The sequence below is a fragment of the Rhodopseudomonas sp. G2_2311 genome (genome assembly GCF_047501505.1).
Classification (GTDB): domain Bacteria; phylum Pseudomonadota; class Alphaproteobacteria; order Rhizobiales; family Xanthobacteraceae; genus Rhodopseudomonas; species Rhodopseudomonas palustris_H.
The window spans coordinates 56,971-108,293 of record NZ_JAZDRK010000018.1; the positions used below are offsets into that span (position 1 = coordinate 56,971).

The 51,323-nt window shown below is 65.6% G+C and carries 55 protein-coding genes and 1 riboswitch (1 of these 56 running past the window's edge); of the genes, 26 read left to right on the plus strand and 29 right to left on the minus strand.

Features of this window, described 5'->3' with window-relative positions:
• The 6 genes from VRZ08_RS19875 to VRZ08_RS19900 form a co-directional block, all read right to left on the minus strand.
• Positions 1 to 574: the 5' portion of a PDR/VanB family oxidoreductase gene (locus VRZ08_RS19875; protein WP_414533637.1), read on the minus strand. It extends 416 nt beyond the left edge of the window; only the first 574 of its 990 coding nucleotides appear in the window; the start codon lies at positions 572 to 574; its stop codon lies off the left edge, out of view.
• Positions 575 to 605: 31 nt separating this feature from the next.
• Complete coding sequence (locus tag VRZ08_RS19880) at positions 606 to 1,361, minus strand: GntR family transcriptional regulator (protein WP_414533638.1); 756 nt, start codon at positions 1,359 to 1,361, stop codon at positions 606 to 608.
• Between the two features lie 3 nt (positions 1,362 to 1,364).
• Complete coding sequence (locus VRZ08_RS19885; protein WP_414533639.1) at positions 1,365 to 2,408, minus strand: Rieske 2Fe-2S domain-containing protein; 1,044 nt, start codon at positions 2,406 to 2,408, stop codon at positions 1,365 to 1,367.
• A 417-nt stretch (positions 2,409 to 2,825) separates the two neighbouring features.
• Positions 2,826 to 3,668, minus strand: coding sequence for an AAA family ATPase (locus VRZ08_RS19890; protein ID WP_107345376.1), 843 nt, complete (start codon positions 3,666 to 3,668; stop codon positions 2,826 to 2,828).
• A gap of 115 nt (positions 3,669 to 3,783) precedes the next feature.
• Entirely contained in the window at positions 3,784 to 4,038 is a 255-nt protein-coding gene (locus tag VRZ08_RS19895) for a GlsB/YeaQ/YmgE family stress response membrane protein (RefSeq protein WP_013501497.1), read from the minus strand.
• 159 nt (positions 4,039 to 4,197) lie between these two features.
• The gene (locus VRZ08_RS19900; RefSeq protein ID WP_414533640.1) at positions 4,198 to 6,090 is read right to left on the minus strand and encodes a diguanylate cyclase; all 1,893 of its coding nucleotides are present in this window, start codon (positions 6,088 to 6,090) and stop codon (positions 4,198 to 4,200) included.
• Between the two features lie 209 nt (positions 6,091 to 6,299).
• Between VRZ08_RS19900 and VRZ08_RS19905 the strand changes: the two genes are divergently transcribed.
• The 3 genes from VRZ08_RS19905 (at position 6,300) to sseA (ending at position 9,040) form a co-directional block, all read left to right on the plus strand.
• On the plus strand, positions 6,300 to 7,475 hold the full coding sequence (locus VRZ08_RS19905; RefSeq protein ID WP_264052957.1) for a vWA domain-containing protein: 1,176 nt from the start codon (positions 6,300 to 6,302) through the stop codon (positions 7,473 to 7,475).
• A gap of 149 nt (positions 7,476 to 7,624) precedes the next feature.
• Entirely contained in the window at positions 7,625 to 8,041 is a 417-nt protein-coding gene (locus tag VRZ08_RS19910; RefSeq protein WP_107345374.1) for a rhodanese-like domain-containing protein, read from the plus strand.
• 138 nt (positions 8,042 to 8,179) lie between these two features.
• The gene (gene sseA / locus VRZ08_RS19915) at positions 8,180 to 9,040 is read left to right on the plus strand and encodes a 3-mercaptopyruvate sulfurtransferase (protein WP_414533641.1); all 861 of its coding nucleotides are present in this window, start codon (positions 8,180 to 8,182) and stop codon (positions 9,038 to 9,040) included.
• A 12-nt stretch (positions 9,041 to 9,052) separates the two neighbouring features.
• On the opposite strand, the gene VRZ08_RS19920 is transcribed toward sseA, so the two are convergent.
• Entirely contained in the window at positions 9,053 to 10,042 is a 990-nt protein-coding gene (locus VRZ08_RS19920; RefSeq protein WP_414533642.1) for a hypothetical protein, read from the minus strand.
• Between the two features lie 423 nt (positions 10,043 to 10,465).
• Between VRZ08_RS19920 and VRZ08_RS19925 the strand changes: the two genes are divergently transcribed.
• The gene (locus tag VRZ08_RS19925) at positions 10,466 to 11,731 is read left to right on the plus strand and encodes a L,D-transpeptidase family protein (protein WP_414533643.1); all 1,266 of its coding nucleotides are present in this window, start codon (positions 10,466 to 10,468) and stop codon (positions 11,729 to 11,731) included.
• Between the two features lie 79 nt (positions 11,732 to 11,810).
• Here VRZ08_RS19925 and VRZ08_RS19930 read toward each other — a convergent pair whose 3' ends face one another.
• Complete coding sequence (locus VRZ08_RS19930; protein ID WP_011159149.1) at positions 11,811 to 12,011, minus strand: hypothetical protein; 201 nt, start codon at positions 12,009 to 12,011, stop codon at positions 11,811 to 11,813.
• 239 nt (positions 12,012 to 12,250) lie between these two features.
• On the opposite strand from VRZ08_RS19930, the gene ettA reads away from it, so the two are divergent.
• Positions 12,251 to 13,900: an energy-dependent translational throttle protein EttA gene (gene ettA, locus VRZ08_RS19935; protein ID WP_414533644.1), complete on the plus strand. Its 1,650-nt coding sequence runs from the start codon at positions 12,251 to 12,253 to the stop codon at positions 13,898 to 13,900.
• A 216-nt stretch (positions 13,901 to 14,116) separates the two neighbouring features.
• On the opposite strand, the gene VRZ08_RS19940 is transcribed toward ettA, so the two are convergent.
• Together VRZ08_RS19940 and VRZ08_RS19945 are read right to left on the minus strand one after the other, a co-directional pair.
• Positions 14,117 to 14,377: a BrnA antitoxin family protein gene (locus VRZ08_RS19940; RefSeq protein ID WP_414533645.1), complete on the minus strand. Its 261-nt coding sequence runs from the start codon at positions 14,375 to 14,377 to the stop codon at positions 14,117 to 14,119.
• Positions 14,361 to 14,663 carry a BrnT family toxin gene (locus VRZ08_RS19945; protein WP_263989170.1) on the minus strand — a complete coding sequence of 101 codons (303 nt, stop codon included), beginning with the start codon at positions 14,661 to 14,663 and terminating at the stop codon, positions 14,361 to 14,363. The genes VRZ08_RS19940 and VRZ08_RS19945 overlap by 17 nt, the downstream gene beginning before the upstream one ends.
• 99 nt (positions 14,664 to 14,762) lie before the next feature.
• On the opposite strand from VRZ08_RS19945, the gene tam reads away from it, so the two are divergent.
• From tam to VRZ08_RS19960, 3 genes are all read left to right on the plus strand, one after another.
• On the plus strand, positions 14,763 to 15,533 hold the full coding sequence (gene tam / locus VRZ08_RS19950) for a trans-aconitate 2-methyltransferase (RefSeq protein WP_264074170.1): 771 nt from the start codon (positions 14,763 to 14,765) through the stop codon (positions 15,531 to 15,533).
• A gap of 174 nt (positions 15,534 to 15,707) precedes the next feature.
• The gene (locus tag VRZ08_RS19955; protein ID WP_414533646.1) at positions 15,708 to 16,298 is read left to right on the plus strand and encodes a TIGR00645 family protein; all 591 of its coding nucleotides are present in this window, start codon (positions 15,708 to 15,710) and stop codon (positions 16,296 to 16,298) included.
• Positions 16,298 to 17,536 carry a lytic murein transglycosylase gene (locus VRZ08_RS19960; protein ID WP_414533647.1) on the plus strand — a complete coding sequence of 413 codons (1,239 nt, stop codon included), beginning with the start codon at positions 16,298 to 16,300 and terminating at the stop codon, positions 17,534 to 17,536. Before VRZ08_RS19955 ends, VRZ08_RS19960 begins: the two co-directional genes overlap by 1 nt.
• A gap of 76 nt (positions 17,537 to 17,612) precedes the next feature.
• Here VRZ08_RS19960 and VRZ08_RS19965 read toward each other — a convergent pair whose 3' ends face one another.
• A complete protein-coding gene (locus VRZ08_RS19965) occupies positions 17,613 to 17,897 on the minus strand; it encodes a hypothetical protein (RefSeq protein ID WP_011159141.1) in 285 nt (94 codons plus the stop codon).
• A 221-nt stretch (positions 17,898 to 18,118) separates the two neighbouring features.
• On the minus strand, positions 18,119 to 18,478 hold the full coding sequence (locus tag VRZ08_RS19970) for a hypothetical protein (protein ID WP_107345365.1): 360 nt from the start codon (positions 18,476 to 18,478) through the stop codon (positions 18,119 to 18,121).
• A gap of 401 nt (positions 18,479 to 18,879) precedes the next feature.
• On the opposite strand from VRZ08_RS19970, the gene VRZ08_RS19975 reads away from it, so the two are divergent.
• Entirely contained in the window at positions 18,880 to 19,080 is a 201-nt protein-coding gene (locus VRZ08_RS19975; RefSeq protein WP_012497028.1) for a bacterioferritin-associated ferredoxin, read from the plus strand.
• A 122-nt stretch (positions 19,081 to 19,202) separates the two neighbouring features.
• Positions 19,203 to 19,685 (plus strand): bacterioferritin, encoded by a 483-nt coding sequence (gene bfr / locus VRZ08_RS19980; RefSeq protein WP_012497027.1) that lies wholly within the window; start codon positions 19,203 to 19,205, stop codon positions 19,683 to 19,685.
• A 53-nt stretch (positions 19,686 to 19,738) separates the two neighbouring features.
• On the opposite strand, the gene VRZ08_RS19985 is transcribed toward bfr, so the two are convergent.
• Both VRZ08_RS19985 and VRZ08_RS19990 read right to left on the minus strand, forming a co-directional pair.
• Entirely contained in the window at positions 19,739 to 20,281 is a 543-nt protein-coding gene (locus VRZ08_RS19985; RefSeq protein WP_414533648.1) for a hypothetical protein, read from the minus strand.
• A 136-nt stretch (positions 20,282 to 20,417) separates the two neighbouring features.
• On the minus strand, positions 20,418 to 22,118 hold the full coding sequence (locus VRZ08_RS19990; protein WP_408019043.1) for a methyl-accepting chemotaxis protein: 1,701 nt from the start codon (positions 22,116 to 22,118) through the stop codon (positions 20,418 to 20,420).
• Positions 22,119 to 22,469: 351 nt separating this feature from the next.
• On the opposite strand from VRZ08_RS19990, the gene VRZ08_RS19995 reads away from it, so the two are divergent.
• Both VRZ08_RS19995 and VRZ08_RS20000 read left to right on the plus strand, forming a co-directional pair.
• A complete protein-coding gene (locus tag VRZ08_RS19995) occupies positions 22,470 to 24,050 on the plus strand; it encodes a DUF1800 domain-containing protein (protein ID WP_414533649.1) in 1,581 nt (526 codons plus the stop codon).
• Positions 24,037 to 25,242 carry a DUF1501 domain-containing protein gene (locus VRZ08_RS20000; RefSeq protein WP_414533650.1) on the plus strand — a complete coding sequence of 402 codons (1,206 nt, stop codon included), beginning with the start codon at positions 24,037 to 24,039 and terminating at the stop codon, positions 25,240 to 25,242. Before VRZ08_RS19995 ends, VRZ08_RS20000 begins: the two co-directional genes overlap by 14 nt.
• Before the next feature lie 14 nt (positions 25,243 to 25,256).
• On the opposite strand, the gene VRZ08_RS20005 is transcribed toward VRZ08_RS20000, so the two are convergent.
• Positions 25,257 to 25,886, minus strand: coding sequence for an SOUL family heme-binding protein (locus tag VRZ08_RS20005; protein ID WP_414533651.1), 630 nt, complete (start codon positions 25,884 to 25,886; stop codon positions 25,257 to 25,259).
• Positions 25,887 to 26,043: 157 nt separating this feature from the next.
• Here VRZ08_RS20005 and VRZ08_RS20010 point away from each other — a divergent pair, with 157 nt between their 5' ends.
• Positions 26,044 to 26,310, plus strand: a complete 267-nt coding sequence (locus tag VRZ08_RS20010) for a DUF2277 domain-containing protein (RefSeq protein ID WP_107356387.1) — start codon at positions 26,044 to 26,046, stop codon at positions 26,308 to 26,310.
• Positions 26,311 to 26,352: 42 nt separating this feature from the next.
• Here VRZ08_RS20010 and VRZ08_RS20015 read toward each other — a convergent pair whose 3' ends face one another.
• A complete protein-coding gene (locus tag VRZ08_RS20015) occupies positions 26,353 to 26,991 on the minus strand; it encodes a collagen-like protein (RefSeq protein ID WP_414533652.1) in 639 nt (212 codons plus the stop codon).
• A 119-nt stretch (positions 26,992 to 27,110) separates the two neighbouring features.
• A complete protein-coding gene (locus tag VRZ08_RS20020; RefSeq protein WP_414533653.1) occupies positions 27,111 to 28,205 on the minus strand; it encodes a hypothetical protein in 1,095 nt (364 codons plus the stop codon).
• A 375-nt stretch (positions 28,206 to 28,580) separates the two neighbouring features.
• Between VRZ08_RS20020 and VRZ08_RS20025 the strand changes: the two genes are divergently transcribed.
• Positions 28,581 to 29,180, plus strand: a complete 600-nt coding sequence (locus VRZ08_RS20025; protein WP_264074160.1) for a hypothetical protein — start codon at positions 28,581 to 28,583, stop codon at positions 29,178 to 29,180.
• A 141-nt stretch (positions 29,181 to 29,321) separates the two neighbouring features.
• Here VRZ08_RS20025 and VRZ08_RS20030 read toward each other — a convergent pair whose 3' ends face one another.
• Positions 29,322 to 30,272, minus strand: a complete 951-nt coding sequence (locus tag VRZ08_RS20030; protein WP_414533654.1) for a YiiG family protein — start codon at positions 30,270 to 30,272, stop codon at positions 29,322 to 29,324.
• Between the two features lie 193 nt (positions 30,273 to 30,465).
• On the opposite strand from VRZ08_RS20030, the gene VRZ08_RS20035 reads away from it, so the two are divergent.
• The gene (locus VRZ08_RS20035) at positions 30,466 to 30,894 is read left to right on the plus strand and encodes a hypothetical protein (protein WP_264052936.1); all 429 of its coding nucleotides are present in this window, start codon (positions 30,466 to 30,468) and stop codon (positions 30,892 to 30,894) included.
• Here VRZ08_RS20035 and VRZ08_RS20040 read toward each other — a convergent pair.
• Positions 30,887 to 31,441, minus strand: coding sequence for a hypothetical protein (locus VRZ08_RS20040; protein ID WP_414533655.1), 555 nt, complete (start codon positions 31,439 to 31,441; stop codon positions 30,887 to 30,889). The two genes, VRZ08_RS20035 and VRZ08_RS20040, sit on opposite strands and share 8 nt — an antisense overlap.
• A 285-nt stretch (positions 31,442 to 31,726) precedes the next feature.
• Here VRZ08_RS20040 and VRZ08_RS20045 point away from each other — a divergent pair, with 285 nt between their 5' ends.
• Positions 31,727 to 33,019, plus strand: a complete 1,293-nt coding sequence (locus VRZ08_RS20045) for a flavin-dependent oxidoreductase (RefSeq protein WP_414533656.1) — start codon at positions 31,727 to 31,729, stop codon at positions 33,017 to 33,019.
• Between the two features lie 18 nt (positions 33,020 to 33,037).
• On the opposite strand, the gene VRZ08_RS20050 is transcribed toward VRZ08_RS20045, so the two are convergent.
• Both VRZ08_RS20050 and VRZ08_RS20055 read right to left on the minus strand, forming a co-directional pair.
• Positions 33,038 to 33,226 carry a hypothetical protein gene (locus tag VRZ08_RS20050; RefSeq protein ID WP_414533657.1) on the minus strand — a complete coding sequence of 63 codons (189 nt, stop codon included), beginning with the start codon at positions 33,224 to 33,226 and terminating at the stop codon, positions 33,038 to 33,040.
• 184 nt (positions 33,227 to 33,410) lie between these two features.
• Complete coding sequence (locus tag VRZ08_RS20055; protein ID WP_414533658.1) at positions 33,411 to 33,695, minus strand: hypothetical protein; 285 nt, start codon at positions 33,693 to 33,695, stop codon at positions 33,411 to 33,413.
• A gap of 162 nt (positions 33,696 to 33,857) precedes the next feature.
• Here VRZ08_RS20055 and VRZ08_RS20060 point away from each other — a divergent pair, with 162 nt between their 5' ends.
• The 7 genes from VRZ08_RS20060 (at position 33,858) to VRZ08_RS20090 (ending at position 37,901) form a co-directional block, all read left to right on the plus strand.
• Positions 33,858 to 34,340: a hypothetical protein gene (locus VRZ08_RS20060; protein WP_414533659.1), complete on the plus strand. Its 483-nt coding sequence runs from the start codon at positions 33,858 to 33,860 to the stop codon at positions 34,338 to 34,340.
• 46 nt (positions 34,341 to 34,386) lie between these two features.
• Complete coding sequence (locus VRZ08_RS20065) at positions 34,387 to 34,806, plus strand: hypothetical protein (RefSeq protein WP_414533660.1); 420 nt, start codon at positions 34,387 to 34,389, stop codon at positions 34,804 to 34,806.
• Positions 34,807 to 35,110: 304 nt separating this feature from the next.
• A complete protein-coding gene (locus tag VRZ08_RS20070) occupies positions 35,111 to 35,623 on the plus strand; it encodes a hypothetical protein (protein ID WP_346295210.1) in 513 nt (170 codons plus the stop codon).
• Between the two features lie 113 nt (positions 35,624 to 35,736).
• The gene (locus tag VRZ08_RS20075) at positions 35,737 to 35,970 is read left to right on the plus strand and encodes a DUF6429 family protein (RefSeq protein WP_414533661.1); all 234 of its coding nucleotides are present in this window, start codon (positions 35,737 to 35,739) and stop codon (positions 35,968 to 35,970) included.
• A 248-nt stretch (positions 35,971 to 36,218) separates the two neighbouring features.
• Positions 36,219 to 36,617, plus strand: coding sequence for an ester cyclase (locus tag VRZ08_RS20080; RefSeq protein WP_414533662.1), 399 nt, complete (start codon positions 36,219 to 36,221; stop codon positions 36,615 to 36,617).
• Between the two features lie 533 nt (positions 36,618 to 37,150).
• Positions 37,151 to 37,384 carry a hypothetical protein gene (locus VRZ08_RS20085; protein ID WP_414533663.1) on the plus strand — a complete coding sequence of 78 codons (234 nt, stop codon included), beginning with the start codon at positions 37,151 to 37,153 and terminating at the stop codon, positions 37,382 to 37,384.
• A gap of 283 nt (positions 37,385 to 37,667) precedes the next feature.
• Positions 37,668 to 37,901 (plus strand): DUF6429 family protein, encoded by a 234-nt coding sequence (locus tag VRZ08_RS20090; RefSeq protein ID WP_414533664.1) that lies wholly within the window; start codon positions 37,668 to 37,670, stop codon positions 37,899 to 37,901.
• 1,108 nt (positions 37,902 to 39,009) lie between these two features.
• Here VRZ08_RS20090 and thiC read toward each other — a convergent pair.
• From thiC to VRZ08_RS20115, 5 genes are all read right to left on the minus strand, one after another.
• Entirely contained in the window at positions 39,010 to 40,935 is a 1,926-nt protein-coding gene (gene thiC / locus VRZ08_RS20095) for a phosphomethylpyrimidine synthase ThiC (protein ID WP_414533665.1), read from the minus strand.
• A 225-nt stretch (positions 40,936 to 41,160) separates the two neighbouring features.
• Positions 41,161 to 41,769 (minus strand): thiamine phosphate synthase, encoded by a 609-nt coding sequence (locus VRZ08_RS20100; protein ID WP_107345341.1) that lies wholly within the window; start codon positions 41,767 to 41,769, stop codon positions 41,161 to 41,163.
• Complete coding sequence (locus VRZ08_RS20105) at positions 41,756 to 42,538, minus strand: thiazole synthase (protein ID WP_414533666.1); 783 nt, start codon at positions 42,536 to 42,538, stop codon at positions 41,756 to 41,758. Before VRZ08_RS20105 ends, VRZ08_RS20100 begins: the two co-directional genes overlap by 14 nt.
• Positions 42,539 to 42,902: 364 nt before the next feature.
• Complete coding sequence (thiS, locus tag VRZ08_RS20110; RefSeq protein ID WP_107356372.1) at positions 42,903 to 43,100, minus strand: sulfur carrier protein ThiS; 198 nt, start codon at positions 43,098 to 43,100, stop codon at positions 42,903 to 42,905.
• Positions 43,091 to 44,242, minus strand: coding sequence for an FAD-dependent oxidoreductase (locus VRZ08_RS20115; protein ID WP_414533667.1), 1,152 nt, complete (start codon positions 44,240 to 44,242; stop codon positions 43,091 to 43,093). Before VRZ08_RS20115 ends, thiS begins: the two co-directional genes overlap by 10 nt.
• Positions 44,230 to 44,368, minus strand: a riboswitch (TPP riboswitch). (Overlaps the previous gene by 13 nt.)
• A 186-nt stretch (positions 44,369 to 44,554) precedes the next feature.
• Here VRZ08_RS20115 and VRZ08_RS20120 point away from each other — a divergent pair.
• A complete protein-coding gene (locus tag VRZ08_RS20120; RefSeq protein ID WP_414533668.1) occupies positions 44,555 to 46,036 on the plus strand; it encodes a hypothetical protein in 1,482 nt (493 codons plus the stop codon).
• Positions 46,037 to 46,049: 13 nt separating this feature from the next.
• Here the strand turns inward: VRZ08_RS20120 and VRZ08_RS20125 are convergent, their stop codons facing one another.
• Together VRZ08_RS20125 and VRZ08_RS20130 are read right to left on the minus strand one after the other, a co-directional pair.
• Positions 46,050 to 47,384 (minus strand): ATP-binding protein, encoded by a 1,335-nt coding sequence (locus tag VRZ08_RS20125; protein WP_414533669.1) that lies wholly within the window; start codon positions 47,382 to 47,384, stop codon positions 46,050 to 46,052.
• Positions 47,381 to 48,103, minus strand: a complete 723-nt coding sequence (locus VRZ08_RS20130; protein WP_107356369.1) for a response regulator — start codon at positions 48,101 to 48,103, stop codon at positions 47,381 to 47,383. Before VRZ08_RS20130 ends, VRZ08_RS20125 begins: the two co-directional genes overlap by 4 nt.
• 167 nt (positions 48,104 to 48,270) lie before the next feature.
• On the opposite strand from VRZ08_RS20130, the gene VRZ08_RS20135 reads away from it, so the two are divergent.
• Together VRZ08_RS20135 and VRZ08_RS20140 are read left to right on the plus strand one after the other, a co-directional pair.
• The gene (locus VRZ08_RS20135; RefSeq protein ID WP_263989140.1) at positions 48,271 to 48,819 is read left to right on the plus strand and encodes a hypothetical protein; all 549 of its coding nucleotides are present in this window, start codon (positions 48,271 to 48,273) and stop codon (positions 48,817 to 48,819) included.
• A 274-nt stretch (positions 48,820 to 49,093) separates the two neighbouring features.
• Positions 49,094 to 49,648 (plus strand): PRC-barrel domain-containing protein, encoded by a 555-nt coding sequence (locus VRZ08_RS20140; RefSeq protein WP_414533670.1) that lies wholly within the window; start codon positions 49,094 to 49,096, stop codon positions 49,646 to 49,648.
• 79 nt (positions 49,649 to 49,727) lie between these two features.
• Here the strand turns inward: VRZ08_RS20140 and VRZ08_RS20145 are convergent, their stop codons facing one another.
• A complete protein-coding gene (locus tag VRZ08_RS20145) occupies positions 49,728 to 51,287 on the minus strand; it encodes a DUF4403 family protein (protein ID WP_414533672.1) in 1,560 nt (519 codons plus the stop codon).
• Positions 51,288 to 51,323 lie beyond the last annotated feature (36 nt).

Genomic DNA, 51,323 nt, shown 5'->3' on the forward strand with positions numbered 1-51,323 from the left:
GCACCGCCACCGCGCCTTCGGGCAGCGCGCGGAAGGTAGCGTCGAGGTCGAGCCGGGCGCCTTCGTCGCCGGCATGGAGCTGCAGCCGGTCACCCAGCAGGCTTCTGAGTTCGTCGTGGAGCGCGGCGTCGCTGCGCGATTTCACCGCGTAGTGCATCGTCAGCGCAGTGCCACGGCGGGCGAGCGCCGCTGCGATCCCCAGCATCGGCGTCACGCCGATGCCGCCGGCGATCAGCGCGTAGTGCTTGCGGCTCCAATCGATTTCGAACAGCGAGGTCGGATGGGTGATGTCGATCCGCTGACCCGGCTTCAGCGCCCACATCGCTTGCGATCCGCCGCGGCTGTCACCGGCGAGCCGCACCGCGATCCGCAGCCGTCCTTGCTCCGGCGCGCCGACCAATGAGTAGCTGCGCTTGTCGGGCTGGCCGCCGATCAGCAGCGCGACGTTGATATGGCTGCCGGGCGCGCAGGTGGTGATTGCGACGTCGGGCTGGAGCACGATCTCACGGATCGACGGCGTCAGGTCGCGGGTCGAAACAACGGTGCTGCTGGTCCACTGTTCGGCGAAGCGCATCGCGGGCTCCTGTCGATAAGGGGGAAGCTGACTATCTGTCGGCGGCCTGGGTCACCAGCGTCAGCGCCGGCAGCAGGTCGAGATGGGGGCGGCTCCTCAGCGCCAGCCGCAAATTGCGCGCCGCGAGCCGGGCGTGCTCACGCATCACCGCTTCGGCGCGTGCGCCTTCGCGGTTTTCGATCGCGTCGACCACGGCGCGGTGGTGATCCTGCGCAATCAGCAGGATCTGGTGCGCCTCCGGCAGCCCCGATTGCGCCATCACGAAAGCACTCGGCGAGGCGAAGGGCAGGGCGGCGACGCGATCGATCTGCCGCATCACCGGCGCCGAGCCGCACAGCTCGTTGAGCAGCGCGTGAAACCGCGCGTTCAGCGCCACATAGGCCGAGAACGCGTCGACTGAGATCGGGTCCTGCCGCACCAGTTCGTCGATATCGCCGAGGCATTGCTTCAGCGGCTCAAGCTGCCGGACGCTGGCGCCGCGCTCGGCGGCAAGTCGCGCGGCGAGGCCTTCCATGGTGCCGCGCAGTTCGATCGAGTCGAGGATGTCGCGTTCGGAGAACGCTTTCACCATGAAGCCGCCGGACGGAATCGCCTGCAGCAGGCCTTCGTCCTCCAGCCGCACCAGCGCCATCCGCACCGGCGTGCGAGACACTCCGGTGATATCGACCGCCTGCAGCTCGGAGATCCGTTCGCCGGCGCGGAGCTGGCCGGACAGCACCATGTCGCGCAGCGCCAGCTGCGCGCGCACGGTCTGCGACATCGAGCGGTCGGCGGCCTTGTCGTTCATCGCTTACTCCGCCGCCTGTAGTTTCGGCGCGTTCTCCTGCGCGACCATGCGGTCGATCAGCTTACGCGACCACATCGCGCCAGCGTCGATATTGAGGTTGTAGAACACCCGATCGGGGTTCTCGAGCATCGCGCGCTGCTGCGCTTCGAGGATGATCTCGTCCTCGCGGAAGATGCCGGAGACGCCTTCGCGGATCTCGGTGGTGAGCCGCTGTTCGCTGAGCCGGTAGTTGCGCACGAACGCCCAGAAGTAGTGGCAGGTGGTGTCGGTCTCCGGCGTCATGGTGTTGAGCACGAAGCCGTTGACGCCCTGCGAGCGATCGCCCTCCGGCGCGCCGGTGCCGGCCGGCGCTACGCCGACGTCGATCGTCACCGTGCCCGGCGCTTCGAACCGGATGATCTGCCAGCGATCGACCAGGCCCGGCTTGCCGAGCTGCGCGGCCCAGAACGGCGGCGGTTCGATGCCGTGCATCCAGCGCGTCACGGTCACCGTGCGGTCGCCATGGGTGACATCGAACGGCGCCTCGGCGACAGCCTCATTGCCGATCGACGAGCCGTGCACATAGGTCTCGTGGGTGAGGTCCATCAGATTGTCGACGACGAGGCGCCAGTCGCATTTGGCGTAGATCGTCTTGCCGTCGCCGGCCCAGGCTGGATCGTTATTCCAGTGCATGTCGGGGACGAGTGCCGGATCGGCCAGCACCGGATCGCCCATCCACAGCCAGACGAAGCGATGCCGCTCGACCACCGGATAGGAACGCACGCAGGCCGACGGATTGATCGTCTCCTGCGACGGCATGTAGGTGCAGCGGCCCTGCGGATTGAACTTCAGCCCGTGATAGCCGCAGACCACGGTGTCGCCCTCGAGCCGGCCCTTCGATAGCGGCACCAGACGGTGCCAACAGGCGTCCTCCAGCGCGGCGACGCTGCCGTCCGCCTTTCGATACATCACGACATGCTTGCCGCAGATCGTGCGCGGAAACAGCGCGTGCTTGATGTCGGCGTCCCAGGCCGCCGCATACCAGGCGTTGAGCGGAAAGGCGGGCATCGTGGCCTCCCTGTGCATTATTGATTGGGTTCAGATTGTATACAGAAACGGTAGGATGACAAGGATAAGCTCCAAGATTGGCCCGCATATTGGTGGCTGATGTATACATACAGCCGGTCGAGGAGCGCTGCTCGGCTGCGCTGACAAGGCGGTAAAGGACTGAGCCGACAACGAAAATGGCCGGGACAAGCCCGGCCATGGCGCAAATTCTGATGGATCGATCTTGAGCCTGCCGCCTCAGACAACGCGCCGGCTCAGCGCGTCGTAGCCCGCGTGAGCATGGCGATACGCGGGACCGCGAGACCCGCATGTCGCGATGCTCATGCGGGCTACCTGCTGAGGTGAACGCGGTGCGCAGACCATCTCGGGATTCCGGGCTCGCGCTACGCGCGCCCCGGAATGACGGAGGAGGGGGCCTTAAACCTCTCGCCGGCTCAAAAACGCCAGCCGTTCGAACAGATGCACGTCCTGCTCGTTCTTCAGCAGCGCGCCGTGCAGCGGCGGGATCAGCTTGCGCGGGTCGCGCTCGCGGAGCTGCTCCGGGCTCATCTCTTCGTTGAGCAGCAGCTTCAGCCAGTCGAGCAGTTCGGAGGTCGACGGCTTCTTCTTCAGGCCGGGCACGTCGCGGACTTCGAAGAAGATCTTCAGCGCTTCTTCGACCAGGCGCTGCTTGATGCCGGGGAAGTGGACGTCGACGATCGCCTGCATGGTGTCGGCGTCCGGGAACTTGATGTAGTGGAAGAAGCAGCGGCGCAGGAACGCGTCCGGCAGTTCTTTTTCGTTGTTCGAGGTGATCACCACGATCGGCCGCTTGGCGGCCTTGATGGTTTCGCCGGTCTCGTAGACGTGGAATTCCATCCGGTCGAGTTCGAGCAGCAGGTCGTTCGGGAATTCGATGTCGGCCTTGTCGATCTCGTCGATCAGCAGCACCGGGCGGTGCTCGGCGGTGAACGCTTCCCACAGCTTGCCGCGCTTGATGTAGTTCTTGATATCCGACACGCGCGGGTCGCCGAGCTGGCTGTCGCGCAGCCGCGACACCGCGTCGTATTCATACAGGCCCTGCTGCGCCTTGGTGGTCGACTTGATGTGCCAGGTCAGCAGCGGCGCGTTCAGCGCCTTGGATACTTCCTCCGCCAGCACCGTCTTGCCGGTGCCGGGCTCGCCCTTCACCAGGAGCGGCCGTTCGAGCACGATCGCCGCATTGACGGCGACCTTGAGGTCGTCGGTCGCCACATAATCCTTGGTGCCGGTGAACTTCATGCGTTTCAGCCTCGTCTGATCCGGCGCGCGCGCCGTTGTTGTTGTTTGTTGATTGGTGGTGGTTGGAGGAGAGGGAGCGGCCGCAGGCAGCGACCGCCGACAGGCGGTGTCGGTATCAGGCTCTACGGATCATCGCCAGCAGCACCAGCACGATCACGGCGCCGATTGCGGAATTGATGATCGCGCGGAAAATTCCGACGCCGAGATTGACGCCGAGGAACGGCAGCAGCCAGCCCGCCACGACGGCGCCGACGATGCCGATCACGACATTGCCGACCAGTCCGAATCCGCCGCCGCGAACGATCAGTCCAGCGAGCCAGCCGGCGACCGCGCCGACCAGAAGCCAGACCAGGATGGAATCGATCCCCATTGCGCTCCTCGTCCTTGTTCGTCTCGCTGCCGCGGCGATGCCCCGGCAACAGGCGCGACTTTAGCGCGCATCCTGCGGGACAGGCTACCGATTTTGCAGGCTGCGGCAAGCGGCGGGCTGCGCGCGCTGATTGTAGTGATGGCTTGGGCGACCTGCGCGCTACGTGGTCACGTCGGCGCTTGCCGAGTCGTGATCCGGCTGGAGCGGGGCGGCGTCCGCGACGAAGGCGGCGGCCGCGGTGACGCAGCAGTCGCGGCCGCGTCGCTTGGCTTCATACAGCGCGATGTCGGCGTCGCGCAGCAGCACGGTGGAGTCGCATGGGGCGGTGCCACAGGCGATGCCCACGCTGACCGTGAGGTAGCCGCGGGCCGATGCCGGGTTGCGGATCGCGAGCGCGCGCACCGCGGCCTGCAGACTCTCGGCGAAGTCCATCGCCGCAGCCGCATCGGCACCCGGCAGCACGATGGTGAATTCCTCGCCGCCATAGCGTGCCGCGAAGCCATGCACGCCCGCCACCAGGCCGGCGAACAGATGGCCGAGCTGCCGCAGCGCGTCGTCGCCGCTCTGGTGGCCGAAATGATCGTTGAAGCCCTTGAAGTCGTCGACGTCGATCATCAGCACCGACAGCGTCGGCGCCGATGTGATGACGCGGCCGACGAAGCCGTCGAGCGATCGGCGATTGGGGAGGCCGGTGAGGCCGTCGGTCCGCGCCAATTCCGCCAGACGGATATTGAGGGCTTCGACTTCTTTCTCGATCGCCTTGCGTCGCGTGATGTCGCGCAAAGTGCTGACGACGCAATCGCTGGGGCCGTCCTCGTTGCGGGTGTAGGCGAAGTTGGCTTCGATCCAAACCAGCCGGCCCTCCGGACAGCGCATCCGGAACTCGACGCACAATCCGGCCGGCGAATCCGGCAGCCGGGCACCGACCGTCTCGACTGCCGACACATCGTCAGGGTGCACCAGCACGGTCCAGAACCGGCCGACCAGCTGATCGGGCTTCAGGCCGAGGACGGTTTCGACCGACATCGAGACGAACCGCAGGATGCCGACCTGGTCGGTCAGCACGATGACGTCGCCCATGTTGGCGTCGATCAGCCGATAATGCGCGTCGCGCTCGCGCAGCAGGTTCTGCACTTCCTGGCGGGTGCGCAGCTGCGCCGCAAGGCCTGCGGCGAGTAGCACCACGCAAGCCAGCATCGCAGTTCCGACCGCCGCGTCGGAGCGCACCGCCTCGCGCCAGCCCGCCAGCACCGCCTCTTCGGTGCGCGCCACCGTCACCACCAGCGGATAGCGGTTGATCTGCCGATAGGCGAGAAATTTGGACAGGCCGTCGAACGGCGAGACGGTGAGATAGAAGCCGTCGGGACTGTGGGGAAGTGCCTTCTGGAACAGCACAGAATTCGACATGTCGCGGCCGCTCTGCAGTGACGGCCACTGGATCAGCAGTCGCCCGTCGCTGTGCAGCAGACTGATGCTGCCGCCGATGCCGAGATCGATGGTCTTGTAGAAATCGCGGAAGTAATCGCCCGCGATCGTCGCCACCACCACACCGGCAAAGCGGCCGTGCTCGGTCTCCAGCCGGCGGCTGACGGCGAAGATTGAGTGCCCCGAGGTGCGCGACTGGATCGGGCCTGTGATCAGCAGTTGATTGTCGTCATGATCGAGGTGGTAGCGGAAGTAGCTGCGATCGGCATTGTTGAGCTGCGGCACCGGCGTGACGGAGGCGTATTTGACGTTGCCGGCGGCATCGGTGATCGCGACGTCGGTGAGTTGCGGCAGGTTGTCGACGAGGGCGCGGAGCCGCTCATTGAAGGCGTCGCCCGGATCCGGTCGCCACTTCAGGAACGCGACGATGTCGTCGAGCACCACGTCGGCGCCCTGGAAGGTGTGCGTGGCGTGCTCGGCGAGCGAGTGCGCTAAATTCCGTATCTCGGTTTCATTCTGCGCCAGCGCCGTCTTGCGGGCGTCGTAGCCCTTCCACACCACCAGCCCGAGCACGCATGCGCCGAGCGCGATCACGAACATCGCGACCACCAGCGTCGCGGTGGGCACGCGGCCGATCCAGCTTCGGAACAAAGGAGGGCGAGGGGACATCACGGGGCCATTCGTAAGGCGCCTGTGCTTGCACCCCGGATACTTTACTGAGTCATAATTCCGTTGCTCGGATTTGAGCCTATCGGGCGCATCGGGGCGAGTTTTCAACAGTCGCAACGGAGGTATTCTGTCTTGACGGGGCTGCAGGGTCGGGCAATCTGTCGTTCATGTTCCTGCAATTCTTCACGTCGCTGCGCGACGCCCAGGTTCCGGTCACGCTTCGCGAATATCTGACGCTGATGGAGGCGCTCGACGCCGACCTCGCCGATCAGAGCGTGGAGAATTTTTACTACCTGTCGCGCGCCGCGCTGGTGAAGGACGAGCGCAATCTCGACAAGTTCGACCGGGTGTTCGGGGCCACCTTCAAGGGCCTGGAAAACCTGCTCGACGCGATGGACAAGGCGGAGATCCCGGCCGAATGGCTGAAGAAGCTCGCCGAGAAATATCTCAGCGAGGAGGAGAAGAAGCAGATCGAGGCGATGGGCTGGGACAAGCTCATGGAAACGCTGAAGAAGCGCCTCGAGGAGCAGAAGAAGCGCCACCAGGGCGGCAACAAGTGGATCGGCACCGCAGGCACCTCGCCGTTCGGCGCGCAGGGCTACAATCCCGAAGGCGTGCGAATCGGCCAGGAGAAGAGCCGGCATCAGCGCGCCGTGAAGGTGTGGGACAAGCGCGAGTTCAAGGATCTCGACGGCAACGTCGAACTCGGCATCCGCAACATCAAGGTGGCGCTGCGCCGCCTGCGCAAATTCGCCCGCACCGGCGCGCCGGACGAACTCGATCTCGACACCACGATCCGCGAGACCGCCAATCACGGCTATCTCGACGTGCACATGCGCCCCGAGCGCCGCAATGCGGTGAAGGTGCTGGTGTTCTTCGATATCGGCGGCTCGATGGACAGCCACGTCGCTCAGGTCGAGGAGTTGTTCTCGGCGGCGAAGAGCGAATTCAAGCACATGGAATATTTTTACTTCCACAACTGCCTGTACGAAGGCGTGTGGAAGCAGAACAAGCGCCGCTTCACCGACCGCACCCCGACCTGGGATGTGCTGCACAAATTCCCGCACGACTACAAAGTGGTGTTCGTCGGCGACGCCTCGATGTCGCCTTACGAGATCATGGTGCCGGGCGGCTCGGTCGAGCACGTCAACGAAGAGGCCGGTCACGTCTGGCTGGAGCGGGTGCTGCGCACCTATCCGCACGCGGTGTGGCTGAACCCGGTGGCGCAGCGGCACTGGGACTATTCGGAATCCACCACCATCATTCGCCGCCTGTTCTCCGAGCGGATGTATCCGATCACGATCGAAGGCCTCGAAGGCGCGATGCGCGAGCTGGTGCGCTAGGACTAGATTGCGCCGCCATTCCGGGGCACGAGCGACAGCTCGCGACCCGGAATCTCCCGGATCTACACAGTCAGATTCCGGGTTCGCGCTGCGCGCGCCCCGAATGACCGACGAACTCAATCGATAAGAAACGAAAACAAGGAACAACCATGCCCCAGACCATCACCCGCGGTATCAAGACGATGCTCGACGAGGCCAATTCGTCGATCGAGACGCTGACGACGGCGGACGCGATCGCGCTGCACAAGTCCGGCGCCAGCGACGTGGTGATCGTCGACATCCGCGATCCGCGGGAGATCGAGCGCGACGGCAAGATCCCGGGCTCGTTCTCCTGCACCCGCGGCATGCTGGAATTCTGGATCGATCCGCAGAGCCCGTACGCCAAGCCGATCTTCCAGGAAGACAAGAAGTTCGTGTTCTATTGCGCCGGCGGCTTGCGCTCGGCGCTCGCCGCCAAGACCGCGCAGGACATGGGCCTGAAGCCGGTGGCGCATATCGAGGGCGGTTTCGGCGCCTGGCGCGATGCCGGCGGCCCGATCGAAGCCTGGGCGCCCAAGAAGAAGTGAGCGCGGCGCATTGGGAGTCGATCTCCGCTGTCGGATCGTCACACGCGGGCTTGACCCGCGTGTCCATCTCCTTCGTAAGATGATGGATCGCCGGGTCGAGCCCGGCGATGACACTCCGACCAAAGGCGACGACATCCCATGACAGCTCACACTGATCCCCTGGTCTCCACCGAATGGCTCGCCGCGCGGCTCGGCGATCCCAAGGTGAAGATCATCGACGCGAGCTTCAAGATGCCGGGCGTGCTGCCGCTTCCGGCGGACGACTATCTCGCCGCGCACATTCCGGGCGCGGTGTTCTTCGACGTCGATGCGGTGTCGGATCACAGCAGTTCGCTGCCGCATATGTATCCGAGCGCCGACCAGTTCGCGCGCGATGTCGAAGCGCTCGGCATCTCGTCCGGCGACACCGTGGTTGCTTACGATGCAGGCGGCTGGGTGGCGGCGCCGCGGGCGTGGTGGATGTTCCTGTCGTTCGGCCATGCCGACATCCGGATCCTCGACGGCGGGCTGAAGAAATGGGTGGCCGAGGGGCGGCCGACCGAGGCGGGCAAGCCGACGATTACGCCCGGCCGGTTCAGCGCCAAGCTCGATCCGTCGTTCATCCGCAGTCGCGATCAGCTCGTTGCCAATCTCGATAGCGGGGCCGAGCAGGTGATCGACGCCCGGGCTGCGCCGCGGTTCGAGGGCAGCGTTGCCGAGCCGCGTCCCGGCCTACGCGCCGGTCACATCCCGGGCAGCCGCAATTTGCCCTACAATGAGCTGTTCGACGCTGCGACCGGCACGATGAAGCCGCTGGCCGATCTGCGGCAGGCGTTCGAGCGGGCAGGGCTCGATCTCCGCCGGCCGGTGGTCACGAGCTGCGGCTCCGGTGTTTCGGCGGCGGTGCTGACGCTGGCGCTGTATCGGCTCGGCGTGCGCGGCTCGGCGCTGTACGACGGCTCGTGGTCGGAATGGGGCCTTCAGGACGGTCCGCCGGTCGCGACCGGTCCAGCGGCGTAACCGCAGCTTCTCTTACAGACCGGTACCCGATCCCGACTGCGGCTGCTCGGCGCGCGGCGTACGCCGCCGCGCCACTTGGCGGCGCTTCTTCAGCGGGCGCCGGACCACCGGCTTCGGGCGCGCCACCGGCAGCGGCGTCGCGTCCGGCGGCGGCAGGGTTTCGCCGATTGATCCGGTGACGTCGGGCGTCGGGGTGTCTGCGGCCGGGGCCGCAGGCGTGGCCGCGCTGGGTGCGACGGTGGTGTTGGCGGCGGTCTTGGTCCTGTCGCGCGGGTCGCGGCGCGGCGTCGGGATCGGCCCTGACAGCGGCGCAACTTCCGGCAGCGTCTCAGTAACGGGTTCGGTCGCCGCCGGAGCAGCCGGTGCCGCGGGCGCCGACGTCTCGGTTGCGGCGGTTTGCGCTGGCGTTGCGGGAGCGGCGGGCTTCTCAGCGCCGGCCTGCGGCTTGTCGTCCGGCTTGGCTGCGTCGGACGAAGTCGCTGCAGCGATGGTGGCGGGCGGCGCGGCCGGAGCCACAGCGTCAGGCGTGGCGGCCGGCTGCTGCTGGGTCGAACTGGCTTGCGGCGCCGGCTCAGGGGCGGCCGGTGTCGGTTCAGCTTGCGGCGGCTGTGATGCCGGCGCGGCGGCGGGGGTGTCGGCCGTTGAGGGCTGCAGCGCGGCGGTCTGCGCCGGCTCGGTGGCTTTATCTGCTGGTTTCGCGTTTTCGTTGTCGAGAGCCGCGACGTCTGCCGCCACCGGATCGGTTGCGCTCGGGCTTGGGCTGGCGGTCGCGGCCGGCGGTTCAGCGGAGGGGGCTGGCGGATCGACCCGGAGCATGCTCAGGCTCGGCGTCGGAGCCTCGGGAGCGCGCGCCAGTAGCGTGATCGCCGGCGGACGCACCGTGTGGACGGTCACGAATTGCTCGTGCGCAGCCCGCAGCAGGGCGGCGGCACCGAGACCGAACACCAACAACGAGACCGCAAGCGTCATCGCTGCGAACAGAAACCGGAAACCGGGAAGCATTTCGGATGTATTCCGTCGCCGCACATCGGATCGCGACGACACTTATGACCCACACCAACGCGGCGACCACTACGACATCGGTTCGCGGCGCACTCAAAACCAGCCGCGAATCAAGCCATCTGAGAATAGCGCAAAACGAGTCGCATCACGCGCCGCGAAACGACCCAGCGACTCGATTGCAGCTCGATGCGGCCAAAGGTTGCTGGCGGACGATCACAGTCGCGCAGCGCGTGCGCCGCGATTGTTCGAACGTCGGCCCGCTGGCAGCCTCAATAGGCGCTCTCGCGCTGCGAACCCGTTGCGAGCGGCAAATATCGCCAAAATTCGCGTGATTGTGCCGGCCTCGTCTTGAATGCGCCGTGATCCTCCGGCATCTCGGCCTCCGTTAACGGTCCGGTTGCCGCTCCGACTTACAAACGGGTTATGATGAACAAGCGCTTACTGACGTTGCTGGCGTCCGCTGCCGTGGTCGCCGCGGGAACCTCCGCCGCGCTCGCGCAGAGCTATCCCTCGACCCCCGGCGCTTATATCGGGCAAGCCGGCGAGGACCGTCCAGGCCTGCCGAATTTCGACAGTATCGACGACGAGGACGCGCCGACCGCGCGCCAGTCCGCAACGCTGCCGCCGCCCGGTCCGGTGACCTCGCCGGGCGATCCGCGCTACGGCGGTTCGGCCGCGCCGGTCTATTCCAATGCCGCCCCGCAAGGCCCGGTGCTGTCGCCGGACGATCCGCGCTACGGCCGCCCGATGGGCGCCCCGACCTATTCCAACGCGGCACCAGGCGCTGCCCCGCAGGGGCCGGTGATGTCGCCCGACGACCCGCGTTACGGCCGTCCGACCGGCGCTACGAGCTATTCGAATGCGGCACCGGGCGCCGCGCCGCAGGGACCGGTGATGTCCCCGGATGATCCCCGCTACGGCCGTCCAATGGGCCCGCCTTCGGTGATCTATTCCGATCGCGGTGACGGTGGCGTGCGTCCGCCGGCTGGTGTCGGCGGCGGAGCGCCGTCGGCTCAGCCCGGCGCCGATGGCCGGCCGATGCAGGTCTCGGCGTTGCCGCCGGAAGAACAGCCGGATGCCGATCAGACCGTGCAACTGCCGCCGAATCTGCGCCGGCAGGAGGTCGACTTCGCCACCAAGGAGCCGGCCGGCACCATCGTGGTCGATACCGCCAATACCCATCTCTATTACGTGCTCGGCAACGGGCGCGCGATCCGCTACGGCGTCCGCGTGGGCCGCGACGGCTTCACTTGGAACGGCGTGCAGAAGATCACCCGCAAGGCGGAGTGGCCAGATTGGCATCCGCCGGCCGAGATGATCGAGCGCCAGCCCTATCTGCCGCGCTTCATGGCCGGCGGTCCGGGCAACCCGATGGGCGCCCGCGCGATGTATCTCGGCTCGACCGTGTACCGCATCCACGGCACCAATCAGCCGTCGACGATCGGCAAGTTCGTGTCCTCGGGCTGCATCGGCATGCTGAACGACGACGTCAGCGATCTGTTCGAGCGCGCCAAGGTCGGCACCCGCGTGGTGGTGCTGCCGGGCTCGCCGCCGAAGAACACCGCCACCGCTCAGGCGCAGCCCGCCATGGCGCCGGGTGCGCAATCCCCGGCGTTGCCGCCGGCGCCGCTGCCGGGTGCGCAGCCGACCTCGGTAGCCCCGCTGCCGGCCCCGGTCACGATCCGCTAAGCGCGGCCCATCTCAGATTCGAAACGCCCGCCGGTGGTTCACCGGCGGGCGTTTTGCTTTTGCGATGATGGTTCGAGACTTAGTGCCGCGTCGGCTTGTGGCCGTGCTTGGCGTGCCAAGCCGGGCCGGGGCCGCGCATGTAGTACATCTCCGGCCGGTAGGGATTGAACGCCTGGACGAAGAACTGCCGCCAGAACAGCCGGATCTCGCTCAGCAGGCTGGTGTCCGGGCCGGCCTGCTCATCGTGATGCACTTCGGTGGTCGTGGTGAGGCTCGCCATGCTGATCGCCCCAAGGTCGGCGCCGCGCCGACTCGGCGGCGCATCCGTCGCTGCTGTGAGGAAACGAGTGTTGGACGAGGTCGTTAAAATTGTCTTCGAATCGTTCGTGCCTCGGAAACGCACGAGAACAGGCTTAATCGCCTCTTAACGTCGCGCGTCCTCGGGTTGCCCTTTGCGGGCCGCACCGTTACATCAGCGGCAACCGATTTTCCCCGCACGCACCGCGTTCAAGGACCACGATGGCTCGCCAGTTCGTCTATTTCATGCAGGGTCTGACCAAGGCCTATCCGACCCGCAAGGTGCTGGATAACGTTCATCTGTCGTTCTACCCGGACGCCAAGATCGGCGTGCTCGGCGTCAACGGCGCCGGTAAATCGACCCTGCTGAAGATCATGGCGGGGATCGACAAGGAATATACCGGTGAAGCCTGGGTCGCCGAAGGCGCCCGCGTCGGCTACCTCGAACAGGAGCCGAAGCTCGATCCGGCGCTCTCGGTTCGTGAAAACGTCATGCTCGGCGTCGCCAAGCAGAAGGCGATCCTCGATCGCTACAACGAGCTGGCGATGAACTACTCCGAGGAGACCGCCGACGAGATGACGGCGCTGCAGGACCAGATCGAGTCCGCAGGGCTGTGGGATCTCGACAGCAAGGTCGACCAGGCGATGGACGCGCTGCGCTGCCCGCCGGACGACGCCGACGTCACCAAGCTGTCAGGCGGTGAGCGTCGCCGCGTTGCGCTTTGCAAGCTGCTGCTCGATCAGCCCGACCTGCTGCTGCTCGACGAACCGACCAACCATCTCGACGCCGAGAGCGTGTCGTGGCTGGAAAGCCATCTGCGCAACTATCCGGGCGCCATCCTGATCGTTACCCACGATCGCTACTTCCTCGACAACGTCACGAGCTGGATCCTCGAGCTCGATCGCGGCCGCGGCATTCCCTACGAGGGCAACTACTCGTCCTGGCTGGTGCAGAAGCAGAAGCGGCTGCTGCAGGAAGGCCGCGAGGATGCGGCCCATCAGAAGACCCTCGAGCGCGAGCAGGAGTGGATCGCGTCGTCGCCGAAAGCCCGCCAGGCCAAATCCAAGGCGCGCTATCAGCGCTACGAGGAACTGCTCGCCAAGGCTTCGGAGAAGCAGACCCAGACCGCGCAGATCATCATTCCTGTGGCGGAGCGGCTCGGCAACAACGTGGTCGATTTCGAGCACCTCACCAAGGGCTTCGGCGATCGGCTGCTGATCGACGATCTCACCTTCAAGCTGCCGCCGGGCGGCATCGTCGGCGTGATCGGCCCGAACGGCGCCGGCAAGACCACGCTGTTCCGGATGATCACCGGGCAGGAGAAGCCGGATTCCGGCACCATCACGGTCGGCGAGACGGTGCGGCTCGGCTATGTCGATCAGTCGCGCGACGCGCTCGATCCGAAGAAGACCGTCTGGGAGGAAATCTCGGACGGCAACGAGCTGATCCTGCTCGGCAAGAAGGAAGTCAATTCGCGCGGCTACTGCTCGGCGTTCAATTTCAAGGGCGGCGACCAGCAGAAGAAGGTCGGCTCGCTGTCGGGCGGTGAGCGCAACCGCGTCCACCTCGCCAAGATGCTGAAGTCGGGCGCCAACGTGCTGCTGCTCGACGAACCGACCAACGACCTCGACGTCGACACGCTGCGTGCGCTCGAAGAGGCGCTGGAGGATTTCGCCGGCTGCGCCGTGATCATCAGCCACGACCGCTGGTTCCTCGATCGTATCGCGACGCACATCCTGGCGTTCGAAGACGACAGCCACGTCGAGTGGTTCGAAGGCAACTTCCAGGACTACGAAAAGGACAAGATGCGCCGGCTGGGTCAGGATGCCATCATCCCGCACCGCGCCAAGTACAAGAAGCTGACGCGCTGAGGCGCGTCAGCTAAGCCAGTCTGAGGACGTTTGCGTTGGTCGATTGACAGGCCGCGATCAGCCTGTCGTGGAAGGTGACGAGAGTTGCTCCGAAGCGGCTCGCCGTCGCCAGATGGACCGCATCGGGAGCAGAGTCGAGCCTCTTCTCGGTTTGGCCGCCTTGGGTCTTGGCATGTCCCGCCAGAAGTTACAGCTGCTCTTCGAGCGAGAATCTGGCTATCCGACCTTTTCACTCAGCCACATCTTGATCAGCGACTGATACGGTACGTCGCGCTTGTTCGCGGCGATCTTGATCTCCTCGAGCATGGCGACGGGGAGCCGCAGCGAGATCGAAACCGTAGACGGCTTAAGATTTGGGAAGCGCACAGGCACCGCCTTCGACAAGTCGAAATAGTCCGCGGTGTCATGGGCTTCCCAGAACTCGCGTTCCTCTGCCTCGGTGGCGAATTTCGGAACTTGCTTAAGTCTCTTGGCCATATCGCGCGCGCTCCTTTGCGCTCATTGGTCGGGCAGATATCACACGCAACAGAGTGCCATCCTGGCGCAGCGTGAAGCTGATCTGGATGAGCCGTCCCGCATCGGTCTGCCCGTAAGCATGATACCTTGGCTCTGACGTGCTGTGCGTCCAGTCGGCGAAGAGCAGCAGCGGCGTGTTGGCGAAGACTTGCTCGGCCTCGCCGCGGCTTACGGCGTGCTTGTGCGTGCTCTTGGTCGAGTTGCCGTCGTCCCAATCAAAGCCGACGACGCGGCTCAGGTCGATCATCTGTATATGTCACAAATATACGATCGCTGGAGGATATTGCAAAATCCAGCAGGATCAATAGCTTTTCCCTCGCAGACTCGGGGGCGCAAGGGACGCTGGATGGCTGACTGGAATGCCGAGCAATATCTGAAATTCGAAGACGAGCGGACCCGTCCGGCGCGGGATCTGCTGGCGCAGGTGCCGACCACGGCGCCGCGCAAGGTTGCCGACATCGGCTGCGGGCCGGGCAATTCCACCGCGCTGCTGGTCGAGCGCTGGCCCGAGGCGTCGGTGATCGGTGTCGATACCTCTGCCGACATGCTGCGCCAGGCCCGCGAGCGGCTGCCGCAGCACAAGTTCATCGAGGCCAATGTCGCGCATTGGGCGCCGCCGGCTGGCACCGACGTGCTGTTCGCCAATGCGGTGTTCCAATGGGTGCCGGACCATCTCAAGCAGCTCAAGCGCCTGCTGTCAGGGCTCGACAGCGGCGGCGTGCTTGCGGTGCAGATGCCGGACAATCTCGACGAGCCCTCGCACATCATGATGCGTGAGGTGGCGCTGCAGGAGCCGTGGCGTCATCAGCTTTCCAAGGCCGCCGAACTGCGCGACACGCTGCCGAAGCCGAGCGTGTACTACGATGCGCTGAAGCCGTTGTGCAGCCGGCTGGAGATCTGGCACACGGTCTACAATCACGCGCTCGACGGCCCCGAAGCGATCGTCGAGTGGGTCAAGGGCACCGGGCTGCGGCCGTTCATCGATCCGCTCGAGCTGCCGGAACGTAAGACCTATTTGGCGGCCTATACGGCGCGGATCGCCGCGGCCTATCCGGCCCAGGCCGACGGCCAGGTGCTACTGCGATTTCCGCGGATCTTCATCGTCGCGGTGAAGTAACTGCCGAGAAGCAGCGTCATGGCGCCTCCACGCAGGCGCGTGGTGTTATGCTGCCGCTCCGTTCCGTTCGCTGCCACGAACTGCGGTTAATCGCCGCTCCTCTGCGTCTCGACAGAATCGGAGGGAGTTCCCAAGTGACTGTTCGCCCAATACAGCTGTTCGGAGCTTTCCTACATGTCGATGACACCCGAGACGCCGCTTCCGCCGAAAGGATTGGGGCTGCGGCCGATCCCCATGCTGATCTTCGGTTCGCGCTGGCTGCAATTGCCGCTGTATGTCGGCCTGATCGTCGCGCAGGGCATCTACGTCGTGCTGTTCCTGAAGGAGCTGTGGCATCTGTTCCAGCACTCCTTCGACTTCAGCGAGCAGCAGATCATGCTGGCGGTGCTGGGGCTGATCGATGTGGTGATGATCTCGAACCTGCTGGTGATGGTGATCGTCGGCGGTTACGAGACGTTCGTGTCGCCGCTCAACCTGCGCGGGCACCCCGACGAGCCGGAGTGGCTCAGCCACGTCAATGCCAGCGTGCTGAAGATCAAGCTGGCGATGGCGATCATCGGCATCTCGTCGATCCATCTGCTGCGCACCTTCATCGAAGCCGGCAACCTCGGCGCGGTCGGCAAGGTGAGCGGCTACACCGAGACTGGTGTGATGTGGCAGACCATCATCCACACCGTGTTCATCCTGTCGGCGATCGGCATCGCCTGGGTCGACCGGATCTCGAATCTGGCGACCGAAGAAGAGAAGGCCAAGGGGCATCATTGATGCGCCGCCTGGCCGCGCTGGCAGGTGCCGTCGTCGCAGCCGCATGGCTGACGCTCGGTGCTGGGCCGGCGCGGGCGGCAGACGCCGGCTTCGATCGCTTCCTCGCCGAGCTGTGGCCGGAGGCGCGCGAAGCTGGTGTGTCGCGCGCGACGTTCGACGCCGTCACTGCCGGGCTCGAGCCGGACTACAAGCTGCCCGACCTGATCCTGCCCGGCCGGCCGAAGACCGGCGCGCCGCGGCAGGCCGAATTTGTCCAGGTCCCGGCGGACTATCTGAAGGAAGCGCGGATCGAGAGCCTGGCCGCGCATGGCCGCACGTTGCTGCAGCGTTATCGGCCGACGCTGGATGCAATCGAGCGCAAGTTCGGCGTGCCCGCCACGGTGGTGCTGGCGATCTGGGGCCGCGAGACCGACTACGGCCGCTACAAGTTGCCCTACGACGCGGTGCGGGTGATGGCGACGCAGGCCTATGTCGGCCGCCGCAAGGACCAGTATCGAACCGAATTCATCCTGGCGATGAAGATCATCGGAGAGGGCGCGGTGACGCGGCAGGGGATGCGATCGTCCTGGGCCGGCGCCACCGGCCTGACGCAGTTCCTGCCGTCCGAATACTACAAGCACGGCGTCGACTTCGACGGCGACGGCCGCGTCGATATCTGGCACTCGGTGCCGGACGCGCTGGCGTCGGCCGCACAGCAGCTCGTCAACAAGGGCTGGCAGAGCGGACTGCGCTGGGCCTACGAGGTGAAACCGCCGGCGCGTGTCGACTGCACCGAAGGCGTGCCGGAAGTCACCAAGCCGATCGGACAATGGCTGCGTGAAGGCTTCACGCTCGCCCGGTCGGATCGGTTGAGCGCGGCCGAGCGCGAGCAGCCGGCGTCATTGCTGCAGCCCGAAGGCATTTACGGTCCGGCGTTCCTGACCACTAAGAACTACTTCGTCATCAAGGAATACAATTTCTCGGATCTGTATGTGCTGTTCGTCGGCCATCTCGCCGACCGGATGACTGATCCGCGCCCGTTCGCCACCCCATGGTCGGCCACCAAGCAGCTTCGCACCACCGACGTCGAGGCGATGCAGCGCGGATTGGAGCGGCTCGGGATCTATCGCGACAAGATCGATGGCAAGGCCGGGATGCTGACCCGTGCGGCGCTCGGCGCCTACCAGAAGCGCGCCGGACTGCAGGTCGATTGTTGGCCGAGCGAGACGGTGCTGCGATCGATCCAGGCGGCGCGCTGAGGCCAAACAAAAACCCGGCCGATTGCTCGGCCGGGTTCAGCATTCAGACGGGCGCGGGCTGTGCGCCGCGACAGGATCAATCGCAAACGCGGACGCGGCGCGAACGCCACACGCCAGCGTAGTCGTCCCAGAAGCGCTCGCGGACCCAGTGGCAGTCCGGCTCTTCGACATAAACCGGGGCAGGGGCGGCATAGGCGGGGCGGCTGGCGGCGATCGCGCCACCCAGCAGGGCGCCGCCGATCAGGCCACCCGCAACGCCGGCGGCGATCCGGCCGCCATCGGCCTTCGCGGCCGGGGCGACGCCGACCAGCGAACCGGCGATGGTCGCGGCCGCAAGCAGGACGGTGACAGTCTTCTTCATTTGAGAGGCTCTCCTGAGATCGCGCCGCGCCCGGCGCTGTTGAACGAACCGGTAGTCCCCGACGGCACAGCATCAAAAAAGCGCAATGTCGTCAATTGTCGCGTATCGGCTGGCGGATCAGTGTCGCGCAAAAACGGTGTTTTTCGGGCGATACCGTCGACGCCCGGAATCCGGGCGTTCAGGCTGTTGGTTGGTCGGACGCGGCGGTGAAAGGTTCACCGTCAGTCGCAGACTCGGATCCGGCGGATTCGCCAGCCGTAGCCGTCCCAAAACCGCTGCCGCTGCCAGTAGCAGCCGCCGTAATAGCCGGGCGACGCGACATAGGCCGGGGCCGGCGCGTAGCCGTAATAGCGCGGGCCATAGCTGTAGTAGCGCGGGCCGTAGCCATAGCCGCCGCCGTAATAGTAGCCGCCGGGGCCGTAATACGGCGAGGACAGCGCGCCGCCGATGAGCGCACCGCCGATCAGACCGGCGGCGATTCCGGCGCCGAAGCCGTCATGCGCCTGGGCCGGCGCGGTGGACCCGACGGCCGTCACGGCCATCGCAGCGGCCGCGGCCAACGCCATCATCGACTTTCTCATGGCATCACCTCTCGAACGAGCACCGGACCCGATGGGCCGCGGGCGCGACCCCGCCATGGTCCAGCACCCGTAACCTTTCACCATTCGATTGAACGATCCATGAATGCCGCCGCCGCAGTGCTGCCATGGTCGGTTCCGCGCGGGCGGATCGTGCCGTTGGATGCGCGGCGATGGAGCGTGGCTTCCCGGACGTCTGTGCGCCGTCGTGCAGGTTTCAGGTCAGCGCGGGATGTCCCGTTTTCCCCGTTGTAAGGGGCGTGCAAGTTGGGGACGCGCGATCTCGATTGAGCAAAATCAAACGGCCAGTTGCAGATTGGAATAGCTTGAAGTTGCACGTTTTCCTTTTGCGTCTGCGAGTGCATCTCACTATCCAAAAGCTTGTTACTGCTGGATCGAGACCGATGATCGTTTGTTCTTGCAACGTCCTGAGCGACCACGATGTGCGGGCCACTATGCACAGCGAAGGTGGTCCCGCGCGGAACCCCGGCGAGGTTCACCGCTGCCTCGGCTGCAGCCGAAAGTGCGGCCGCTGCATGCACACCATCAAGAACATCATGAACGAAGCGCTGTGCGGCGCGGCAGAGCGTCGCGCCGGCTCCTAAGTGTTTTGATGGGCTGTTGATCGGGTGAGCCGGGATTGCATCTCACCCGCGTTATGATCTAGAATTATTCTAATTCTAAAGCGGCCAGCCCTGGCCGCCGATTGCAGGAGTGACGAATCCACATGAAGGGCGATGCCAAGGTCATCGAATATCTCAACCGCGGTCTGCGCAGCGAGCTGACGGCCATCAATCAGTACTGGCTGCACTATCGCCTGCTGGACAATTGGGGTCTGAAGGATCTCGCCAAGACCTGGCGCAAGGAATCCATCGAAGAGATGGTCCATGCCGACAAGCTCACCGATCGCATCATCTTCCTCGACGGCTTTCCGAACATGCAGGTGCTCGATCCGCTGCGGATCGGCCAGAACGTCAAGGAAGTGCTGAACGCTGACCTGCAGGCCGAGATCGACGCGCGCGCGCTGTATCAGGAAGCCGCAACCTACTGCCACAGCGTCAAGGACTACGTGTCGCGCGACCTGTTCGAGCAGCTGATGAAGGACGAGGAACATCACATCGATTTCCTCGAGACCCAGCTCGATCTGGTGAACCGAATCGGCGTCGAGCTGTATCAGCAGCACCACATCGGCGAACTCGATCACGACTGATCGGTTCGTGCCGCACACTCCGTCGGCCGGTTCGGCCGACGGAGTGCGGGTCCTCACGTCGTCCGGCGCGGCTGTTGCGCCGGCGACAGCGGGCAGTCCCGATAGGCTGCCTCGATCGCCGGCTCCGAGCCGTCGACCTTGAACAGAGCCGTGCTGGTGCCGGCGTTCAATGATCTGATCCGCACGACAAGTTGGGTCGACTCGCGCAGGTCGGCGATGAACTGCTGCAGCGCTGCGGGCTCTTCGATGACGATCACCTGCTGCCCCAGCAGCGCCCGCGACTCCACAGCGTCGCGCCCTGCCTTGTCGTCGAAGCGATAGCCCAGGCTGGTGTTACGGTCGCTGCCGATCTTGAAGCCGAAACCGACCTTCACGATCGGCCGCTTCTCGAAGCAGGTGAGCTGGAGCGTCGCCAGCGAGACCAGCAGCGGATCGGTGCTGTTCGACGCCCGGTTGGTCACGGTGATGGCGCCGGCCACTGGAGCGCCGGTGATCAGGTCCGGCCGCTGATCGATTCGCCAACTGCCGGATTTCAGCGAGCCGTCGCTGACGCATCCGGCCAGCACGACGGCGATAACGCAACTCGCAACACGCACTGCAACCTCCCCCGGCCGCAGCTCTAATCTGCAACTCCAGCGTGCGTAACGCAAGCTTTACGCGAGCGGTCGAAATGCAAAGGCCCGGCTTCGGAGGAAGCCGGGCCTTCAGGCGAGGTGAAAAGGTGAGGGCGAATTACGCTGCGCGCACCGAGCTGAGGAAACGCGCCACTTCGGTCTTGAGCTGCGCGCTGTCGGTCGACAGCGACCGCGCCGCTGCCAGCACCTGCGACGACGACTGGCCGGTCTCGGCCGCGCCGCGCTCGACGTCGGCGATGTTGGCGCTGACCTGCATGGTACCTTGCGCCGCCTGCTGGACGTTGCGCGAGATCTCCTGGGTCGCCGAGCCCTGCTGCTCGACCGCCGACGCGATGGCGGACGAGATCTCCGACATCTGGCCGATGGTGGTGCCGATCTCCTTGATCGCCGACACCGACTCTTCGGTCGCGGCCTGCATGCCGGAAATCTGCTGGCTGATTTCGTCGGTCGCCTTCGCGGTCTGCTCGGCGAGCGCCTTCACTTCCGCCGCGACCACCGCGAAGCCGCGGCCGGCTTCACCGGCGCGAGCCGCTTCGATGGTGGCGTTGAGCGCGAGCAGGTTGGTCTGGCCCGCGATGGTGTTGATCAGGTCTACCACGTCGCCGATCCGCTGCGCCGCAGTGGCGAGCTGATTGATGCGGTCGTTGGTCTTGTTGGCCTGCTGCACGGCCGAGCTGGCGATCCGCGAGGAGTCCTGCACCTGGCGGCTGATCTCGTGGATCGAGGATGCCATTTCCTCGGTGGCCGAGGCGACCGACTGCACGTTGCTGGTGGCGATCTCCGAGGCGCCGGCGACGGCCGCGGTCAGCTTCTCGGCTTCCTCGGCGGTGTGCGCCATCTTGCTGGCGGAGGCCTCCAGTTCGGTCGATGCACTCGACACAGCTTCGACGATGCGGCCGACCGCGCCCTCGAAGGCGTCGGCGAGCTTCTGCATTTCCTGCTTGCGCTGCTGCGCCGCCACTTCGTCCTGATGCGCCTTCTGCTCGGCTTCCTCGCGGGCGCGATGATCGGCGTTTTCGCGGATCACCACCACGGTCTTGGCGATGTCGCCGATCTCGTCGCCGCGCGCGGCGCCGGGAATCTCGACGTCGAGCTGGCCGCCGGCCATCTTGTCCAATGCTCCGTTCAGCCGCATCAGCGGCCGCGAGATGCCGAAGAAGGTGAACACCATCGAGATCACCAGCGAGATCATCACCACCATGCCGAGCGCGAAGTTGATCCGGTTGGCGCTGAACAACTCGTCTGCGGCCTGGGTCTTGGTCGCCTTGGCGGCCTTCTCGGCACGCTCCACCGCTTCGCCCATCAGACCGAGTGCTTGCGTCGCGACCGAGTGCGCCTGGCTGACGAGCTGATCGCGCTTGGCCTTGTCGGCATCGCTGGCGCCTGATTGGCCGGCTTTGGCCAGCTTGCCGACCTCGGTCATCGCACCATCGTACTGCGTCGTCAGGGCGCCGATCGAACGCAGGCGTTCCTTGTCGGCGCCGTCTGCAATCTGTGCCACCGCGGTGCTGATCCCACGATCAATCGTTTCCCGAGCGTCGTGCAGCGCGGTGAGGGCGCTGTCGACCTGCGCCGGGGTCGAGGCGAGGCGGATCTCGGCAGCGGCGAGCTGCATCCGGCGCAGCGCGACGTTGGCTTCGAGACCGTGATCGGCGACCATCTGCTGCGCATCGGCGCGGGCGTTGACGGCGTTGATCGACCGCTCAGTAGTCAACTGATTGGCCGCCATGCCGAGCGACAGCGCGATACTGGTCAAGCTCGCGAGGCCGAGCTTCATTCCGATACTGTTCAGTCTCATGTCGAGAACCTTCGCTTTTGGGCGGTTCGCCTTCTTTTGGGCCGCGCTGAAATCGTCAGGTGCGCCTCGGGCGCATCGCCGGCAGCACTACGCCTCACCTCGTGAAACCACGGTTAACATTGGGGTTCTGGAATTACCCCGCGCGGCAAATAGTTACCTGTAATCAGGCAGATACGACGCAAGTCGTGTGCTGAGATGCCTTACGTAGTTGTCCGGATGTCGCCTGCGGGTGCTCGGTCACCGTGCCCCTGGCCGCCGACGAAGCCACGCTGTCGCCACCATGTATTCAGCGGCGGTTCAGCAGCCCGGCGCGCATCATCCCGGCACCACACGATGAAGCGGGATGCGGCGATGCGAACCAATACGGCCGGACGGTGGCGCGCACGAGGATCGGCAATCCTGGGGATCGGCATCGCCGCAATCATCACCGGCGGCGTAGCAGAGGCCGCTGAGATCTCGGCACACGATCTGGCGCTGATCGATCGGCTGACCTGGGGAATCAACGGCTCCAGCGTCGCGCAATTCCAGAAGCTCGGCGCCGCGCGTTGGGTGGATCAACAACTGCACCCTGCGGCGGACAGTGCGCTGCCGCAGCCGGTCGCCGCGCAGATCGAGGCGATGCCTGATGCGGCCGGCCTGACACCGGCGGCGATCAATGCGTTTCAGGCGCAGGGCAAGGAGGCCGATCAACTCACCGATCCAGAGGCGCGCAAGACCGCCAAGCAGGCGTACCAGCAGGCGCTGAACGACCGCGCCAAGCAGGCGGCGAGCCGGTCGATCCTGCGCGCGCTGTACGCCCCCGATCAGCTCCGCGAGCGGATGACCTGGTTCTGGCTGAATCATTTCAACGTTCACCAGAGCAAGGCCGAGCTTCGCCTGCTGGTCGGCGACTATGAGGACCGGGCGATCCGCGCCCATGCGCTCGGCAAGTTCGGCGATCTGTTACGCGCCACGCTGCGGCATCCGGCGATGCTGCGCTATCTCGACAACGCGGGTAACGCCAACGGCCATCTCAACGAGAACTACGCCCGCGAGATCATGGAGCTGCACACCATGGGCGTCGGGAGCGGCTACACCCAGGCTGATGTCGAAGCGCTTGCCAAGATCCTGACCGGCGTCGGCATCGACCTGAAGCCCGAGGACCCGAAGTTGAAGCCCACGCTCGCTCCGCAGCTCGTCCGCGACGGCGCGTTCGAGTTCAATCCGGCGCGGCACGATTACTCCGACAAGACCTTCCTCGGTCACACCATCCGCGGCAGCGGCTTTGCCGAAGTCGACGAGGCGCTCGACCTGATCGTGCACAATCCGGCGACCGCGCAGCATGTGTCACGCAAGCTCGCAACCTACTTCGTGTCGGACGAGCCGCCGCAATCGCTGATCGACAAGATGGCGAAAGCCTTCACCGCCTCCGACGGCGATATCGCCCAGGTGCTGGCCGCGATGATCGCTGCGCCTGAATTCGATGCGTCGCTGAAGACCGCGGAGCGCTTCAAGGATCCGGTCGGCTACGTGTATTCGGCGGTGCGGCTTGCTTATGACGACAAGGTCGTGCTCAACACCGTGCCGATTCAGCGCTGGCTCGGCCGGCTCGGCGAAGGGCTGTATCAGCGCCAGACCCCGGACGGTTATCCGCTGACCGCGAGCGCCTGGAATGGCCCAGGCCAGATGATGCTGCGGTTCGAGATCGCACGGCAGATCGGTTCCGGCTCGGCGGGATTGTTCAAGCCGGAGCAGGCCGACGCCAAGGATCGCCCGGCGTTTCCGCTGCTGCAGAACGCGCTGTATTTCGGCGGGCTCAGCCGGACGCTGAGTTCGACCACGCGCGGTGCGCTCGATCAGGCGATCTCGCCGCAGGATTGGAACACGCTGTTTCTGTCCTCACCCGAATTCATGGTTCGTCAACGCGCGGAGGCACCGCATGAACCGTCGTGATCTGCTGAAAGCCGTCGCGGCCTTCGCTCCGGCCGCATTGACGACCACGATCGCCGGCCGCGTCTGGGCTGCGCCGGCCACCGATGCCAAGCTGCTGGTCGTGTTCCTGCGCGGCGCTTACGATGCCGCCAACGTGCTGGTCCCGGTGTCGAGCAGCTTCTACTACGAGTCCCGGCCGAACCTCGCGATCGCTAAGCCGGACGTCGGCAATCCGAACTCCGCGGTCACGCTCGATGTTGATTGGGGCCTGCATCCGGCGCTGCGCGACAGCCTGGCGCCGCTATGGACGAGCCGCGAGATCGCGTTCGTGCCGTTCGCAGGCACCAGCGACGATACCACCCGCAGTCACTTCGAGACCCAGGATACGATTGAACTCGGGCAATCGACCAAAGGCTCGCGTGACTATCGCTCCGGCTTCATGAGCCGGCTTGCGGCCGAGCTGACGCGGGTGAAGCCGATCGCCTTCACCGAGCAGCTGCCGCTGATCTTTCGCGGCCAGGCGGAGATCCCGAATATCGCACTCGGCAATGTCGGTAAGCCCGGCGTCGATGACCGCCAGGCCGAACTGATCAAGCAGATGTACGCCAAGACCAAGCTCGCGTCCGCGGTGACCGAAGGTTTTCGGGTGCGCGACGAGGTGGTGAAGTCGATCGCCGACGAGATGACAGAAGCGAATCGTGGCGCGGTGTCGCCGCGCGGCTTCGAGCTGTCGGCGCGCCGGATCGGCCGGCTGATGCGCGAGCAGTTCAACCTGGGGTTCGTCGATGTCGGCGGCTGGGACACCCACGTCAATCAAGGTGCGGCGACCGGTTATCTCGCCGATCGGCTCGGCGAGCTCGGCCGGGCGCTCGCCGGCTTCCGCGAGGAGATCGGGCCGGCGGCATGGCGCGACAGCGTGGTGGTGGTGATTTCCGAATTCGGCCGCACCCTCCGCGAGAACGGCGATCGCGGCACCGATCATGGCCATGGCAGCGTGTACTGGGTGCTCGGCGGCGGGCTCAACGGTGGCCGGATCGCCGGCGAGCAGATCAAGGTGGCGCAGCCGTCGCTGTTCGAGAACCGCGACTATCCAGTGCTGACCGATTATCGCGCGCTGTTCGCCGGTCTGGTGCAGCGCATGTACGGGCTGGATGCCGCGGCGCTGCAACGGATCTTTACCGGCGTGCGTCCGGCCGATCTCGGGTTGGTGTGATCAGCTTCGTGTGATCAGCGCTTGGCGACTTCCACCGCGGCTTCATTGCGGCGGACGAAGGGAAGCGTGAACGGCGCATCGTAGAACAAGCCGTAGGGCGCGCCGACCGGCTGCCATGGCGTCTTGGCGAGCGCGGCGACCAGTTGCTGTTCGCGCTCGCGCAAGTCGCGCCCGGTGCCTGAGAAGCGCAGCGTCGCGATGGTCTGCTCCGCCACGGTGACGATCTGCACCCGCGCGTCGTCGGGCTTCGGCGCGGTCTCGGCCGTAAACGCAGCCGGCAGGAAGAACCGCATCCGCGTCATGCGGTCCTGCGTCGCGGTTTCGACCGGCGCGGTCATGGCGATCTTCTCCGGCCGTGCGACGTCGACGGGCACGGTCATGGCCACGCGTTCAGAGGCGCCCGAGCCGCCGCGATTGGCGCCGGCGATGTAGTTGAACAGCAGCGTGAAGGCCTGGCCGTCGGCATTGCCGCGGCGCTCGAGATCGACCTCGGCGGCGACCCTCGGCGCATAGCGCCGGATCTCGATCGCCTCGCTCGGCCGGTCGAGCACGGTGTAGGCCGGCTCCTCGTACAGCCGCAGGCCGACGATGCCGAGGACGGATTCGGCGACCAGAACCGTGTAGTACCAGATCGCCGAGGCCATGCTGCCGTCTCCGTGCCGCGCGATCGTTTGCGCTCCCTGACGTCAGCTAATCATCGCACGGACATCGGCAAGGTTTTATGTCGTGCGGTTCCGTGTTGTGTCGCGGGTGGATGCGATTACCATCGGCGGTCTGTCGAAAGCCGAAAGGTGCCGCTGCATGTGCCGGAACATCAAGACGCTGTTCAACTTCGAACCGCCGGCGACCGACGACGAAGTTCGCGCCGCCGCGCTGCAGTTCGTCCGCAAGCTGTCGGGTTTCAATGCGCCGTCGCAGGCCAACGCCGCCGCGTTCGATCGCGCGGTGAGTGAGATCACCGACGTAGCCCGCACGCTGCTGCTGTCGCTGCAGACCCAGGCCGCGCCGCGCGACCGCGAGGTCGAGGCGGCGAAGGCGAGGGAACGATCGCGCGCGCGGTTCGGCTGACCGCAGCGCTCATTGACCGAGACTGATCACGCTGTGCCGCGATCAGTCCTTGTGCTTGCGTTTCTTCTTTTTCTTGCCGCCCTCGGCATGCGCCTCGTCGTCGAGCGCGATCTCGGCCTCGGCATTCGCGGCTTCGATCGCGGCGGCGACTTCACGCTCGGCGGCTTCGCGCGCCGCCTGCTCGAGAGCTTCGGCGGCAAGACGTTCTTCGAGCTCGCGGGCTTCGCGGGCGCGCTGCGCTTTGTAGTCTTCGTAGGCGTCGAAGATCAGGTGCAGCCAGGGCATCACCTGCTCGATCGAGGGGAGCGCACCGGCGGGGCCGGGCTCGCCGCGTGGGCCCTGTTCGCCACGCGGACCTTGCGGCCCTTGCTCTCCGCGAGGACCTTGTTCGCCGCGCAGGCCTTGTTCACCGCGGGGACCTTGCGGGCCGGGCTTGCCTTGCGGGCCGATCGGACCGGGTTTGCCATCGGGGCCCGGCTTGCCGGCGACGCCGGGTTTGCCTTGCGGACCGGCCTTGCCCTGTGGGCCGGGTTTGCCGACCGGCCCTTGCTTGCCGCGGGGGCCCTCGGGGCCCGGGCGGCCCGGATGTCCTTGTGGTCCTGGTCGGCCCGGTTCACCGGGACGTCCGCGCGGGCCCTGTGGCCCCGGACGTCCGCGGCGGGTGGATTCAGCTTCAGCCACGCAACGCCCCCAAACGATTCCTGACGGCGTGACTTTACCAGAGCTTGCGTGACGGCTTCAATTCCGCGGCGGTGCACCGGTGCTTCGCACGAACGTGTGTCGCACGCAGCGCCACAGCGCTACTCGGCGGCGTCGCTCCGCGCCACGCTGTCGCTCGGCTCAGCCTTCGAGGCGGATGCCGCCGGAGCCGGCGATGCTGATTGCGATGGAGCTGATTGCGCCGAAGCGGGGGCAACGTGCGAGGCGGGGCCGGCCGCGGACGAGAACACCAGACCGTCGTCCTTGCGGCAGATGCCGTAGGTGCCGGCGCTGTTCGAGGTCAGCGTGATCACCGGCTCGTTGCACTTCTCGCACACCAGCGTGCCGGCGCCGTTGACATGGCCGGGCAGGCGATCCTGCTTGCTGAGCAGCGTGCACTGCTGGCCGAGCGGATCGATCGAGACCTTGGCGCCGCAGGAGAAGCAATAGCGCGTCTCCGAATGCTGCTTGCCCTGATCGATGTTCGCAGGAATCTTGCTGGTGCATACCGGGCAATTGACCGACACCGCGCGGGTGAACTGCGAGGCGCCCGGCATCCGCAGGAAGATGTTGCCGCTGGTCGAGCGGTGGGCGTGGAAGCGCTGGCCGCAATGCGGGCAGGTCGGCTTGGCGCTGTCGCCGGGCAGGCTGCCGACCTGGAATTCGACCTGCTTCTTGCAGGCTGGGCAGTTCTCAGTCTCGGTGACCAGCTTGCGCTCCGGTGTGCGGCCGTCGGTGATCCGCGCCTCGATCTGCAGCGTGTCGCGTGCGGTCAGCATCTCGATCACGTCGAACGGCAATTGCCGGCCGGTGATCTCGCCGAGCTCGTGGGTGACGCCGATCAGATTGTCGATGCACTGCTCGATCTGCGCCAAGTACACGGCCGCGGGGATCGACTCGTCGCGGCCGCCTTTCACCGATTTGTGGATCTGGCTGATCGAGGTCTCGAGCTGGCGCGCCAGCACGTTGAGGTTGGCGGCCATCCGGGCTTCGGCGGCGCGCTGGCGCAGCGTCCACACCACGGCAAGCGTCGCGAGGCTGGCGCCGCAGATCGCCGACACCTGACCCCAGAACCAGATCCAGCCCGATTGGGTGCCGAGCGCGAAACCGAGCACGATCATGAACAGACCGGTGCAGGCGGCAATCGTCTCGACCGGATGGGCCGAAAACACTTTCATGAAAGCTTTGCGCAGCACCGCTTAATCCTCGGAAACCTATTGCCTCAACCTATCGTCAATTCCGCCGCGCCGGAAGCCGGACCCCGTAAAATGGCAGGGTTTTACCCATCGAACCGGCCTCGACGATGGTCGCGTTTTCACGCCCACCGAGGCTGCGTCTGAGTTGCATCAAGGCGCGATGCAATCGCGCGGCGGGGCCCGCACCGGCAACGGCCCGATCACCCGTCGAGTTCGGCAACGCTGCCCGGCTGGTCGTTCCGGCCGCGCGGACCGATGAGCGCCCGCGCGGGCCGCCATCCTCCGATCGACTAGTATTCTCGCGTGGGTTGCGTAGCAACACTTCTCAACTATGGTCCGTTCCCGTGCATTTGCAACCGCACATGGAGAATGACCATGCGTAAAGCTCTGGTATTCGGCGTTCTCGCAATTCTGCTGGCGGCGGCGTCGCCGGCCCGTGCGCAGCTATCCCTCCCGTATCCGGCTCTTACGATTTTCTTCAGGACGGCCGATCTCGAGCCGCTGTCGCAGAGTCACTTCGTCCTCAACCTTGCGGCGCAGAGTTCGGCGAAGATACCGCAGGACAATGTCAACCTGTTCGATGATTTCTATCTGATCAACGGCCAGTGGAGCGGATCACCCAACAGTCTGATCGTTCACTTCAACGGAGTTCTGCAGAACCTCGGCCAGCGGCAGACGCCGCCTTGGATCGGCGTTGCGCAATTCTCCAACCACGCGATCACCTACGACATCCAGGCTGGATTCCAGCAGGTCAAGGCGAAGTATGGCATGCCGAACGCACGCGCGGCCGGTGTCGTGGTGTATCGCACGCTGAACACCGGACTGCTGGTTTACGACTACCGGATTCCGGTCAAGGGCGGCCGCTGCCAGGAGTATCTGTTCACGCCGGATAGCGGCGGCTTCCAGATCGGCATGCAGGTGAACTGCTACATATCGCTGGCGGCGGTTGGCCGCGGCCGCGCCGGACATCGCTGAGCGTGCCGATGATGGATGCGGCGCGGCCGCATCCATCTCATAAACGCCGATCGCATGCGGCGCGGGGCTTCACCGATTCAGTTCGGTCCGCGCCGTATCGTCGAGGAAACCCGATCGACCGACCGAGCCGTGGTCGGCCTCTCAGAAGCCTGCGCCGCGATTGTAGGAGTCGACCAGCTGATTGTAGTCGCGCAGCAGGCGCGGCGGCGAGCCTTCCACCATCCATCCCGAGCCGGCGTTGCTCAGCATCATCTTCTCGCCGCTCGAATACGGCGTCTTGTCGCGCTGGCGGCGCATCATTTGCTTGGCGGTGACGAGAAACGACTTGGCGTTCGATATGAACATCGAGCCGATCTTGGCGTTTCGCTCGCCCTCGGTGAAAGCCTCGTTCGCCGCGACGGTCTTGCCATAAGTGTCGATGGCCGCTGTCAGCGCCGCCAGATTGGGCTTGTCGGCCTCGGCCGCGCGGATCACGCGCTTGGCGTCGATCATGGTGGCTTCGATCTGGTAGCGCGCCTTGCGGCCTTCGCTGCGTTCGATCGCCGCCAGCTTCTCGGCGGACTGACGGTCCTTGATGACCTCGACGCCGCCGCGCAATTTGCGGTCGGCCTCCGCGAACGCATCCCAGGCGGCGACCAGACGGGGATGCAGGGCTTTGCCCTTCGCCATCTTGTCGTCCTTGTAGTTCTCCTGCGTGTAGTAGTCGTCGGTTTCCTTCAGCAGCGGCTCGAGCTTGCCGACGGCGTCCGCATAGGCAGCGGCCGCGGCTTCGAGCTCGGGTTCGTGCGGCTCGATCGCGTTGGCCTTCTCGACGGCGGCGCGGCAGTCCTTGGTGTCGTAGATCGTGTAGGTGCCGTAGACGATCCGTTCCTTGCCGGTCGGCCCGGTCTTGGCGGCCCAGGAGAAGTAGCGCGCGCGGGAATCGAATGCGCGCGCCGACAGCCGATTGAGGCAGCCGATATAGGCGTTGAGCTTTTCGGTGAGCGCGTCCGACGAGTTCGGAGTTTCGGCCGCGAGTGCGGGTGCCACGACGACAAGACACATCAAACTGCCGACGAGCAGTCTGACAGCGGATCGGCGGGTGGCAACCATTCGATTCTCCTTTTTGTTGGATCGGTGCAGCATCGCGGTTCGTTGTCGCTGCGAGCGATGCGCCGGTTCAGCACAAGCTGCAGGTCCGGTGTCGCCGCCGTGGTGGTTTCACCGTCATGGCGCCCGAATCGCGATGGTAGTGCTAGACGGGAATGGTGATGCCCGTAAGGGGCGAGCGATAAAGGAGAGCGGGATGCGTGGATTGCTGGGGACCGTGATTGCCGTGCTGATCGGCGTCTTTGCACTGGGCGCGCCCGCCCAGGCGGACGAGGGACGTATCACGCTGACGATCTATAAAGGCGGCTGGGTGATCGGCGGTTCCGGCGGTTCGGGCACGTTGAATTTCCACGGCAAGCGCTATCCGCTGTCGATCGGCGGCTTGTCGTACGGTCTGGTGTTCGGCGGCTCGAAGGCGCAGCTCGCCGGGCGCGTCAGCAACATTCGCTCGCCGCGCGACGTCGCCGGCGTGTACGGCGCGGTCGGGGCCGGGGCGGCGGTGGGCGTCGGCGCCCGCGCCATCGTGCTGCGCAACGAGAAGGGCGCGGTGCTCGAACTGAGCGGCTCGCAGGTCGGACTGATCGCCGATCTCGATCTGTCGGGCCTGGCAATCGGGTTCAAATAGTCCGGCCACGGGGCGCTCCGGAACGACTGCGCCGCGACGGAAGCTTGCGGCGCTCGGTCCGCGGGCCGCAAGGCCCGCAGGGCGCCGGCGTGCCGAACAGCTCGGAGAGCCGCGCATCCTGCAGCGCGATCGCGTCGTACAACGCGAACACCTCCGCGGCGCGCGGCGTGCCGATGATGTCGTCGCGCCGCAATGCGCGCGCCGCCAGTCGGTCGAGACCGTCGGCTAGGCTGGCATCCTGAACCATCACCCACGGTCCGGTCGCGGCGATGAAGTGATGCAGCCGCACGACGAAGCGGTCGGACGCGCTGGTGCCGTCGCCCCAGCGCCCGCAGATCAGATCGATCTCTGCGCCGTGTTCGGCGATATGGCCGACCGTCCACCACACTTGATAGGCCGCGACCGCGGCGCCCTCCGTCGAGATGGTGCCCGAGACACGGCGGCTGATCCGGCCGCAGCACTCGCAGCGGCCTGTGACCTGATCGGCTTCCGGGCTGACCCGTAGCGCGTCCGGGTTGGTGGTGACGCCTTCCTCCGGACTAATCACGACCGGGCATCCTGTCGGCGGCGGGCAGGGCGGCGATCTGCTGCGCCGAAGCCGCGCTGAACGACCGAGAACGACACCGCATCGACGCCTCCGCTACAACCAGGGTAGCCGCTCCGCAATTCCTGATTGTAGAATGTTCCTGATATGTTCGATTTCGTCAAGCGGCATCATCGCGGCGAAAACCGAATACCGGCGGCGCCGCGCCTGTCGGCCGCCCTTGCTTGCCTCGCCGGGCGTTGCTGGCTACAGCAAGTCGCAATCACAAGCGGGTAGGACGTCCTTCTCATGAGCGACAGAGTCATCATCGCCGGCGGCGGCATTGGCGGGCTTGCGGCGGCGTTGACGCTGCATCAGATCGGCGTGCCTTGCGTCGTCTATGAGGCGGCGCGCGAGATGCGCCCCCTCGGCGTCGGCATCAATCTGCAGCCGAACGCGGTGCGCGAACTGCTCGACCTCGGCATCACCGAAGCCGACCTCGATGGCGTCGGCCTGCCGGCGAAGGAATGGGCGCTGGTCGGGCTCAACGGCAACGACATCTATGCGGAGCCGCGCGGCAAGGCCGCCGGCTATCGCTGGCCGCAATATGCGGTGCATCGCGGTCGCTTCCACATGCTGCTGCACGCGCGCGTGGTCGAGCGGCTCGGCGCCGACGCGGTGCAGCTCGGCCGCCGCGTCACTTCCTATCGCAAGACCGCAGACGCCGTCGTGGCGACGCTGGAGCATGCCGATGGCGGCAGCTCGGAGGTGAGCGGTGCGCTGCTGATCGGCGCCGACGGCATTCACTCCGCGGTGCGGGCGCAGATGCATCCGAACCAGCCGCCGATCCATTGGGGCGGCGCGGTGATGTGGCGCGGCACCACCTGGGGCAAGCCGACCCGCAGCGGCGCCTCATTCATCGGGCTCGGGACGCATCGCCACCGCGTGGTGATCTATCCGATTTCGCATCCGGATCCCGCGACCGGGCTGTCGATGCTGAACTGGATCGCCGAGGTCACGCTCGACAATGCCGACGGCTGGAAGCAGCAGGGCTGGTTCCGGCAGGTGCCGACCTCGGAGTTCGCGCATCATTTCGACGGCTGGGTGTGGGATTGGCTCGACGTGCCGGCGATGATCTGCGAGGCGGATTCCGCTTACGAGAATCCGATGATCGACCGCGATCCGGTGAGCACCTGGCGCGACGGCCCGGTGCTGCTGATCGGCGACGCGGCGCACGCGATGTATCCGACCGGCTCGAACGGCGGCACCCAGGCGATCGTCGACGCGCGCGAACTCGGCGCCGCGATGGTCGCGCATGGTGCCACTGAAGCCGCGCTGGCGGCGTTCGACGCCAAGCTGTGCGGCCCGATCTCGCAGCTGATCCTGCGCAATCGCGGCGCCGGCCCGTTCGGCCTGCTCAACCTGGTCGACGAGCGCTGCGGCGGCACCTTCGACAACATCGACGACGTGATCCCGCCGGCCGAGCGCGCCGCCTTCATGGCCGGCTACAAGGCCGCCGCCGGCTTCGCGATCGACCACCTCAACGCCGCGCCGCCGACGATTCAGCCCGGCGCGCGGGTGAAGGAGCCGGCGGCGGCGTAAGCTGCGGCGCGAACGGACTCAGCTTTCGCGGGCGCGATCGTCCGGTGTGTGATCATCATTCGCCGCTGCTGGTGATGAGGTCATTGCGGCCGGCTTCGCCATCTTGCGGCGGACGCGGCTGTTGATCCGAAACAGCGTGTGCACTTTGCCATCGGCGGTGGCGCAGCCGCCGCGCATGTTCGGAAGTATCAACGTCGCTTCGCTCATCGCATCTCTCCATCCGCTGTGATGCGATACTAATTGCGACGACAATTGTCTGGTTCGCGTCAGCGTTTTGGTATGGTTAACCGATCGTTAACGCCCGCCGTCCCGAACCGCAGCGGCGCGCATCGCCGCGGTTACATCCGGTGCGAGGACGTGCCGTGCCGACGCAGGACGAGTTGTCTCAGTTCTAGCTGCCCCAATTGATGATGCAGCCGTGGGTGTCCGGCGAACAGCGGCTGATCGAGTCGACGTGGAAGTACTCCGGTCCCTGCGTGCCGGTCACCGTCACCTTGGTGGCGAGATAGGGGCGCAGCTTCGGCTCGTCGTTGAACGGGCGGGCATCGATCGCGATGCGCTGCTCGCTGTCGTCGAACTGTTGCAGATAGTAGATCGGGGTTTCGCTCTTCGAGCCGATCGCGGCGAGCTTGGCGAACAGAAAACCATGCAAGGTCTGTACGTCGGATGCGGGCATGACCAACGTTCCTCCAGGTTGTTAGTTCGCGCCGAGCTTAGGCGTCCGCTCGCGCGCAGCATTGATCGGGCGCAATCCGAAGCTGAGTGCGCGCCGAGATCGCGCCTGCGGTGGGTGTCGGGCATAATCAGTTGTGCACTGTTTGATACACATGCTGGTACGATGGCACGTCGTCACGATCTCGCGGCGCCGCAGCGTCCGAGCTATGCGCCTGTCGTCGTCGCGACGAGGGGCGGGGGCGCGCCGCTTGGCGCAAAGTTGGTAATTGGTCGCGACGGCTTGCGATCCATCGCGCATCGCCGTCACGGCGCGCCCACCAGCGGCGATCTTTTGGCATCGGGACCGTTTTGCGAACGGAGTTTCAGTCTCGACACCGTCGATCCCTATTACGGGCTCGCCGGAACGATCAGAACCGATGCAACGCTACGTAATGTGCAAGGGGATATTATCGCGATCTATGATGTCAAAACCGGTGCCCAGACGATATCGCGGGCCCGAGCGGACGAACTCCGGGCAAAGACGCGTGCTGCGCCGGATACGCCCGTCTTCGAACTGAATGTCGTCCGAGGAATTTCGCGAAAGCAGATTGTTCTGAGCATTTTGAGGTCGCGTTCCCGGGCGCGCCCGATGACCCGAGGGATCTGACATGTCGATCGAGATTTATGTGCTGTCGGACCAGAAGCTGAATTCGATGTCGGAATGGCAGAGCGCCATCGACGCAAAGGGTTTCCCGCTACGGCTGTCGGCCGCGACTCCGTTTGCAAGCAGCCGCGGCGCGTTGCCCGTCGTGCTTCGCGATCGGCCGTCGGCATTCGAGTGCGATCATTGGGACGCGAAGGTCCTGATGTCCGAGACGCCGAAGGTGACGTTCGAGCGGTCATGGCGATACGCGCTCGCGTTTCGCTGGGGCGGCGACATCGACGCCGGAGTGTCCGCCTATCTGGCCGCAGCCGCCTACGCCGAGGCGACGGTCGGCCTCGTGCTCGATTGCGCGGAGGGCAAGCTGATCTCGCCGGCCCGCGCCGCCGAGGTTGCCGCTGAGCTGGATAGGAGCCGGGCGTTGATCGAGGAGGCGGTTCGGCGGGCGCTTGAAGGCTTTCGAAAGCCGTGACAGGCGAGGGCGAGGATCTCGCGAGCGGCGTTGGCGAGGGGCGCGCAGCTCGCAGACGCGGCTCTGCCGATCCGGTCCACTCAGGCAAACCGGTATCAGCGCGGAGCGGATAGCTCGTCGGACGGCTTGAGCGCAGCGGACGTCGTGGTTCGGGGATGGCGTCGTGTCGATGTGGCCTGCGCCCGATCCGGCGCGCTCGGGTGATCCACGCGATGCCTGCGACCTTCGGCGATCGTGCGCTCAGATCAATGCCACACTCGACGGCCTTGTTAGGTTGCGGCTCTGTCTTGAACTGGAGGTTGTCATGATCGCGCGTCGTCGTCTTGCTGGTTTGGCTGTCGCGTTGCCCGCGCTCGCCGCGGCGGCGCTAGCGCCGCCGTCGCCGGCGCGCGCCGGGGATGGGCTCGAGCCCTACGCGCCGCTGCTGGTCGAGTTGCCGGGCTGGAAAGCCGGCAAGCTCGGCGGCCTGGCGATGCAGGACGGCGGCAGCCGGATCGTGGTGGCGCAGCGCGGCTACGAGCGCGGCGAGATCCATGTCAGCGTCCAGCTGCTCGCCGGCGCGCCGGCCCAGAGCCGGCTGGCGGCCGGCGGCACCGGGATGAAGACCGAGGCCAGCCACGGCCCGGCCAACACCACCACGATCGACGGCTTCAAGGTGACGCGGACGTTCCAGGCCAGCGACAAGTCCGGCACCATCCTGATCGCCCTCGGCCCCGCCGCCGCGCTATCGCTGTCATTCAAGGGCCTCGGCGAGGACGAAGCCCTGGCGACGGCGAAAGGCTTCGACTGGACCGCGATGCGGGCGGCGGTGAAGTAGCGAACGTAGGGCGGGTTAGCCGAAGGCGTAACCCGCCGGTGGCAACGGTGTTCTCATTGAGGGAGTGGCAGATTACGCTTCGCTCATCCGCCCAACCGGCCGGGAGATCAAGGATGGAGTTCGACACCGACAAGATCGACGACGCGACGCTGGCCCTGCTGTACCTGACGCTGCATGACGGCACGCGCGCCTGGAAAGGCCACGACTGGAATACGCTCGACCGGCTGCACGACAAGGGCCTGATCGGAAACTCGGCAGGTAAGGCGAAGTCGGTCACGTTCACCGACGAAGGCCTTCGGCGCGCCAAAGAGCTATTCGAGACGATGTTTGCGAAGAAGAAAACGTAACGCCGACGTGTGACCGTAGGGCGGGTTAGCCGAAGGCGTAACCCGCCGAGCCAACGTGGCGGTGCCTTGGCGCAATGGCGGATTACGCTACGCTCATCCGCCCTACGGCTGCGTTATCCCAGTAGATCGTGAGTTGCAGGGCCAATCGTTGTGGAGGTGGAACTGCTTCAGCATTGCGGGATCATCAGACGGATGGCGTCCCGCGACTGAGCGAAGCGTCATCCGCCATGTTCAAATAGGATGATCCGATGACCCCCGCCGAACTCTCCGAGATCTACCGCGGCTACATCGCCTGCCTGAACCGGCAGGATTGGCCTAAGCTGGACCAGTTCGTCGACGAGGATGTGTCCTACAACGGCGAGCGGGTCGGGCTGACAGGCTATCGCGATATGCTGCAGCGGGATTTTCGCGCGATCCCCGACCTTCACTTCGACATCCAATGGCTGGTGTCCGAACCGCCGCGGGTCGCGAGCCGGCTGTGGTTCGACTGCACCCCATCGGGCGAGCTGTTCGGCCTTGCCGTCAATGGCAGACGAATCCGCTTCGCCGAAAACGTGTTCTACGCGTTTACCGACCGCCGCATCGTGGAAGTCTGGTCGATCATCGACAAAGCCGCCGTCGCAGCGCAGCTCCCGTCCAGACCGTAGCGCCGGAGGGCGGATCAGCGCGGAAGGGCACGTAACGCCGGTGTGCGACCGTAGGGCGGGTTAGCCGAAGGCGTAACCCGCCGCGCGGCGGCTGGGTTTGCGTCGAAGTGGCGGCGGATTACGCTACGCTCATCCGGCATAAGGGCTCTGGCCTAGAACTGATGTGGGAGGCAGAGGATGGGGTTACCTAAAGAACCATATGTATGGCTGACAGTAGAGACATATCGCGAGAGCGGCTCAGGATTGCACGGTGATATTCATGTCCGTCCCTTGCCCGGACAAGGTGTGTCGACCACTTACCGCGTTCGCTTTCCGAGAGCGCCGAGAAGAGCTTACCCGATTGGACAAAAATTCAGGGTGCCGGCGAAGGTCACCGATCGAGAGGGGGGAAGCAAGTTCGTCCACACTAACCACGCGTGGGACTATGAGGTACTTGAGGACTGAACGTCACCGGCGCAACGCCGCTGCGCGGCGGCAAGGCTCGGGTTGGCTTCTCCGCTAATCCGCCCTTTGGACTGAAATTGGAGGTGCGTGTGAAGATTTCGGAACTGGCTAACGAACTCCGGGAGGCTTACGAGGCATCGGAAGATGGTAATAAGGTGGTTTCGATTCATCTATTCGGAATTCGGCGCGCCAATGAACTAGAAGGGCAGTCCTGCAAGGACATTGCCGTATTGGCCGGCATTCCGCATTCCTATGCGACGGAGATCAGAAAGGGAATGAAATTGGCGCCGTATGTCTCCATGAGAAGTACTGGTCGAGTTTGATAGATTTGTTAGCGATAAGCCCGCGTGAGCGTGGCGATGCGCGGGCTTGAACGAACGCAGGAGTCCCGGGTATCGCTGCGCTCACCCGGGCTACGCTTGCTGACAGGTATATCGCAGTAAGCGTCGCTGAGTTTGACGCAGGCTGCAGCTCGTAGGGTGGATTAGCGCGACGCCTGTAGGGCGGGTTGGCCGAAGGCGTAACCCGCCGGTGGCAGCGGCGTTCTCATTGAGGGAGTGACAGATTACGCTTCGCTCATCCGCCCAACGGGCCGGGAGATCGAGGATGAAATTCGGCACCGAAAAGATCGATGATGCGACGCTGGAGCTACTGTACCTGACGCTGCATGACTGCAACCGTGCCTGGAAAGGCCACGACTGGGACACGCTTGACCGGCTGCACGACAAGGGGCTGATCGGAAGCCCGGCCGGCAAGGTGAAGTCGGTCACGTTCACCGACGAAGGCCTTCGGCGTGCCAAAGAAGTGTTCGAGGCGATGTTTGCGAAGAAGAAAACGTAACGCCGACGTGTGACCGTAGGGCGGGTTAGCCGAAGGCGTAGCCCGCCGAGCTGCGGTTGGGCTTGTGTCGGAGGAACGGCGGATTAGGCTTCGCTCATCCGCCCTACGGGTTATGGCTTAGATGGTAGCTTTCGAGAGTGCGACATTCGAAACTTCGCGAGTTGTACAAGTTTCGGATGCTGTGCCTATAGGGGAGCTTCGCTGATCGGGCGACGCACTGTGGCATGTCGTGATTAGGTGCCTCCTCTGCAAGTGTCGCGTCTTCACGAATACGAAGGCTATTAGTGTCAGCACTACCAGCTGAAATAGCAGAATCAGTTCGGCGTACATAGTTGGTCCCCATGAGGTTCAGGCGGTAGAGTGTCAATGTCTTGCGAACTCAGGCGGCAGTAATCTGCTTTGCAGCCGTCGAGCAAATGGCGTAGCGAAGCGACTTTATATTCGTTCACGAGGCCAGACGTCGTAGTTAGGATTACGACAGAAATAAACGCGATGAACTGAAGTCCTTCAATTGAGGTGGCGTCAGGCAGTTGGTAGGCCCCTATGAGGGCTAGGACAGCACCGCTTACGAAAAGAGAGGACGACGCAATCGAGTAAAAGACTGTGTCGTAGTCTATTTTCATGAAGCATGTGCAGAGTAGGTCAACCGTCGAGGTGATGCCGAGTGCGGCAACTGGGATGACTACTAGAAGAAGCTCCCTTAGGTGGTCGCTATCTCTAAGGTCCGGTAGGCTCTCAGTGCTGAGAATGACCGGAACTAAGGCGGCGAAGACTGACGCGAACCAGAACAGCATTCGAATGAAAAGATACTGAGGTTTAATCATTGGCTCACATTTACTCTCGGTCCAATCAATGCGTGCATCATTTCCTACTTGCACGTCATGTCAAGCGGGCCTGTCAATTCTACGTGTAAGTCACTATTGACGTTGTAGCTTTCTACCGGCGTGAGCTGTCTTTGCGGTACTCTGCGGTTGGAAGCCTCTGGCGGGCTTGCTAGAGATCGATCAGCAAACAAAGCGGCCGAGCTTTCGCCCGGCCGCTTCGTTTTCCGATGGATGCCCGGGTCGAGCCCGGGCATGACGTTTGTGGTGTGGTGAGCGCGCCGCCCTTACGACAGCGCCTTGTTGCTCTCCTTCACCTTGTCGGCGTCGAGATACACGCTGCTTCCCATCTCTTTGAACTTGGCGCTCATCTGGGCCATGCCGTCTTCGATGGTGCCGGAGATCGTCATGCCGGCGTGGCCGACCGGGTAGAGGGCGGCTTTCTCGTTGTCGCCCAATCCCGCAGCGTAGTCGCGGACGTCCTGGGTGATCTTCATCGAGCAGAACTTCGGGCCGCACATCGAGCAGAAATGCGCAACCTTGTGGGCGTCCTTCGGCAGGGTCTCGTCGTGGAAGGCTTGCGCCGTATCCGGATCGAGGCCGAGGTTGAACTGGTCCTGCCAGCGGAATTCGAAGCGGGCGCGGCTGAGCGCGTCGTCGCGCAGTTGCGCGGCGGGGTGGCCCTTGGCGAGGTCGGCGGCGTGGGCGGCGATCTTGTAGGTGATCACGCCGGTCTTGACGTCGTTGCGGTCGGGCAGGCCGAGATGCTCCTTCGGCGTGACGTAGCACAGCATCGCGCAGCCGAACCAGCCGATCATCGCGGCGCCGATGCCGCTGGTGATGTGGTCATAGCCCGGCGCGATGTCGGTGGTCAGCGGCCCGAGCGTGTAGAACGGCGCCTCGCCGCACTCTTTCAACTGCTTGTCCATGTTGATCTTGATCTTGTGCATCGGCACATGGCCGGGGCCTTCGATCATCACCTGGCAGCCCTTGTCCCAGGCGATCTTGGTGAGTTCGCCGAGCGTCTCCAGTTCGGCGAACTGGGCGCGGTCGTTGGCGTCCGCGATCGAGCCCGGCCGCAGGCCGTCGCCGAGCGAGAACGACACGTCGTATTTGCGCATCAGGTCGCAGATCTCGTCGAAATGCGTGTAGAGGAAGCTCTCCTTGTGATGCGCCAGGCACCACTTCGCCATGATCGAGCCGCCGCGCGACACGATGCCGGTGACGCGGCTGGCGGTGAGGTGGATGTATTGCAGCCGCACGCCGGCGTGGATGGTGAAGTAATCGACGCCCTGTTCGGCCTGTTCGATCAGCGTGTCCTTGTACAGCTCCCAGGTCAGTTTGACCGGATCGCCTTCGCACTTCTCCAGCGCCTGATAGATCGGCACGGTGCCGATCGGGACGGGCGAGTTGCGCAGGATCCATTCGCGGGTGGTGTGGATGTTGCGGCCCGTGGAGAGGTCCATCACGGTGTCGGCGCCCCAGCGGATCGCCCACACCATCTTGTCGACTTCTTCCTCGACCGACGAGGTCACCGCCGAGTTGCCGATATTGGCGTTGATCTTGGTGAGGAAGTTGCGGCCGATGATCATCGGCTCGAGTTCGCCGTGATTGATATTGGCCGGGATGATCGCGCGGCCGCGGGCGATCTCGTCGCGGACGAATTCCGGCGTGATGAACGCCGGCACTGCGGCGCCGAACGACTCACCGTCTGCCAGCGCCGCTTCGGCACGTTCGAGCTGCTGCTTGCGCCCCAGGTTCTCGCGCTCGGCGACGTAGATCATCTCCTTGGTGATGATGCCGCGGCGGGCGAATTCGTATTGGGTGATCGGCGCGTCGCCGACGCCGCGCAGCGGCTGGTGATGCGCGGTGAAGGCTTTCGCCGCATGCGCGGCGCCGACATTGCCGTTGTCCTCCGGCTTGATGTCGCGGCCTTCATACTGCTCGACGCCGCCGCGCTCCATCACCCACTGCGTGCGCGGGCGCGGCAGACCCTTGTTGACGTCGATGACCACGCTCGGGTCGGTGTAGGGGCCGGAGGTGTCGTACACCGGCAGGTTCGGCTCGCCTGCGCCTTCGCTCAGGATGATCTCGCGCAGCGGCACGCGCAGATCCGGCGCGCTCGCCGGCGTTGCGTAGATCTTCTTGGAGGAGGGCAGGGCGCCGGTGGTGACGGCAGCGCGGGTGGTCTCGGGATTGGAGCGGATATTCATGCCATCCTCCTTGTTATCGGTTGTTATTCGGGCCGCTTGGTTCGGTCGTGTTGTCGGTCGGAGTGGCGAGGGCACGGTGCGTGTCGCCCTCACCCCGACCCTCTCCCGCAAGCGGGAGAGGGAGGAATCACCGGTCGGGTCGCGGCTGTGCCTCACGCACGGCCTGCTCCCTCTCCCGCGTGCGGGAGAGGGCTGGGGTGAGGGCGCCGCGCGTCGCAGCGGTCATCACGCCTTCTCGGCGACGAAGTCGAGCCAGGCGCGGACGCGGGCGTCTGGATCGGGGTTCTGCGTCACGTCACTGACCACCGCGATCGAGTCGGCGCCGGCGGCGAAGATCTCTTCGGCCTGCTCCAGCTTGATGCCGCCGATCGCGACCAGCGGGATGTTGCCGACGCGCTTCTTCCATTCGGTGATCTTCGGAATGCCCTGCGGGGCAAACCGCATCGATTTCAGCGTGGTCGGGAAGATCGGGCCGAGCGCGATGTAGTCCGGCTCGGCGGCGAGCGCGGTTTCGAGTTCGGCGTCGTCGTGGGTGGAAAGGCCGAGCGTCAGCCCGGCGCTACGGATCTCGGCGAGATCCGCCTCGGCGAGGTCTTCCTGGCCGAGATGCAGATGCTGGGCGCCGGCGACGATCGCGGCGCGCCAGTAGTCGTTGATGATCAGCTTGACGCTGGTGTCCTTCACCGCCGCCAGCGCGTCGGTGACGAGCTGCAGCGCGGCGCCGTCGTCGAGGTCCTTGGCGCGGAGCTGCACGGTGCCGACGCCGAGCGCGGCGAGGCGTTTGACCCACGCGATGCTGTCGACGACGGGATAGAAACGGTCAGGATACGGCATGCCAGAACGGTGTCCCGATCACAGGGGTGGAGGGCGAAGCGAAATCGCGGGCGCCCATCAGCCCCGCTTCGTAACCAGTGCGGCCGGCTTCGACCGCGAGCTTGAAGCCGCGCGCCATCGCCACCGGGTCTTCGGCTTTGGCGATCGCGGTGTTGAGCAGCACGGCGTCGTAGCCGAGCTCCATCGCTTCGGCGGCGTGGCTCGGCGCGCCGAGGCCGGCGTCGACCACCAGCGTGATATCGGGCAGGCGGTCGCGCAGCAGCTTCAGCGCGTCGCGACTGACGATGCCGCGCGCGCTGCCGATCGGCGCCGCCCACGGCATGATCACCCGGCAGCCGGCCTCGACGAGGCGCAGCGCCACCGACAGATCCTCGGTGCAATAGGGAAACACCTCGAAGCCATCCTTGGTCAGGATTTGCGCGGCTTCGACCAGGCCGACCACGTCCGGCTGCAGGGTGTCGTTGTCGGCGATCACCTCGAGCTTGATCCAGCTCGTGCCGAACAGCTCGCGCGCCAGCTTGGCGGTGGTGACCGCATCGCGCACGCCGCGGCAGCCGGCGGTGTTCGGCAGCACGGTGACTCCGAGTTCGCGGATCAGCGACCAGAACTGATCGCCGGCCTTGCCGCCCGCGGTCTCGCGCCGCAGCGACACCGTGACGATCTCGGCGCCGGACTCGCGGATCGAGTCCTGCATGATCGCCGGCGACGGATACAGCGCGCTGCCGATCAAGAGGCGGGAGCCGAATTCGCGGTCGTAGAATTTCACCATGCATGTCGCTCCGCGCTTTGATCAGTCCGCTGCGCCTCGCTCCCTCTCCCGCTCGCGGGAGAGGGCTGGGGTGAGGGCGACGCGCACTCAGTGCCCGGGGACCCCCACCCCCGACCCCTCCCCGCAAGGGGGAGGGGAGATTGGGCGTTGCGGCGCGTAGCGTGTATCACCGCCATCCTCATCCCCACCACAGGCGTCATCCCCGCGAAGGCGGGGATCCAGTATTCCAGAGCGTTCGCGGCTGAACGCCGGCGCTCTGCAATACTGGGTCGCCCGCACGAGCCGGGCGATGACGGGGGGGTGTGGGGCGTGCGCGGTGCATCACCCCGATTGAAGGACGGTGATGTCCGGGGCGCGGCCATCCTCATCCCCCCTGCCGCGGGGTCAGGATCTCGATTTCGTCGCCGGCGGTGACGGGGGTTTCGTCCCATTTGCCGCGGGGGACGACGTCGTAGTTGAGCGCGACGGCGAAGTGGCCGCCGGTGCAGTCGAGCTCGGTCATCAGCGCCGCGACGCTGGCGGACTGGATCTCGCGCTGTTCGCCGTTGATGGTCACAAGCATCGCATCACCTGATTGTCGATCTCGCCGCGCTCGACATAGGCCACCACCTTCTCGGCCAGCGACGGCGCCATCAGGAAGCCGTGACGATACAGGCCGTTGGTGGCGACGCGGCGGTTGCCGATGGCGATCCGCGGCAGGTTGTCGGGGAAGGCGGGGCGAAGCCCGGCGCCGAGTTCGACGATATGGGCTTCGCCGAACGCCGGATGCACCGCGTAAGCCGCGCTGAGCAGTTCCAGCGCCGAGCGCACCATCACCAGCTCGTCTTCGCTCTCGACGGTGGTGGCGCCCAGCATGAAGTGATTGTTCTGGCGCGGGATGACGTAGAGCGGCCAGCGCGGGTGCATCAGCCGCACTGGGCGCGACAGCTGCACCTCGGCGGTCTTGATCACCACCATCTCGCCCTTGACGCCGCGCAGCTCGGGCGCCTTGTCGCGGGCCGCGAGGCCGCGGCAATCGATCACCAGGCCGTCGAGATCCTCCGGCGTCATTTCCGATTCGAAATGGATGGTACCTCCGGCCTCGATCAGCCGCTCGTGCAGGCGCGCCAGCACCAGCCGCGGCTCGACATGGCCTTCGTCCGGGAAGAAAAGGCCCTCGCGGAACCGGCCGGCCAGCGCCGGCTCCAGCTCGGCGATGCCGTCGGCGTCGACGCGCTGATGGCCGGTGGTCATCTTGGCGAAGCGCTCGAAGTCGGCGCGGTCGCGCGGATGCGCCACCACCAGCGAGCCGTTGAACACCGCGTCCGGGAATTCCTTGCGCCACATCTCCAGCGAGCGCATCCCGATCTGGCTGACCATCGGCTCGGCGCCCTCGGCCTCGCAATACGGCGCCAGCATGCCGCCCGCCCAATGGCTGGTGGCCTGTGTCATCTCGTTGTCGCCGCGCTCGTACAGACTGACCTTGCGGCCGGCGCGCGCCAGCAGCAGCGCCTGCCAGGCGCCGGCGATGCCGGCGCCGATCACCGACACCGGCGCGTCCTTGCGCAGGTCCGGCTTCTCGCTGCGCAGCGCCGCGGCGGTCAACGCCGAAGCAGCCGACGCCGAAGCGACCGAAGCCGAAGCAACGGAAGCCGAAGCAACGGAAGCTAACGCGGAAAGATTGGCGGATTCGGCCCCGCCGCGGCCTTCGACTGTCTGATGCATCCCTGTCCCTTCGCCGGCATGACCCGGATCAGGTTCAAAGGGTCACCGCGGTCTCTGTGCCTCGCGAATCGAAGCGGCGAGCGTGCGGTATCTCAGCTCCTCGTCGGAGCCCCCCTCGGAACGGGCTCAATGTAGGCCGATGCCCTGCCGTGTCAACGTGCCTTTGGTGCGATGCTGGTGGGCAAAGCCGCGCAGCACGCCGGGTTCCTCGCCGCCCGCGCGCCGCTCCGCGGTGCATGTTCCGGTTTACGCCAAATTATCCGCCGGCGTGTTGGATCGCCGCAGCCGCAACCTGCAAGCGAGCCGCGCTGCATGACCATCACCGTCGCCGCCGCCAACCAGATCAGCCTCGCCAGGCCGCGGCTGTGGCCGCTGGCGATCGGGCTCGGCGTCTATGTGCTGCTGCTGATCTCCGGCGACCGGCTGCTCAACGATCCCGATACGCTGTGGCAGGTGACGATCGGGCAGTGGATCATCGACCACCGCGCGGTGCCGTGGACCGACAGCTACTCGTTCACGATGGCGGGCCAGCCGTGGATCTCGACGCAGTGGCTGGCGCAGGTCGCGTTCGCGGCGAGCTATCAGCTTACCGGCTGGGCCGGGCCGGTGGTGCTGACGGCGGCCGCGCTCGGCGGCACCTTCTATCTGCTGGCGCGGCTGCTCGGCGCCCGGCTGAACGACACCGCCACCGTGATCTTCGCCGCCGCCGCCCTGGCCCTGACCGCCCCGCACATGTTGGCACGGCCGCACGTCCTAGCAATGCCAGTGATGCTGGCCTGGGTTGGCGCATTGGTCGGCGCCGCGGACCGCCGCGGCGTGCCGTCATTGTGGACGCTGCCGCTGATCACGCTGTGGGCCAATCTGCACGGCGGCTTCGTGTTCGGCATCGCGCTGATGGCGCCGTTCGCGCTCGATGCGGTGCTGTCCGCGGAGCGGCCGCGCCGTGTCGCGTTGCTGCTGCGCTGGGCGCTGTTTGGGGGGCTCGCGCTCGCCGCCGGATGCCTGACGCCCTATGGCTGGGACTCGATCCTGGCATCGCGCAAGATCTTGTCGCTTGGCGAGGCGCTGAGCCGGATCGGGGAATGGGCGCCGGAGGATTTCTCCAAGATCGGCGTGCTCGAGATCACCTTGCTGGGCGGCCTCGGCCTGGCGCTGCTGCGCGGCGTGACGCTGCCGCCGGTGCGCATCTTGATCCTGCTCGGCCTGATCCACATGGCGCTGGCCCACAGCCGCAATCTCGAACTCTTGGCGCTACTGGCGCCGCTGGTGCTCGCCGCGCCGCTGGCCGCGCAATGCGGCGTCGCTGCGCCGGCTCAGGGAGCGCCGTCGGCGCGCGGCTTGACTGCCGCGCTGCTGGCGCTGGCGGTCGGCGGCACGCTGGCGTTTGCGACGTGGCACAGCTTCGCGCCGCGCTCGCTGTTCGCGCCGCAGGCCGCGGTCGCCGAGCTGAAGCGGCTCGGGGCCAAGCGGGTGTTCAACGACTACAATTTCGGCGGCTATCTGATCGCGAACGGCGTGCCGACCTTCATCGACGGCCGCACCGAACTGTTCGGCGAGACGCTGGTGGTCGATCACGACGACGCGGTCCGGCTGCGCGCGCCCGACAAACTGTTCCGCCTGCTCGATGCTTACGCCGTCGATGCGACGCTGCTGATCCCGAGCAGCCCCGCCGCAAAGCTGCTCAACCGTACCGAGGGCTGGCAGAAGGTCTATGCCGACGACCTCGCGGTGATCCACCAGCGCAAGCCCGGCGCGCCGCCGAGCCCGGCGCCGACGATTACTCCGCCGCGCTGATACGTCCCGCTGGTCAGGCCGTGCGGCTGGGGGCCTGGCGGGGCAGGGTGATGCGCGCGATCAGGCCGTGCGGCGTGCGGGTGTGCAGCGACAGTTCGCCGCCGTGGCCGCGCGCGATGGCGCGGGCGATCGACAGGCCGAGGCCGAACGAGGAGCTGTCGTCCATGTTGCGGGCGTCGTCGCCGCGCACGAACGGCTGCATCACGCTGTCCTTGTCGGCGTCGGCAATGCCCGGGCCGTCGTCTTCCACCTCAATGACGATCTCGTCCTGATGCAGCGCCAGCCGGATCGTCACCTCGGTGCCGAACCGCACGGCATTTTCGACCAGGTTGGTGACCGCGCGATGCAGGTCGCCGGGCCGCGCCATTGCCATCGCGTGCTCGGGGCCCTGATACGCGACCTTGGCGCCGATGTCGGCGAACTGATCGGTGATTAGCTGCATTGCGCTGGCAAGGTCGATCAGGGTCGGCGCGTCGCGGGTGGCGCCGTCGCGCAGGAAGGTCAGCACCGCGGTCAGCATCGCGCCCATCTGGTCGAGATCGTGCAGCGTCTGGGTGCGCTGGTGATCGTCCTCGATGAATTCGGCGCGCAGCCGCATCCGGGTGATCGGCGTGCGCAGATCGTGGCTGATCGCCGCCAGCATCCGGGTGCGGTCCTCGATCAGCGTGGTGATGCGCTCGCGCATCCGGTTCAGCGCCCGCGCCAGTGAGCGGATCTCGGCCGGCCCGCGCTCCGGCAGCGGCGCGTCCGAACTATCCAGGCTGAAGGTCTCGGCCGCCGTGGCAAAGGCCGACAGCGGCGCCGCCAGTGTCCGCGCAGCCCACAGCCCGAGCAGCGCGAGGCTGACCACGCCGATCAGCAGCGACGCCATCCACGGATTGCCGAGCACCGGCCGGCGCCGCTCCGGCGGCAGTCGCGCGCTGATCGCGTCACCTTCGGGCAGGGTGATGACGATCCGGTCGCCGCCCGCGAGGTCGACCCGATAGTCCGGCCCGAGATGCCGTCGCAGATAGTCGATCTGGTGCGGCGGCCAGGCGCCGTCATGCGGGCGGGCCACGGCCGCGGTGCCGGCGAGTTCGAGTTCCGGGAAGGCGGCCGCAATGGTGGTTATCAGCTGCGGGCGATCCGCCGCCGGGGTGCGCCCGATCAGTTCGGCGAATTCGTAGAGCTGATGCGGCTCCGGTTGCTGCGGCGGTCGCGGCATGTCGGGCCGGTTGGCGAAGAACGCCACTGCGATGATGATGTGGCTGGCAATGATCGACGCCAGCACCAGGATCGCGATCTGGCCGCGGATGCCCTCCGGCTTCAGGCCGAAGCCGAGCGCCGCCAGCCGCGTGCGCAGGCTCATGCGGTCTCGACCTCCGGCGTGAACACGTAGCCGCCGGCCCGCACCGTCTTGATCAGCGTGGCTTCGCGCGGATCGGGTTCGATCTTGCGGCGGATGCGGCTGATCAGCACGTCGATCGAGCGCTCGAACGCGCCGACGTTGCGGCCGTGGGTGAGATCGAGCAGCGCCTCACGCGACAGCACCCGGCCGGCGCGTTCGCACAGCGCCTGCAGCAGGTCGAATTCGGCGCTGGTCATCGCCACCAGCGCGCCCTCGGGATTGCGCAATTCGCGGCGCCGGCAGTCCATCCGCCAGCCGAGGAAGCCGAGCGTGGTGGCGCCGGCTGTAGCGCTGGCGGTGACCGCGCTCGCCTGCCGGCGCAGCACCGAGCGGATCCGCGCCAGCAGTTCGCGCGGGTTGAACGGCTTCGGCAAGTAATCGTCGGCGCCCATTTCCAGGCCGAGGATGCGATCGACGTCATCGCCGCGTGCGGTCAGCATGATGATCGGCAGCGCCGAATTGGCGCGGATTTTCCGGCACAGGCTGAGCCCGTCCTCGCCCGGCAGCATGACGTCGAGCACGACCAGATCGACGCGATGATCGGCGATCCAGCGCTCCATCTCGCGGCCGTCCGCGGCGGTGGCGACGTTGCAATTGTTGGCGCGGAGATATTTGGCGATCAGCGCGCGGGTCTCGCGGTCGTCTTCGACGACGAGAATCGATGGTGGTGCGGTGCTCATGGCAGGGGTTTTGCGATGTTTTGCCGGGACTGTAGCAGAGAATCTTGTTTCCGATTGTTTCTACCTGCCGCCCGGCAAAAACCGGCAACTAACTCAAGGATTTGGCGAAGGTGTTGTTAATCGATTAACCATAGCGTCGGCTTCGATCCAAACCCGGAGCCTGCCCCATGACCGCCATTTCCTCCGCTGCCGCGGGCGGCAGCAGCTATCTCTCACCGCTGCAACTCCTGCAGAAGGAGCTCGCGTCGGAAGTCTCGTCCGGTACCGTGAAATCCAGCGACGCCGACGCGCTGTCGTCGGCGCTGCAAGACATCGACTCGTCGCTGCAGAGCAGCCGCTCCAGCAGCAGCTCGGACTCCCGTCCCACCGACCTGAAATCCAAGATCGACGACCTGATCGCCGGCGAAGTCTCGAGCGGCAAGCTGACCACCGATCAGGCCACCGAGCTGCAGAACGTGTTCAAGAACACCTTCGCCGGCGGGCCGCCTCCGGGCGGCGGTGCCGGCGGTCCGCCGCCGCCCGATGACGGCAGCAGCGCGTCGTCGTCCAGCACCTCGACGGATTCGTCGTCATCGTCCGACATCAGCGACATTCTGAAGCAGTTTCTGCAACTGCTGCAAGATCAGCAATCGTCGACCGCCAACGCCTACAGCGCCAGCGGCTCGGCGGCTTCATCTGGCTCGTTCACCGCGCTCTTGATCAACTACCAGACCTGATCGTCTCTGCTTCGTCATCCGACTGTGTGACGCCGTCGGTTCGAGCGCATTCCCTTCAGCTTGGGCGCAAGGGGATGCGCTCTTTTCGTTGGTGAATGTCTGACGCGGTGATCAAGCGTTGCCGCGGAACCGACGGAACTCATCGGAACTCGTGAGTGCTCTTGCGGACTAATCATTTGGTGCGCCGCAAGGCGCTAAAAAAAGTTCGATTGCGGGAACGCTGAGTGAAGTCCGCGGTTTTGTAGGCACCATTCACAAGGAAGAGGGCAAGCCAATGAAAGCCAAGACGATCATCGCCGGTCTGCTGGGGACCACGCTCCTCGCGTCCGCCGCCTACGCGCAGAATCCGGCGCCGGCCGACAACAGCAGCACGATGTCGAAGTCGTCCGCTGCGGCGTCCGATTCGCAGCAGCACATGGGTCAGTGGCGTGCGTCCAAGCTGATCGGCGTCAACGTGTACAACCAGGGCAACGAGAAGCTCGGCGACATCAGCGAATTGCTGATCGACAATCAGGGCCGTATCCAGGGCGTCGTGATCGGCGTCGGCGGCTTCCTCGGCGTCGGCCAGCGTGACGTTGCGGTGACGTTCGACAAGCTGCAGTGGGTCAACACCCCGGTGTCGTCGAACACCGCGATGAACAGCCAGACCACTCCGGCTGGCTCGGGCACTTCGACGGCTTCTCCGGCCGCCGGCACCACCACCGGTGCGGCGACCTCGAGCAGCTCCTCGAGCGCGAACAACGCTGATCGCTGGTATCCGGACCACGCGGTGCTGAACGCCACCAAGGATCAGCTGAAGTCGATGCCGGAGTTCAAGTACTCCAAGTAAGCGACGCGGACCTTAGGTCCCGTCACGCAAACGCCGCCGGTTTTGCCGGCGGCGTTTGTGTGTTTTGTGATGAAACGGATCAGCGCGGGATTTGCGGTAGCTCCGGCGGCTTGAGCCGGGTCACCTTGACTTCGAGGATGCCGTTGGCCTCGGCGGTGATCCGCAGCATGTTGGAGTCGAACACCAGGTCCGACAGCCGCAGGCTGGAGATCTCCGAGGAAATGCGAAGACCGTCCTCGTTGCGCTGATAGGTCGCGATCATATTGCCGACCCGGCGCTGGATGTTGGTCGACTCCGGCTTCAGGTCGATCACCGCCTTGTCGGCGATCGCTTTCTCCAGATAGGGCACCGCGGCGCGGGCGGTGTCGCCGAGCAGGCCGAACGCGGCTTCGGATTCGACCGCGAGCTTGATATCCGATAGCCGCAGCGTCTGGTCTTCCTGATCGAGCGTCGGGCGGCCCCAGATGTGCAGCGTTGCCTCGGTGCCGAAGCCGAAGAAGCTGCGGTTCTCCTTGGCATCGACCAGCAGCGAGATCAGCAGCCGGTCGCCGCTGGCGGCGAGCTTGGCGCGCTTCACCGTGATCGCGGCGCGGCTGTCGCCCTCCGGGAAGGTCTTGCCGACGAACTGCGCCTCCAGAATGCGGTCGAGCTCCTGGAACGGGATGTCGATCGGCACCGCGACTTTGACCCCGGCGTTGTCCGGCGCGACCATCTGTAGCGCCGGTGGGAACGGGCATTGCGGCTTGGTCGGACCGGCGGTGATACGGGTGTCGGCGACGATGCCGAGCGTCAGCGTGGCGGCTGCGGCATCGACCTGCGGCTGGGCTGCGAGCGCCCGGGTCGGCCGAATTTCCAGGAAGAAGCCGTTGGGAATGCCGGCGCCCTGCAGCGGCACCGAGCGGCACAGCCGATCCCATTCGCGCCGCGCGCTGCGCTCCAGCGCGCCGTCGTCGCGGATCTGGCGCTCCAGCACGCCGAGCTGATCGGCGATCGCCTTGTCGATCACCGGCTTGACCTGCTGCGGCACGTCGATGCGGACGCCGCCGACCGAGACGCCGGAATCCGACAGCGCCACTTCAGCATCGAGATGCGGATCGACATGCCAGTTCGGCAGCACCTGCGGCCGCGCGCTGATCGCGATGGTGCCCTTGATCTCGCCGTTGGCGTTGAACGACTTGATGTTGACGCCGATCTGCTTGGCCATCTTGTTGCCGAGCAGCCGGCCGAGCGTCTCGTCGACCTTGGACTGGGTGTTGGCGGAGAGCGAGCCCTTGGCATTCACCGTGCCGGTGAGCGGCGAGGTGATGGTGAGCTGATCCTTGGCGCCGCGCACCGTCACGGTGCCGCGCGTCGCGGTCCATTGGATGTCGGCGTTCTGCACATATTGCGACAGCGGATTGTTGGCTTTGCCGGAGAAGGTGCGCGGCGCGACCGCGTCGACCAAATCACGGATGGTACCGAGCGGCACCGACACCGGCACCACCACGGTGGACTGCCGGATCGGCGGCAAGGGTGGCAGCGCCTGCAGGCTGGGCGGCGAGATGGCGCGGGGCGCCAGCCAGTCGAACGCCTTCAGCGTGACCGTGAATGAAATCGCGACGATCGCGAGTGCTACCAATCCAAACTTGACGAAACGCATCGATACCCCGGGGCGGAACGGGCGGGACAATACAGC

Excerpts from the sequence above, each read along its gene's own strand:
- VRZ08_RS19925 (WP_414533643.1), top strand. The coding sequence starts at position 10,466 with ATGATGAACAAGCGCTTACTGACGTTGCTGGCGTCCGCTGCCGTGGTC.
- VRZ08_RS19890 (WP_107345376.1), bottom strand. The coding sequence starts at position 3,668 with ATGAAGTTCACCGGCACCAAGGATTATGTGGCGACCGACGACCTCAAG.
- thiS (WP_107356372.1), bottom strand. The coding sequence starts at position 43,100 with ATGCTTGTGACCATCAACGGCGAACAGCGCGAGATCCAGTCCGCCAGC.
- VRZ08_RS19920 (WP_414533642.1), bottom strand. The coding sequence starts at position 10,042 with ATGCTTCCCGGTTTCCGGTTTCTGTTCGCAGCGATGACGCTTGCGGTC.
- VRZ08_RS20125 (WP_414533669.1), bottom strand. The coding sequence starts at position 47,384 with ATGAGCCTGCGCACGCGGCTGGCGGCGCTCGGCTTCGGCCTGAAGCCG.
- VRZ08_RS20030 (WP_414533654.1), bottom strand. The coding sequence starts at position 30,272 with ATGGTTGCCACCCGCCGATCCGCTGTCAGACTGCTCGTCGGCAGTTTG.
- VRZ08_RS19895 (WP_013501497.1), bottom strand. The coding sequence starts at position 4,038 with ATGGGGATCGATTCCATCCTGGTCTGGCTTCTGGTCGGCGCGGTCGCC.
- VRZ08_RS19975 (WP_012497028.1), top strand. The coding sequence starts at position 18,880 with ATGATCGTTTGTTCTTGCAACGTCCTGAGCGACCACGATGTGCGGGCC.
- VRZ08_RS20120 (WP_414533668.1), top strand. The coding sequence starts at position 44,555 with ATGACCATCACCGTCGCCGCCGCCAACCAGATCAGCCTCGCCAGGCCG.
- VRZ08_RS19885 (WP_414533639.1), bottom strand. The coding sequence starts at position 2,408 with ATGCCCGCCTTTCCGCTCAACGCCTGGTATGCGGCGGCCTGGGACGCC.
- VRZ08_RS20105 (WP_414533666.1), bottom strand. The coding sequence starts at position 42,538 with ATGGTGAAATTCTACGACCGCGAATTCGGCTCCCGCCTCTTGATCGGC.
- VRZ08_RS20145 (WP_414533672.1), bottom strand. The coding sequence starts at position 51,287 with ATGCGTTTCGTCAAGTTTGGATTGGTAGCACTCGCGATCGTCGCGATT.
- VRZ08_RS20070 (WP_346295210.1), top strand. The coding sequence starts at position 35,111 with ATGATCGCGCGTCGTCGTCTTGCTGGTTTGGCTGTCGCGTTGCCCGCG.
- VRZ08_RS20025 (WP_264074160.1), top strand. The coding sequence starts at position 28,581 with ATGCGTAAAGCTCTGGTATTCGGCGTTCTCGCAATTCTGCTGGCGGCG.
- VRZ08_RS20065 (WP_414533660.1), top strand. The coding sequence starts at position 34,387 with ATGTCGGAATGGCAGAGCGCCATCGACGCAAAGGGTTTCCCGCTACGG.
- VRZ08_RS20135 (WP_263989140.1), top strand. The coding sequence starts at position 48,271 with ATGACCGCCATTTCCTCCGCTGCCGCGGGCGGCAGCAGCTATCTCTCA.
- VRZ08_RS20055 (WP_414533658.1), bottom strand. The coding sequence starts at position 33,695 with ATGCCCGCATCCGACGTACAGACCTTGCATGGTTTTCTGTTCGCCAAG.
- VRZ08_RS19930 (WP_011159149.1), bottom strand. The coding sequence starts at position 12,011 with ATGGCGAGCCTCACCACGACCACCGAAGTGCATCACGATGAGCAGGCC.
- VRZ08_RS19960 (WP_414533647.1), top strand. The coding sequence starts at position 16,298 with ATGCGCCGCCTGGCCGCGCTGGCAGGTGCCGTCGTCGCAGCCGCATGG.
- VRZ08_RS20080 (WP_414533662.1), top strand. The coding sequence starts at position 36,219 with ATGACCCCCGCCGAACTCTCCGAGATCTACCGCGGCTACATCGCCTGC.
- tam (WP_264074170.1), top strand. The coding sequence starts at position 14,763 with ATGGCTGACTGGAATGCCGAGCAATATCTGAAATTCGAAGACGAGCGG.
- bfr (WP_012497027.1), top strand. The coding sequence starts at position 19,203 with ATGAAGGGCGATGCCAAGGTCATCGAATATCTCAACCGCGGTCTGCGC.
- VRZ08_RS20130 (WP_107356369.1), bottom strand. The coding sequence starts at position 48,103 with ATGAGCACCGCACCACCATCGATTCTCGTCGTCGAAGACGACCGCGAG.
- VRZ08_RS19905 (WP_264052957.1), top strand. The coding sequence starts at position 6,300 with ATGTTCCTGCAATTCTTCACGTCGCTGCGCGACGCCCAGGTTCCGGTC.
- VRZ08_RS20035 (WP_264052936.1), top strand. The coding sequence starts at position 30,466 with ATGCGTGGATTGCTGGGGACCGTGATTGCCGTGCTGATCGGCGTCTTT.
- VRZ08_RS19880 (WP_414533638.1), bottom strand. The coding sequence starts at position 1,361 with ATGAACGACAAGGCCGCCGACCGCTCGATGTCGCAGACCGTGCGCGCG.
- VRZ08_RS20010 (WP_107356387.1), top strand. The coding sequence starts at position 26,044 with ATGTGCCGGAACATCAAGACGCTGTTCAACTTCGAACCGCCGGCGACC.
- VRZ08_RS19995 (WP_414533649.1), top strand. The coding sequence starts at position 22,470 with ATGCGAACCAATACGGCCGGACGGTGGCGCGCACGAGGATCGGCAATC.
- VRZ08_RS20050 (WP_414533657.1), bottom strand. The coding sequence starts at position 33,226 with ATGAGCGAAGCGACGTTGATACTTCCGAACATGCGCGGCGGCTGCGCC.
- VRZ08_RS19910 (WP_107345374.1), top strand. The coding sequence starts at position 7,625 with ATGCCCCAGACCATCACCCGCGGTATCAAGACGATGCTCGACGAGGCC.
- VRZ08_RS20060 (WP_414533659.1), top strand. The coding sequence starts at position 33,858 with ATGGCACGTCGTCACGATCTCGCGGCGCCGCAGCGTCCGAGCTATGCG.
- ettA (WP_414533644.1), top strand. The coding sequence starts at position 12,251 with ATGGCTCGCCAGTTCGTCTATTTCATGCAGGGTCTGACCAAGGCCTAT.
- VRZ08_RS20045 (WP_414533656.1), top strand. The coding sequence starts at position 31,727 with ATGAGCGACAGAGTCATCATCGCCGGCGGCGGCATTGGCGGGCTTGCG.
- VRZ08_RS19965 (WP_011159141.1), bottom strand. The coding sequence starts at position 17,897 with ATGAAGAAGACTGTCACCGTCCTGCTTGCGGCCGCGACCATCGCCGGT.
- VRZ08_RS20090 (WP_414533664.1), top strand. The coding sequence starts at position 37,668 with ATGAAATTCGGCACCGAAAAGATCGATGATGCGACGCTGGAGCTACTG.
- VRZ08_RS19990 (WP_408019043.1), bottom strand. The coding sequence starts at position 22,118 with ATGAGACTGAACAGTATCGGAATGAAGCTCGGCCTCGCGAGCTTGACC.
- sseA (WP_414533641.1), top strand. The coding sequence starts at position 8,180 with ATGACAGCTCACACTGATCCCCTGGTCTCCACCGAATGGCTCGCCGCG.
- thiC (WP_414533665.1), bottom strand. The coding sequence starts at position 40,935 with ATGAATATCCGCTCCAATCCCGAGACCACCCGCGCTGCCGTCACCACC.
- VRZ08_RS19940 (WP_414533645.1), bottom strand. The coding sequence starts at position 14,377 with ATGGCCAAGAGACTTAAGCAAGTTCCGAAATTCGCCACCGAGGCAGAG.
- VRZ08_RS20075 (WP_414533661.1), top strand. The coding sequence starts at position 35,737 with ATGGAGTTCGACACCGACAAGATCGACGACGCGACGCTGGCCCTGCTG.
- VRZ08_RS20140 (WP_414533670.1), top strand. The coding sequence starts at position 49,094 with ATGAAAGCCAAGACGATCATCGCCGGTCTGCTGGGGACCACGCTCCTC.
- VRZ08_RS20000 (WP_414533650.1), top strand. The coding sequence starts at position 24,037 with ATGAACCGTCGTGATCTGCTGAAAGCCGTCGCGGCCTTCGCTCCGGCC.
- VRZ08_RS20005 (WP_414533651.1), bottom strand. The coding sequence starts at position 25,886 with ATGGCCTCGGCGATCTGGTACTACACGGTTCTGGTCGCCGAATCCGTC.
- VRZ08_RS19945 (WP_263989170.1), bottom strand. The coding sequence starts at position 14,663 with ATGATCGACCTGAGCCGCGTCGTCGGCTTTGATTGGGACGACGGCAAC.
- VRZ08_RS19970 (WP_107345365.1), bottom strand. The coding sequence starts at position 18,478 with ATGAGAAAGTCGATGATGGCGTTGGCCGCGGCCGCTGCGATGGCCGTG.
- VRZ08_RS20115 (WP_414533667.1), bottom strand. The coding sequence starts at position 44,242 with ATGCATCAGACAGTCGAAGGCCGCGGCGGGGCCGAATCCGCCAATCTT.
- VRZ08_RS19955 (WP_414533646.1), top strand. The coding sequence starts at position 15,708 with ATGTCGATGACACCCGAGACGCCGCTTCCGCCGAAAGGATTGGGGCTG.
- VRZ08_RS20100 (WP_107345341.1), bottom strand. The coding sequence starts at position 41,769 with ATGCCGTATCCTGACCGTTTCTATCCCGTCGTCGACAGCATCGCGTGG.